Annotated in this window: 52 protein-coding genes and 1 pseudogene (1 of these 53 running past the window's edge); 44 read left to right on the forward strand and 9 right to left on the reverse strand. The window is 38.9% G+C overall.

The annotated features are described in order from the left end of the window. Positions 1–146 precede the first annotated feature (146 nt). The 5 genes from EDC37_RS06515 (at position 147) to EDC37_RS06535 (ending at position 7577) form a co-directional block, all read left to right on the forward strand. Complete coding sequence (locus tag EDC37_RS06515; protein ID WP_132549245.1) at positions 147–1508, forward strand: amino acid permease; 1362 nt, start codon at positions 147–149, stop codon at positions 1506–1508. Between the two features lie 215 nt (positions 1509–1723). After that, a complete protein-coding gene (locus EDC37_RS06520; RefSeq protein WP_132549248.1) occupies positions 1724–2617 on the forward strand; it encodes a LysR family transcriptional regulator in 894 nt (297 codons plus the stop codon). Between the two features lie 234 nt (positions 2618–2851). Further along, positions 2852–4057: an MFS transporter gene (locus EDC37_RS06525; RefSeq protein WP_132549251.1), complete on the forward strand. Its 1206-nt coding sequence runs from the start codon at positions 2852–2854 to the stop codon at positions 4055–4057. 690 nt (positions 4058–4747) lie between these two features. Continuing rightward, positions 4748–5539, forward strand: coding sequence for an acetolactate decarboxylase (gene budA / locus EDC37_RS06530; protein WP_132549254.1), 792 nt, complete (start codon positions 4748–4750; stop codon positions 5537–5539). A 37-nt stretch (positions 5540–5576) separates the two neighbouring features. Next, a complete protein-coding gene (locus EDC37_RS06535; RefSeq protein WP_132549257.1) occupies positions 5577–7577 on the forward strand; it encodes a methyl-accepting chemotaxis protein in 2001 nt (666 codons plus the stop codon). Positions 7578–7695: 118 nt separating this feature from the next. Here the strand turns inward: EDC37_RS06535 and EDC37_RS06540 are convergent, their stop codons facing one another. Then, positions 7696–8958 (reverse strand): NUDIX hydrolase, encoded by a 1263-nt coding sequence (locus tag EDC37_RS06540; RefSeq protein WP_132549260.1) that lies wholly within the window; start codon positions 8956–8958, stop codon positions 7696–7698. 173 nt (positions 8959–9131) lie between these two features. Here EDC37_RS06540 and EDC37_RS06545 point away from each other — a divergent pair, with 173 nt between their 5' ends. From EDC37_RS06545 to EDC37_RS12655, 27 genes and pseudogenes are all read left to right on the forward strand, one after another. After that, entirely contained in the window at positions 9132–10184 is a 1053-nt protein-coding gene (locus tag EDC37_RS06545; RefSeq protein WP_132549263.1) for a hypothetical protein, read from the forward strand. A gap of 142 nt (positions 10185–10326) precedes the next feature. Further along, positions 10327–10740, forward strand: coding sequence for a DUF3783 domain-containing protein (locus EDC37_RS06550; protein WP_165874474.1), 414 nt, complete (start codon positions 10327–10329; stop codon positions 10738–10740). After that, a complete protein-coding gene (locus tag EDC37_RS06555; protein ID WP_132549269.1) occupies positions 10733–11416 on the forward strand; it encodes an FtsB family cell division protein in 684 nt (227 codons plus the stop codon). The genes EDC37_RS06550 and EDC37_RS06555 overlap by 8 nt, the downstream gene beginning before the upstream one ends. A 209-nt stretch (positions 11417–11625) precedes the next feature. Beyond that, positions 11626–12493 (forward strand): annotated as a pseudogene (locus tag EDC37_RS06560) (YitT family protein). Positions 12494–12828: 335 nt separating this feature from the next. Further along, positions 12829–13554, forward strand: coding sequence for an MIP/aquaporin family protein (locus tag EDC37_RS06565; RefSeq protein ID WP_132549272.1), 726 nt, complete (start codon positions 12829–12831; stop codon positions 13552–13554). 68 nt (positions 13555–13622) lie between these two features. After that, positions 13623–15116, forward strand: a complete 1494-nt coding sequence (gene glpK / locus EDC37_RS06570) for a glycerol kinase GlpK (protein ID WP_132549275.1) — start codon at positions 13623–13625, stop codon at positions 15114–15116. 424 nt (positions 15117–15540) lie between these two features. Then, a complete protein-coding gene (gene glpA, locus EDC37_RS06575) occupies positions 15541–17148 on the forward strand; it encodes an anaerobic glycerol-3-phosphate dehydrogenase subunit GlpA (protein ID WP_132549278.1) in 1608 nt (535 codons plus the stop codon). After that, the gene (glpB, locus tag EDC37_RS06580; RefSeq protein ID WP_132549281.1) at positions 17145–18410 is read left to right on the forward strand and encodes an anaerobic glycerol-3-phosphate dehydrogenase subunit GlpB; all 1266 of its coding nucleotides are present in this window, start codon (positions 17145–17147) and stop codon (positions 18408–18410) included. The genes glpA and glpB overlap by 4 nt, the downstream gene beginning before the upstream one ends. Positions 18411–18416: 6 nt before the next feature. After that, the gene (locus tag EDC37_RS06585; RefSeq protein WP_132549284.1) at positions 18417–19631 is read left to right on the forward strand and encodes an anaerobic glycerol-3-phosphate dehydrogenase subunit C; all 1215 of its coding nucleotides are present in this window, start codon (positions 18417–18419) and stop codon (positions 19629–19631) included. A 143-nt stretch (positions 19632–19774) separates the two neighbouring features. Next, on the forward strand, positions 19775–20770 hold the full coding sequence (gene dhaK, locus EDC37_RS06590; protein WP_132549287.1) for a dihydroxyacetone kinase subunit DhaK: 996 nt from the start codon (positions 19775–19777) through the stop codon (positions 20768–20770). Between the two features lie 164 nt (positions 20771–20934). Further along, positions 20935–21561 carry a dihydroxyacetone kinase subunit DhaL gene (gene dhaL, locus EDC37_RS06595; RefSeq protein ID WP_132549290.1) on the forward strand — a complete coding sequence of 209 codons (627 nt, stop codon included), beginning with the start codon at positions 20935–20937 and terminating at the stop codon, positions 21559–21561. A 3-nt stretch (positions 21562–21564) separates the two neighbouring features. Next, positions 21565–21957, forward strand: a complete 393-nt coding sequence (dhaM, locus tag EDC37_RS06600) for a dihydroxyacetone kinase phosphoryl donor subunit DhaM (RefSeq protein WP_132549293.1) — start codon at positions 21565–21567, stop codon at positions 21955–21957. A gap of 354 nt (positions 21958–22311) precedes the next feature. Then, complete coding sequence (locus EDC37_RS06605) at positions 22312–23436, forward strand: hydrogenase small subunit (RefSeq protein WP_132549296.1); 1125 nt, start codon at positions 22312–22314, stop codon at positions 23434–23436. Between the two features lie 8 nt (positions 23437–23444). After that, the gene (locus tag EDC37_RS06610; protein WP_132549299.1) at positions 23445–25340 is read left to right on the forward strand and encodes a nickel-dependent hydrogenase large subunit; all 1896 of its coding nucleotides are present in this window, start codon (positions 23445–23447) and stop codon (positions 25338–25340) included. Continuing rightward, the gene (gene cybH / locus EDC37_RS06615) at positions 25337–26098 is read left to right on the forward strand and encodes a Ni/Fe-hydrogenase, b-type cytochrome subunit (RefSeq protein WP_231040075.1); all 762 of its coding nucleotides are present in this window, start codon (positions 25337–25339) and stop codon (positions 26096–26098) included. Before EDC37_RS06610 ends, cybH begins: the two co-directional genes overlap by 4 nt. Before the next feature lie 14 nt (positions 26099–26112). After that, the gene (locus tag EDC37_RS06620) at positions 26113–26355 is read left to right on the forward strand and encodes a hypothetical protein (protein ID WP_132549302.1); all 243 of its coding nucleotides are present in this window, start codon (positions 26113–26115) and stop codon (positions 26353–26355) included. A gap of 69 nt (positions 26356–26424) precedes the next feature. Further along, positions 26425–26766, forward strand: coding sequence for a hydrogenase maturation nickel metallochaperone HypA (hypA, locus tag EDC37_RS06625; protein WP_132549305.1), 342 nt, complete (start codon positions 26425–26427; stop codon positions 26764–26766). After that, positions 26766–27443 (forward strand): hydrogenase nickel incorporation protein HypB, encoded by a 678-nt coding sequence (gene hypB, locus EDC37_RS06630; protein WP_132549308.1) that lies wholly within the window; start codon positions 26766–26768, stop codon positions 27441–27443. The genes hypA and hypB overlap by 1 nt, the downstream gene beginning before the upstream one ends. Further along, entirely contained in the window at positions 27436–27906 is a 471-nt protein-coding gene (locus tag EDC37_RS06635; protein ID WP_132549311.1) for a HyaD/HybD family hydrogenase maturation endopeptidase, read from the forward strand. Before hypB ends, EDC37_RS06635 begins: the two co-directional genes overlap by 8 nt. A 12-nt stretch (positions 27907–27918) precedes the next feature. Beyond that, complete coding sequence (hypF, locus tag EDC37_RS06640) at positions 27919–30186, forward strand: carbamoyltransferase HypF (protein ID WP_132549314.1); 2268 nt, start codon at positions 27919–27921, stop codon at positions 30184–30186. A 26-nt stretch (positions 30187–30212) separates the two neighbouring features. Next, the gene (locus EDC37_RS06645; RefSeq protein WP_132549317.1) at positions 30213–30437 is read left to right on the forward strand and encodes a HypC/HybG/HupF family hydrogenase formation chaperone; all 225 of its coding nucleotides are present in this window, start codon (positions 30213–30215) and stop codon (positions 30435–30437) included. Continuing rightward, positions 30424–31521, forward strand: coding sequence for a hydrogenase formation protein HypD (gene hypD, locus EDC37_RS06650; protein ID WP_132549320.1), 1098 nt, complete (start codon positions 30424–30426; stop codon positions 31519–31521). Before EDC37_RS06645 ends, hypD begins: the two co-directional genes overlap by 14 nt. Then, complete coding sequence (gene hypE / locus EDC37_RS06655) at positions 31511–32518, forward strand: hydrogenase expression/formation protein HypE (RefSeq protein ID WP_132549323.1); 1008 nt, start codon at positions 31511–31513, stop codon at positions 32516–32518. Before hypD ends, hypE begins: the two co-directional genes overlap by 11 nt. Before the next feature lie 209 nt (positions 32519–32727). Continuing rightward, the gene (locus EDC37_RS06660; RefSeq protein WP_132549326.1) at positions 32728–33342 is read left to right on the forward strand and encodes a GTP pyrophosphokinase; all 615 of its coding nucleotides are present in this window, start codon (positions 32728–32730) and stop codon (positions 33340–33342) included. 20 nt (positions 33343–33362) lie between these two features. Then, on the forward strand, positions 33363–34031 hold the full coding sequence (locus tag EDC37_RS06665) for a response regulator transcription factor (protein WP_132549329.1): 669 nt from the start codon (positions 33363–33365) through the stop codon (positions 34029–34031). Positions 34032–34065: 34 nt separating this feature from the next. Continuing rightward, positions 34066–35154: a sensor histidine kinase gene (locus EDC37_RS06670; RefSeq protein WP_243642175.1), complete on the forward strand. Its 1089-nt coding sequence runs from the start codon at positions 34066–34068 to the stop codon at positions 35152–35154. Further along, positions 35151–35330: an ATP-binding protein gene (locus EDC37_RS12655; protein ID WP_424449989.1), complete on the forward strand. Its 180-nt coding sequence runs from the start codon at positions 35151–35153 to the stop codon at positions 35328–35330. Before EDC37_RS06670 ends, EDC37_RS12655 begins: the two co-directional genes overlap by 4 nt. A gap of 185 nt (positions 35331–35515) precedes the next feature. Here EDC37_RS12655 and EDC37_RS06675 read toward each other — a convergent pair whose 3' ends face one another. After that, positions 35516–36805, reverse strand: a complete 1290-nt coding sequence (locus EDC37_RS06675; protein ID WP_132549332.1) for an O-acetylhomoserine aminocarboxypropyltransferase/cysteine synthase family protein — start codon at positions 36803–36805, stop codon at positions 35516–35518. Between the two features lie 750 nt (positions 36806–37555). Between EDC37_RS06675 and EDC37_RS06680 the strand changes: the two genes are divergently transcribed. The 3 genes from EDC37_RS06680 (at position 37556) to EDC37_RS06690 (ending at position 40984) form a co-directional block, all read left to right on the forward strand. Beyond that, the gene (locus EDC37_RS06680) at positions 37556–38878 is read left to right on the forward strand and encodes a hypothetical protein (RefSeq protein ID WP_132549335.1); all 1323 of its coding nucleotides are present in this window, start codon (positions 37556–37558) and stop codon (positions 38876–38878) included. Between the two features lie 247 nt (positions 38879–39125). Next, positions 39126–40229: a M48 family metallopeptidase gene (locus tag EDC37_RS06685; RefSeq protein ID WP_132549338.1), complete on the forward strand. Its 1104-nt coding sequence runs from the start codon at positions 39126–39128 to the stop codon at positions 40227–40229. A 47-nt stretch (positions 40230–40276) separates the two neighbouring features. Then, entirely contained in the window at positions 40277–40984 is a 708-nt protein-coding gene (locus tag EDC37_RS06690; protein ID WP_132549341.1) for a hypothetical protein, read from the forward strand. A gap of 99 nt (positions 40985–41083) precedes the next feature. Here the strand turns inward: EDC37_RS06690 and larB are convergent, their stop codons facing one another. From larB to EDC37_RS06720, 6 genes are all read right to left on the reverse strand, one after another. Continuing rightward, positions 41084–41830, reverse strand: coding sequence for a nickel pincer cofactor biosynthesis protein LarB (larB, locus tag EDC37_RS06695; protein ID WP_132549344.1), 747 nt, complete (start codon positions 41828–41830; stop codon positions 41084–41086). Between the two features lie 56 nt (positions 41831–41886). Further along, positions 41887–42360 carry an SsrA-binding protein SmpB gene (smpB, locus tag EDC37_RS06700; RefSeq protein ID WP_132549347.1) on the reverse strand — a complete coding sequence of 158 codons (474 nt, stop codon included), beginning with the start codon at positions 42358–42360 and terminating at the stop codon, positions 41887–41889. Positions 42361–42449: 89 nt separating this feature from the next. Next, the gene (gene rnr, locus EDC37_RS06705; RefSeq protein ID WP_132549350.1) at positions 42450–44777 is read right to left on the reverse strand and encodes a ribonuclease R; all 2328 of its coding nucleotides are present in this window, start codon (positions 44775–44777) and stop codon (positions 42450–42452) included. Positions 44778–44796: 19 nt separating this feature from the next. Next, positions 44797–45540 carry an alpha/beta hydrolase gene (locus EDC37_RS06710; RefSeq protein WP_132549353.1) on the reverse strand — a complete coding sequence of 248 codons (744 nt, stop codon included), beginning with the start codon at positions 45538–45540 and terminating at the stop codon, positions 44797–44799. Positions 45541–45670: 130 nt separating this feature from the next. Then, positions 45671–45883, reverse strand: coding sequence for a preprotein translocase subunit SecG (gene secG, locus EDC37_RS06715; protein WP_132549523.1), 213 nt, complete (start codon positions 45881–45883; stop codon positions 45671–45673). A gap of 319 nt (positions 45884–46202) precedes the next feature. After that, entirely contained in the window at positions 46203–47684 is a 1482-nt protein-coding gene (locus EDC37_RS06720; RefSeq protein WP_132549356.1) for an aldehyde dehydrogenase family protein, read from the reverse strand. A gap of 160 nt (positions 47685–47844) precedes the next feature. Between EDC37_RS06720 and EDC37_RS06725 the strand changes: the two genes are divergently transcribed. Both EDC37_RS06725 and EDC37_RS06730 read left to right on the forward strand, forming a co-directional pair. Further along, complete coding sequence (locus EDC37_RS06725; protein WP_132549359.1) at positions 47845–48498, forward strand: TetR/AcrR family transcriptional regulator; 654 nt, start codon at positions 47845–47847, stop codon at positions 48496–48498. A 208-nt stretch (positions 48499–48706) separates the two neighbouring features. Beyond that, the gene (locus tag EDC37_RS06730) at positions 48707–50095 is read left to right on the forward strand and encodes a sodium:solute symporter family protein (protein ID WP_132549362.1); all 1389 of its coding nucleotides are present in this window, start codon (positions 48707–48709) and stop codon (positions 50093–50095) included. Between the two features lie 96 nt (positions 50096–50191). Here the strand turns inward: EDC37_RS06730 and EDC37_RS12660 are convergent, their stop codons facing one another. Then, positions 50192–50332, reverse strand: coding sequence for a DAK2 domain-containing protein (locus EDC37_RS12660; RefSeq protein ID WP_132549526.1), 141 nt, complete (start codon positions 50330–50332; stop codon positions 50192–50194). Between EDC37_RS12660 and EDC37_RS06740 the strand changes: the two genes are divergently transcribed. The 7 genes from EDC37_RS06740 to hydA all read left to right on the forward strand — a co-directional run. Then, on the forward strand, positions 50269–51225 hold the full coding sequence (locus tag EDC37_RS06740; RefSeq protein WP_132549365.1) for a PRD domain-containing protein: 957 nt from the start codon (positions 50269–50271) through the stop codon (positions 51223–51225). The two genes, EDC37_RS12660 and EDC37_RS06740, sit on opposite strands and share 64 nt — an antisense overlap. A 54-nt stretch (positions 51226–51279) precedes the next feature. Then, entirely contained in the window at positions 51280–53100 is a 1821-nt protein-coding gene (uvrC, locus tag EDC37_RS06745; protein WP_132549368.1) for an excinuclease ABC subunit UvrC, read from the forward strand. 105 nt (positions 53101–53205) lie between these two features. Beyond that, the gene (locus EDC37_RS06750) at positions 53206–54075 is read left to right on the forward strand and encodes a PHP domain-containing protein (protein WP_132549371.1); all 870 of its coding nucleotides are present in this window, start codon (positions 53206–53208) and stop codon (positions 54073–54075) included. Between the two features lie 26 nt (positions 54076–54101). Further along, positions 54102–54734: a GAF domain-containing protein gene (locus EDC37_RS06755; RefSeq protein ID WP_132549374.1), complete on the forward strand. Its 633-nt coding sequence runs from the start codon at positions 54102–54104 to the stop codon at positions 54732–54734. A 132-nt stretch (positions 54735–54866) separates the two neighbouring features. Beyond that, positions 54867–56063, forward strand: coding sequence for a diaminopropionate ammonia-lyase (dpaL, locus tag EDC37_RS06760; protein ID WP_132549377.1), 1197 nt, complete (start codon positions 54867–54869; stop codon positions 56061–56063). A gap of 30 nt (positions 56064–56093) precedes the next feature. After that, complete coding sequence (locus EDC37_RS06765) at positions 56094–57278, forward strand: YgeY family selenium metabolism-linked hydrolase (protein ID WP_132549380.1); 1185 nt, start codon at positions 56094–56096, stop codon at positions 57276–57278. Between the two features lie 30 nt (positions 57279–57308). After that, a protein-coding gene (hydA, locus tag EDC37_RS06770) for a dihydropyrimidinase (protein WP_132549529.1) crosses the window boundary here: on the forward strand, positions 57309–57671 show its start. It continues 1008 nt past the right edge of the window; only the first 363 of its 1371 coding nucleotides appear in the window; it begins with the start codon at positions 57309–57311; its stop codon lies beyond the right edge, outside the window.

The raw sequence follows: 57671 nt of genomic DNA on the forward strand, positions 1-57671 counted from the left end.
TGGCAGGCCAATAAAAAGCGCATTTATGCGCAGCCAGTGTAAAAGGGCTATGCCCGAAAAAGAAAAACCACCCGCTATGCGGGTGGATAGTTATTATTTATAAAATTTTTAAAGTATCAAAAGTATAACTAAAAGGCGGAGTTTATATGTCGGAAAATCAAAATTTATCAAGAGAATTAAAAAATCGTCATGTACAATTATTGGCAATTGGCGGGGCGATAGGTACAGGGCTTTTTCTTGGGGCGGGCAGATCAATCCATCTGGCGGGGCCTTCTATTCTTTTAGCTTACCTGTTGACAGGTATAATTTGTTTCTGGGTTATGCGGGCATTGGGTGAGCTTTTGCTTTCAAATTTAAATTATCATTCATTTGTTGATTTTGTTTATGAGTACATGGGAGATAGGGCTGCTTTTATTACAGGCTGGACTTATTGGTTTTGTTGGATTTCCCTTGCTATGGCAGATTTGACGGCGGCAGGACTTTATATCCAGTACTGGTTCCCCAGTATTGGACAGTGGGTACCAAGCTTTATACTGCTAATGGTTTTATTGATAATGAACCTTACTGCGGTGAAGATGTTTGGTGAGATGGAGTTTTGGTTTGCCCTGATAAAGGTAGTAGCAATATTGGCCTTGATCGTTGTGGGTGCCGTTATACTTTTCCAAGGTTTTTCAACTAATGCCGGTGAATCAAGTTTTGCCAATTTATGGAATAATGGAGGCTGGTTCCCAAATGGAATAACTGGTTTTATACTTTCTTTCCAAATGGTCGTTTTCGCTTTTACAGGTATTGAATTAGTAGGTATAACTGCAGGAGAAACAAAAAATCCGAGCACTGTCATTCCCCAAGCGATTAATCATATTCCTATACGTATTATAATTTTTTACATAGGCGCGCTTGCTATTATAATGAGTATTTATCCGTGGACAGTGGTAAGCCCAGACCAAAGCCCGTTTGTCCAAGTTTTTGCTGCGGTAGGTGTGGCGGCAGCGGCTGGAATAGTAAACTTCGTTGTACTGACAGCAGCAGCATCAGCTTGTAATAGTGGGATTTTCAGTACGAGCCGGATGGTGTATTCTTTATCAAAAGAGGACAATGCACCAAAATCAATGCAGACGCTTACTTCACATCAGATACCGGCAAATGCTACAGTGTTTTCTGTCGCAGTCATTTTGGTTTCAGTCATTCTCAATTACATAATGCCTAAAGGTGTTTTTGTTTTGATTACCAGTATATCGACAATTTGTTTTATTTATATCTGGGCCATTATGGTTATCTGTCACATGAAATACCGCCGCTCAAAGGTTCAGTCCGCGGCAGCAAATAAATTCAGGATGCCATTTTATCCGTTGAGCAGTTATTTGATTCTGCTGTTTTTTGCTTTTGTTATAGTGATATTAGCCTTTAATGAAGAAACACGGGTCGCCTTATTCGTGACGCCGGTGTGGTTTGTTATGCTGGCTGTTATCAAAGCAAAAATGAAAGAAAAAAAGCTGTGTACAGAGTAAATTTGTACAATAAAATATATCTTTTGTTGTAGTTTATTAAAAAAACTTTTAAAAATATGCATACTACTATTGAATTAATCATAAAAATGCAATAGAATTTTCTTTAGCTGTATATGAATTAAGTTTTGCTTTTGTGAGGTTTGAAATTGGAAAATTTTTCACAAAGACAAGGGCAAAAAATTTATATGGGGAAATAGGGCTATTGGAGGATATTAATGGAACAATTGCCAAATATTCAGCAACTGGAAAATTTTATTATTTATGGCAAGGTCAGAAATTTTACGACAGCAGCAAAAAAGGCAAATATTACTCAGTCTGCATTCAGTTTTCAAATGAAAAAGCTGGAAGAACTTTTGGGCGTGAAGCTTATAGTTCGCTCAAACAGAGGCAGTGACCTGACAGAAACGGGTGAGAAATTTTTGCATCGCATTCAGAAAATTATGGGAGATTTATCTGATTGCGTTTATGAAATGAAGCAGATTAAAGAGAAGATAGTGCCTTTAAATGTAGGCGCGCTGATGTCTTTGGGAGATGTGCTTATGAACCAGCATTTAGCATATTTTCAAAAACATAATACAGATTTGACAATAAATGTCTATAATCTAGAGGCACACGAACTCTTTCACCAATTGGAAGAAGGCTCACTGGATATAATATCGACTTTTTATATGTCACAATTTGATTCAGCGAAATATGGAAAAACTTTTTTCTGCAACGAAAAGATGGTTTTTTATGCACCTCATTTGCATCTTCAGCAAAAGAAGCTTGATATAAAGACCATTGCGGACTATTCTCTGGTGCAGTATGCACCACATTATTTAATGAATTCGATTATAAAAAATTATTTTATGGTGAATAAGGCAACACCAATTATTAAAGCGTGGCTATCTACTCCTTATGCTATTATGAATTATTGCCAGCAAAATGAAACGGGGGCTGTCCTTTCTGAGCGTTTACTCAATGCAGTCGGCATTGATACTGGTTATTATAGTATGGTACCTTCATTTAATTTGAAATGTTATTTAATGTACAAGAAGAATAATCCCAGATACAAGATTATGAAAATCTTTATTGATTATGTGCAAAATTTGTATGCGAATAAGCAATAAGGCAATATTGTAGTTGTTTTAGAGCACGAAAATGTGCCGATTCTTTCCTCTGGATATAACATAATTTTATGATAGGTATCTATTTCTTTTGTTATACAAACCCATTTCCAAAGTATATAATAGGCGTTATCAGCTCATTCGGAAGTGTCAAAAGCCTTTAAAATAAGGCCTTTAAAACATATGCATGGCAGCTGTAAAGAGACGCAAAATGAAAATGGAGATGGAGTTATAGTTATGAGCAAAAGTTCTTTATTCAACAAGGATTTTGTATTGGATACCGGTATAAATTTTGTCGTGTATCTTATTTATTATTTATTAATGGTTATAATAGCGGTTGTAGCAAAAGAACAGCTAAATGCTTCATTGAGTGAAGCTGGATTGGCATCTGGAATTTTTATTCTCGGTACATTGATAGCTAGGTTGCAGCTTGGGAAGGAAATAGAGTTATACGGAAGGAAAAAGGCTTTATATTTCGGCATTATATTTTATTTAGTAACTACCTTGATGTATTTTTATATTCCTAGTTTAGCAGTTATGTTTGCTGTCCGTTTCCTTAATGGTATGGCATACGGTGTTATTTCTACGGCAACCAATACAATTATTGCCAGCTGCATCCCAGAAGAAAGACGCGGCGAAGGTATTAACTATTACGGACTTAGCACAAGCCTCGCTGCTGCTATAGGGCCGTTCCTCGGTATGTTATTGATGCTCGTAGCAAACTTTAGTGTGATAATAATTACTTGTGTGGCATTAATTCTTTTATGTGTAGTAGGTTGTTTTGCACTGACGATAAAAGAAATGGATCTTACGCATGAACAAAGAAAACAGATGAAAAAATATACCTTGGATAATTACGTGGAATCACGTGTTATGGTTATATCGTGTATTGGCTTTTTGATGGGCTTTGCGTATTCCAGCGTATTAAGTTTTCTGGCTGCCTATACACGAGAAATAAATTTGGTAGACGCAGGAACATTTTTCTTCGTAGTATATGCGGTTATCATTACTGTTACACGGCCGGTTACAGGTGTTATTTTTGACCGTAAAGGTGAAAATTATGTTTTATATCCATGCTATTTGTTCTTGGCTGCCGGCTTATTTTTACTGAGTGTAACCGGTTCTTCAGCTACTTTGCTGTTGTCAGGAGCATTGGTAGGTCTTGGCTATGGAACATTCATGTCGAATGGGCAGGCCGTTTGTATAAAGCTGACGCTGCCACATCGCATCAGTGTTGCCTTGTCTACTTATTTCGTGGCGTTGGATTTAGGAATAGGTGTAGGCCCATATGTTTTGGGGTCTTTGAGAGACTTTATGCCTTTTGAACAGCTTTATGCTGTAGCAGGTGGTATTGCGGTGATATGCTTTATATTGTACTTCCTCTTTTATGGAAGAAAAGCAGGTCGTCGTCCTATTACTGAAGAAACAATTAATACAGATTGAAAATTGAGATAGCTAAAGAGTCCAGTGCGATAATTGCACTGGACTTTTTGTATTTCAATAGAAAAGTTTTCTCAATTAAACTGAATTTATTGACATTTTTTGTTAAAAGTAATATAGTAAAAATGAATGGAAAAAGGAACCGTCTTTGTCAAGTATAAGGCGGCTTTTTTGTTAAAAGCTGACAAAACTGTTCCTGTTTCAGTTCGTGAAAATTGTTATGCTGAGGGGTCTGTTTTTGATGTTTATTTTATTGTTTAAATAGGAACATTATTAAAAGGCTGATGCATAACAATAATTGATAATGAAGGGAGCGATGAGAAACTGTATATTGCTTTATCCGTTTTATTCCATAATATTTATGAGCATATGTTTAACTGTTAATACGTATTGGAAAATTATGGGGCAATGTACGGGAATTTTTTATTTGCTAAGCGGCTGTTGCGGTTTTGCGTGAGAACGATGAGTGCGATCCTCAGGAGACACGTGAACGGGCAGACGTGCAAATGAAATTACCAAGCTAAGCTTGGTAGAGACAACTTAATAGGAATCCTGATGTTAAAAATGTACAAAATGAATGAAAATTTTGTAAGTAACGAAACATGTAATTGCTTTAGAGGAATTACAGACTAGTCGGATAAATTGTTTACCGGCAGGTCATACCACTAACACAAGGGAAATGAGGACAGAATAATGAAAGGAATCAATTTACAGAAAAGGATATTGCTGATATTTTTTTGTATGTTCTTTTTTGTAGCTACAGCCAAGGCACAGGTGGTACCAAATGCCATGTATCAGGTTTCCACAATAAATGCACTGATACAGGGTGTTTATGAAGGTGAGATCTCTGTTGGTGAGCTTAAAAAATATGGAGATTTCGGCATAGGTACTTATGATGGTTTGGATGGGGAAATGGTTGTACTGGATGGACAGGATTATCATGTAACATCAACAGGGAATGTTGTTGCTGCTGACGATGAAGTAAAGACACCTTTTGCCAATGTCCTTTATTTCAAACCAGAATTATTTGGCGAAATTAATGATGCTAAGAGCTTTTCTGATATAGAAAAAGCGTTGGATTCTATCATTAAAGATACAAATTATATTTATGCTATTCGTATAGATGGTGTAATGAATTTGCAAACACGTGCTATCCCGAAAAAAGGAAAACCTTATCCCACATTGGCCGAAGCAGCAAAAACTCAGTCGGTATTTGATCTTGAGAACGCACATGGCACAATAGTTGGAATTTGGTGTCCCCAATATATGAATGGAATCAATGTCCCCGGATATCATTTACATTTTATTTCGGATGACCGCAAATCGGGTGGTCATATATTAAACGGCGGAATTGTCCATGGTAAGGTGCAGGTGGCAAGAATAGCGGATTTCCGAATGGTCCTGCCAAATGGTGATGCTTTTAGAAATGCAGCACTTAATAGTGATTACAGCAAAGAATTGAAGGCAGTAGAGCAGTCTAACTGAATACGGAAAATTTTTTGTACGACAATGGAGGGTTGTAATGAAAAGTTTAAAGTTTCAATTATTGGTGCCTCTCGGTATAACCATCACAGTTATTTTATTGTGTGTTATGGCTATATCATATTGGATCACATCTAAAATGGTAGAGTCTAATTTGGAGGAACGCTTTCAAATCCAGGCACAGGAAATAGCCAATGCTTTTGATATACGGTTTCAAAAGGAAAAGACAGTTATAGATTCGTTCGGTAAGCAAGTTGCTGGTGATTTTCCTGCTTATCAGGCAAATGACCAAGCACAGTTTGAGTTTACAAAACGCATGCATGACACTTATACAGAATGGAATCCTGTTAGTTTTATTGCGGACTTGTCTGCTAAAAAAGTTGCTACCAGTGCCGGTAAATATGTTGATGCTTCTGCTTTGGCATACATAAAAAAGATACCGGAAGGCAAGACTTTTATGGATAGCCCGATTGTCGCGGTAACGACAGGAAAGGCTATAGTAGTAGGTGCAGCTCCCGTAACTGTAGGCAATAATGTTGCCGGTGCAGTAGTCGGCGGTATTCCTTTGGAAAAGTTTACTGATGGTTTCAGTGAAATGAAGATAGGTGCAGACGGGTACTGCATAATAACTGCTCCTGATGGTATAATTACGAGCCATCCGAACGCGGAACTGGTAATGAAGACGAATATCAAGGACTTGCAAAATCAGGATTTGACAGATGCTATGCAAAATATTTCCCAAGGGAAAAAAGGGTTTATGATCACATCCGTTAATGGGGTAGAATCTTTGGTGGCATACGTACCAACGGAAGATAAGTGGGGGGTATTTACCGTTGCTCCTGTAGCACAGGAATTCGCAGCCGTCAAAAAACTCACATGGATGTTTATTATATTGTTCGTTGTAGGATTGGGTATTGCTGTATTGGTGATTAATTGGCTGGCTGGCAGAGTAACGCGCCCAGTTAGGGAAATGTCCCAATATGTAGAGGCAATAGCAAAGGGTGATCTTTCAAAGGAAACATTAGAAAAAGCAGATCGCTCTAAATATAGCGCACAGGATGAAATTGGTACTTTGCGCAAGGCAATGCTTGGTATGCGGGAGGAATTATGGAATTTGATGCATCACGTTGATGAGGCGTCAGGACATACAGCCAGCTCTTCTTTACAGCTTAAAGAAAGTTCCAACCAGGCAGCGCAGACAGCAGCGCAGGTAGCAGAGTCAGTGACGAAAGTATCAGAACAGACTATACGCGGCCAGAAGGCAATGAACGAAGTTAATCAGGTCTTTGATGGTTTTATGCAGGACATTGGCAAGATGAAGGACAATACTCAGGATGCTAATAGTTTTGCTGATACTGCAGTGGAAAAAACACAAAGTGGTACCCAAACTGTTCAAAGTGCCAGAGCGCAAATGGAAAATATAAATAATAGTTCTAAAAATGTTACCGATGCGGTAACAGAGCTGTCCAAGGGAACCGCAAAGATAGGTGAGATTGTAAACATTATTTCTGGGATAGCGGCCCAAACAAACTTGCTGGCATTAAATGCTGCCATTGAAGCGGCTAGGGCAGGTGAACACGGAAGAGGTTTTGCCGTTGTCGCAGATGAAGTGAGAAAGCTTGCTGAACAGTCACAGGATTCGGCAGGACAGATAATTTCACTTATAGCGGAGATCAATCAGGATGTAGAAACTGCTGTAACGGCAGTAGAACATTCGGGCAGTGATGTCGGTGAAGGAATAGAAAATGTTGTCGCTGCTGAAAAGCAGTTCTTAGAAATAGCGGAATTGATTCAAAATGTCCAGAAAAAGACAGCAGAAGTTTTATCTTACGCGGATAAACTTGTTGATGATGGACGTAAAGTAGAAAAATCATCAGCAGAAATAAATCAGGCTATGAATGAAACTGCTGCCAGTTCACAAAGCGTTTCTGCTGCTACAGAAGAACAATCTGCGGCGATGCAGGAAATTGCTGCGTCAAGTGATGATTTGGCACAATTGGCAGAAAAACTTAAAACAAGTATTCAAAAATTTAAATTGTAATGCTTGAAAAATAACATCAATTGACAAAAGTACCCCCTATAGGCAGAGCTAATGCTTTACTGCCACATAGGGGGTACTTATTATTAGATTGGGGTTTATTACTGGATTTACTGTGGTATTAGTCGAAAATGACTTCCCAGTTTTTTTTATTATGTGCTTTGAAACAGAGGGCAAGTTGTTCTCTGGTATTTCTCTTTTCGGATAATGGTGGTAACTTGGCGAAAGAGAAATAGGCACTATCTGAGGTTTCGCTGTTCTTTTGGAATGAGCCATCAATAATGTCGCATTCGATAAAAATTTTGCAAACGGAATATGCATAAACAGGACGGTTATGACGGTTGCGTTCCTGTACAGCAATAATGCGGCGGGGGAAAACGGTCAGGCCGCTTTCTTCAAATGCTTCTTTAGCAGCATTCTCAGCTATGGATTTATCAATATCTACCCATCCACCGGGCAGCGACCAATTGCCTTTTTCATCTTTTTCTTGGATCAGCAGTATTTCATTTTGTTTATTGAAAATAACAGCACGCGTATCCAATTTAGGAGTTTGAAAGCCGTATTCGTTACAAAACAAAGTCTTTATTTTATCAGTGGAAATACCTGTTTTTAGATTAAGCATTTCGACAGCTATTTCTGAAACACGTTCGAATCTTTCCAGATCAAATTGGTTTTTGGAATAATAAAGGCCGGCTTGGGCGATAAAACGCAGTTCCATTGCCCATTTAAGCCATGGTAATTCAAGCAATGGGTCAGTTTTCTGCTCTAAATAATATAAAATTTCAGCAGGCTTTTTGAAATAATAATCAGCCCTTATATGTTTTATCGAGGTACAGCCCCATAATGCTAAACCAGAAGCTGTCTGTGCGGCAGCTGCACAGTTTATGTCATAAATAGTATCGCCTATATACAATACATCTTGTTTTTTGGTTCCTGCTTTTTCTATATATTTAAGTAACGGATCAGCAAATGGTTTGTGTTTTGCGGTATCATCGGCTGTAATTATTATGTCAAAATAAGCGGCGATGCCTAAAGGAAAAAAGTCTGTCTGGCATTCGGTTTTTAATTTTGAGGTAACAATACCGAGCTGTATACCTTTTTCTTTTAAGGTCAGCAGCAATTCTTTGATTCCGTCAAAAAGTTTTATAGAACTATGATAATATTTCATGTATGTATGCCATTTTGCCATACCGTCCGCGATGTTGTCTATACCAAGACGACGCAGCCCTTCCGTTCCAGGGAGGCCGATAACACTGGAAAGCTCATCGTCAGTGAAATGACGCGCAGTCAGTTCTTTTAAAGCTTCCCGCAGTGTTGATACCAGAAAAGAGTGTGTGTCGAGCAAAGTCCCGTCCAGATCGAAAACAATATTTTTAAATTTCATAGTAAAAATATTACAGTCCCCTCATGAGTTTTATTGGCTGATGAAACAGATAGTGCAATTTATTATACTATGTTTTAAGACGTTTTTTCAAAAAAAAACTTACTGCTCTTGCGGAAAAACAAACAAGATGTCATAATATGAAATAAATTCACGTGAAGCAGGAGGTGTTTGACATGAAAAATTTTACTAATTTTAGAATAAAAGCTATCATTATTGGAATAATTTTAGCGGTAATATGTTGCAGCACATTATATTGGTATTTCGGTTATCACATAAAAACACCTGAATATGCATTAAAAATGATTAATGAATCAATTGATAAGCATGATGTAAATACATTTGACAAATATGTAGATCGTAAGAAATTACTGGACGGATTGTCTGATGTAATTATAGCCAATATTACGCAGTCGGATCAACGCTCTACTGAAGATGCAGCATTTGCCCTGCAAGAATATTCAAAAATATTTAAAACGGCATTTACCAAAAATCTTGATGTCGCTTTGACCAGTTATTTGCAAAATGGTAAATGGGCGGACGACGGACAGGCGTCAACTGATGATGAAACGACAAATTATATGAGTTTACTTGAAAATGCCGGATTGAATGAAATATCCTTTGTCGATTATAAAGTCGTATCGGTGGATAAAGCTGCCCAAACGGCGACTGTAGATGTTGATGTCATGCAAAATGAGATAGACAAACCATTCACCTTTGAAGTGCTCTTGGCGCAGCAGGATGATGGACATTGGATGGTAGAAAAAATAAATAATTTTTCGGATTTTTTAACGATGGTTAACGGGGAACGGAAAAAATACCTGTTGTCTTATGTACAAAAAACAGATGCATTGATGACTGAACACAAAAAGACTTTTAATAACATTGACGGACAATTGCAGCAGATAATAACTTCAAGCAACATTGGCAGTGATTCTGTGCGAAATGACTTGAAAAAAATCATAAATGAAAATATGCTCCCGCATTGGCATATGCTCAAGGAAGCCTTGACGGCAATAAATCCACCTAAATCAGTGGAAACGTTGCAGACTCTTCGGCTTCAAATTTGTGATGCTTATATAGCTTATTACGAAAATTATGCAAAATGGCTTGATGATAAGGACATAAAAAGTCTGCGTGAAGCCAATGAAAATTTGAAAAAAGCTAAAACTTTAACGGCTAATGAAAGTAATCTTACTAATATTATCAAAAGGGATTTAGCTAAATGATAAATTGAAGTATGCAGCTTTTAACTGGGAATAAGAATATGAGAGCCTGCCATGAAAGGCAGGTTCTTTGCGTACAAACAGAAATAACACTATTGAGCGATTAGATATTATCACGTATAATAATAATATGAGGTGTAATGCGATGAGAAAGATAAAAAATGAAGAGGTTTTGTTGTATAATTTTGTTGAAGAGCAGGAGCGACAGGAGGTACAACAATTTTTTACGGCACTGCATATAAACCCAATTGTAGTGAAACAGGAAGATTATTGCCAGAAGGTTGGTTATTTGCTAGGACTCACAGGTTTCTCCGTAGTGGAAAAAAATAATGAGGGCGATTTTGATTTTAGCCATAAGGTAATGGTTTTCCACAATATAAAAAATAAACGGCTTGATGATGTATTGGCAAAATTACATAATGCTAGTATAGCTACTCCGTATAAAGCAGTAGTTACACCGCTAAATAGATTTTGGTCGCTAAAGAGGCTCTGCCTTACCATGTACAAGGAACATGGGGCAGTTATTGAACAGAAAAAGAAGCAGGAAAAAAATGTATAATAACCGTGATAATGAATTGGATAAAACCCGTAAAATGGATCCTGTTACCCCCAATGATTTTGTCGGCAGTGATCGTTCTGATATCGAAATAAAAGATGTTAAGCCAAAAGAAAAGACAACGCATGGAGTTATGCGGTTCTTTCAAAAAAAGCAGACAAAAATATGCTTATTGGTGATTGTTTTTATTCTTGCATTAGCGGGTGGATTCTCTTTATCATCTTATTATAATGACAAAGAACAGCTCGCAGAGAATGAAAGTATCCACCAACAGCAAGAATTAAAAAGACAGCAGGCTGATTTGGAGCAGCAAAAAAAAGACTTAGAAACACAGCGTAAGCAGCTTGAACAGGAAAAAGAAGCATTAAATGCCAGCAAGAACGCTCCTGACCAGTCTGCCTCATCATGGTTGGGCAGTGTGCTTGATTCTGTGACGGGAGAAAAAGGGCAAAAGGCAGAACAAGGACAGGGTAACAATAGTAGCGATAATAATGTGCAAATTGATAAAAAAATAGCGCAGGCGCAGGAAAAGATTGATGAAATCAATAATAATCTGGGAAAGTTTGAAAGTATGAAGCAGGGGGTTTCCCATCTGCAAGGAAAACTAGAGGAAACATACCAGAATAATCAGGAACTGTTTGATACCATAAAATTTAATTTGCAAAAAATTTTGCAGTAGGTTTTGAAAGTTTGATTCTGTGCTAAGTTTTATTTTAAACGGAAAATACCACTTGGTTATTACAACTTCATTCGTAACTAAATTTTAGATTAAATGAGATATTTATTTTTCCGTTTGCATAAATCGGAAAATTAAATTATAATAGCTAATGGGAAGCATTTTATCTTGGAGATACTTAAGTTTACTTTAGTTTTTTAGAAGGGACGGTAATGTTGGAAAATCAGAAACTATCTCATAAACGTCGATATATACATTGCATACGCAAATACGTGCAGTTATTTATAGGCACGATAATCACGGCGGCAGGTTTGGAACTGTTTTTGGTTCCTAATAATATTATTGACGGAGGTGTTGTTGGTATTTCCATAATGGGAAGTTATCTCTCCGGACTGCCTTTAGGTGTTTTCCTAACAGTTTTGAATATACCTTTTCTGTGCTTAGGATATCGTCATATTGGCAAATCTTTTGTCATTGCCAGTATTTTTTCCATCGTTTGTCTTTCAGGATGGACTAGTGTGTTTTTACCAATAAAAGAAGTTACTGAAACTCCTTTTTTGGCTGCTGTCTTTGGCGGGTATAGTAACAGGGCTTGGCGTCGGCTTTATAATCAGGAATGGCGGCTCCCTTGACGGTACAGAAATGGTAGCGATTATCTTAGACAAAAAAAGTGTGTTTTCTGTCGGCGAAATAGTAATGTTTATTAACTTATTTATTTTGAGCAGCGCAGGGCTTGTTTTTGGCTGGGATAATGCTATGTATTCATTGATTGCTTATTTTATTATTGCGAAAACGATTGATGTGGTTATTCAAGGCTTGGATGAATCGTACGCGGTAATGGTTGTTACCTCCAGTTACGAAAAAGTCGCCAATAAACTGATGAATGAACTGGGCAGAGGTGTTACTTTGCTGCACGGGGAAGGCGGTTATTCGGGAGAAACACGCAAGATATTATACTGCGTGGTGACACGGCTGGAAATAGACAAGCTTAAGACCACTGTTTTAAAGATTGATGAAATGGCCTTTGTAACTATTTATAAGGTTAACGATATAATAGGAGGCCGCTTAAAGAGACGATAGGCAGGGAGCTTTTTCAGATATTCTGTACAGGCTCATACATATTTATTGTAAGTGGCTAGTTAGTTTTATATGAACACTTTCCGGCTGTGCTCGGGTTCTCATATATGGCATAAGAGCAGGGCACATTTATAAAAGCAGGGGTGAAATTCTTTCTCTTTTATAAATGCGCGACTGCTTAGAGAAATAAAGGTTAAGAAAATTTCAACAATTATGCTTACTATAAATATTGTATATGCTTATATAATTTAATACAATGTTGTTAAATCTTTGGGAAGGAGGTAAGGAGAAGACCGTCACGCAGAAAAATTTTATATTTATTTTAGGAGGATTCATAAATGGATAATTTGTTTGGCGAATTTTTAGGAACGGCAATACTGGTCATTTTCGGGTGCGGTGTTGTGGCAGATGTTTGCTTGAAAGGTTCTAAAGGAGAAAACAGCGGCTGGATAGTAATAACGGCAGGATGGGGATTTGCTGTTATGCTGGGTGTATTTACTGCTACTTCATTAGGAGCTCCGCAAGGGGATCTGAATCCTGCGGTGACTTTAGCGAAGGCCATGAACGGTGTATATACACCAACCCAGGCAGTAGCAACAATGGTGTCACAGCTTATAGGCGGTATTGTCGGTGCTATAGTTGTCTATCTTGCTTATCTGCCACATTGGGAAGCTACTGAAGACAAAGCTAGCAAATTGGGTGTATTCTCAACCATCCCAGCAATAAGAAGTTATGCAAGTAATTTTTTATGCGAAGCAATTGGTACCTTCCTTCTTGTTTTAATGATTTTTGCAATGTTCCATGCTAATAACGGTAAATTCCCTGCTGGTGTAGGACCTTATCTTGTCGGTGTATTGATCTGGGCTTTAGGTTTGAGCATTGGTGGGCCTACCGGATATGCTATTAGCCCTGCCCGTGACCTTGGCCCTCGTATTGCACATGCTATATTGCCGATAGCAGGCAAAGGTACTTCTGACTGGGCATATAGCTGGGTACCTGTAGTAGGACCTATGGTTGGCGGTGCTGTGGCTTATATATTTGCTAAGCTTGTCGGGATAATCTGATAAGATTTTTGCAAAAAGATAATATTATATAATTATTTACGAAAGAAAATTTTAGGAGGTTTTTTTGCATGGAAAAAAAGTATGTATTAGCATTGGACCAGGGAACGACAAGCTCAAGAACAATCTTATTTGACCATGATTCCAATATAGTTGCAGTGGCTCAGCGTGAATTTACGCAGATATTCCCCAAACCAGGTTGGGTAGAACATAATGCAAATGAAATTTGGTCAACACAGGTAGGAACTATTTCAGAAGTAATTGCAAAAGCTAATATAGATGCGAATGAAATTGCTGCTATAGGTATAACCAATCAGCGTGAAACTACAGTAGTATGGGATAAGAAAACCGGAAAACCTATTTATAATGCAATTGTCTGGCAGTCACGGCAGACAATGGACATTTGTGATGAACTGAAAGCAAAAGGGCTGGCTGATGTTTTCCATAAAAAAACCGGTTTGCTTATTGATGCTTATTTTTCAGGAACCAAAGTAAAATGGATTCTTGATAATGTTGAAGGGGCACGCGAAAAAGCAGAAGCTGGTGAACTGCTTTTTGGAACAATGGATACATGGCTTCTTTGGAAACTGACCGGCGGTAAAGTTCATGTAACAGATTATTCTAATGCGTCACGTACTTTGATGTATAACATTCGCGAACTAAAATGGGATGATGAACTTTTAGGTTATTTGAATGTTCCTAAATGTATGCTTCCAGAAGTAAAACCTTCTAGTGAAGTATACGGTGTCACCATACCTAGCGTTACCCAGGGTACAGAAATACCTATCGCTGGTATAGCCGGTGACCAACAGGCAGCACTGTTCGGACAGACTTGCTTTAAAGCTGGTATGGCCAAAAATACTTATGGTACAGGCTGCTTTATGTTGATGAACACAGGTTCGCAGCTTTATGATTCCAAAAATGGATTACTGACGACCATTGCATGGGGACTCGATAACGAAGTCGTATATGCATTGGAAGGAAGTATTTTTGTTGCTGGTTCAGCTATACAGTGGTTGCGTGATGGCTTGAAAATATTGGATTCAGCGCCTGACTCTGAATATTATGCAAACAAAGTAAAAGACGCGGAAGGCGTTTATGTAGTTCCTGCTTTCGTAGGTTTGGGTGCACCTTATTGGGATATGAAGGCACGCGGTGCTATTTTTGGATTGACACGTGGTACCAGCAAAAACCATATTATCCGTGCTACACTTGATTCCCTGGCATATCAAACAAAAGATGTCTTGGATGCTATGCAGTCTGATTCAGAAATTAAGCTTGCTGCTTTAAAAGTAGACGGTGGTGCTGTTGCTAATAATCTGATGATGCAGTTCCAAAGTGATCTGCTGGGTGTTCCAGTTGATCGTCCCAAAGTTGTTGAAACGACAGCATTAGGCGCATCCTATTTGGCAGGGCTTGCCGTAGGTTTCTGGAAAAACAAAGAAGAACTTGTTAAGAATTGGCAGCTTGATCGCCGCTTTGAACCGAATATGGACGAAGAAAAAAGAAATGACCTTTATGTTGGCTGGTTAAAGGCCGTTCGCCGCACTATGAATTGGCTTTGATTAGTAAGCAATATATGTAATTTTAGATAATAACAGAGGTCGCAGATGTCTTTTGAATCTGCGGCCTCTATTATTATCTATTTCATACGAAAAATAGTAAACTTCATACGAAATAAATACTTTTATTAATGCATTCAAAAAATATTGCTATAAACTGTCACATGCTTTATAATAATAATTAAGTAATCTTATTTGTCAGGCGTACATGGGCACTATTTGAAAATAGATAGAACAAATAACGAAGGTTTATATATACAAAGGGATTACATTTATATAAGTTATATTTATGAAATGAAAGTGCCTGACAATTAAGTATTAAATTTAAATCCTAATGTAAAAGAATATGTATTGTTAAAAGAAGATTATTGAGTTATAATCTGAAATCTGACAATATATAAGTCTCGAGGGGGAAAAGGAAAGAGCTATGTTAAAAACAACAGTAGTAGTTATCGGCGGTGGTGCTACCGGCGTCGGTATTCTGCGTGACTTGTCAATGCGCGGAGTAGATGCGATTCTGGTAGAACGTGATGACCTTGGTTATTGGACCAGCTCAAGATTTCACGGATTGCTTCATAGCGGCGGCCGTTATGCTGTAAAAGATAAAGAGGCTGCGAAAGAATGTATTCAAGAAAATACTATTTTGCGCAGGATTGGGCGGCATTGTGTGGAAGCTACCGAAAGTCTTTTCGTACGTGCACCTGAAGATAGTGAAGAATTTGAACAAGAATGGGTAAAATCCTGTGGCGAATGTGGTATTTCAGCAATCCCTATTTCTATGGATGAAGCTTTTAAATTAGAACCTAATTTAAGCCGTAAGTTATTATCAGCGTATCGCTGTCCAGGGGCTGCCATTGATGGGTTCCGTTTATTGTGGCAGACTGTCGCTTCAGCAAATAAATACGGCGGCAAGGCAATGACTTATAAAGAAGTTACTGCTATCGAAACAGAAAATGGTACCGTTGTTGGCGTAAAGATTCGTGATAAATGGACAGGTGTGGAAGACAAAATTGCTTGTGATTTTGTTATTAGCGCAGCAGGTTCTTTTGCTGGAGAAGTTGCCCATATGGCAGGCCTTACTGTTAATGTAAAACCAAGTAAGGGGACATTGATAGCTTTCAATCATCGTATTTGCAACCGTGTAGTACATAGACTGCATAAATCATCTGATGCAGATATTTTTGTGCCGCATGGTTCAATAACAATATTGGGCACTACTTCTATTGATAGTGCACCTGATGATACAAGCACTGAAACTGCAGAAGTTAAGGCAATGTTGGAAATCGGCAAGATAACATTTGAAGAAATTTATGATTATCGCATCTTACGTGTTTTCGCGGGAACACGTCCTTTATATAGTGCTGATCCGAATGCGAAAGGCCGCAGTGCATCACGTGGATTCGTCGCACTTGATCATGCACATGACGGAATTAAACACTTTATGAGCGTCTGCGGTGGTAAATTTACAACCTACCGTTTGATGGCTGAAAAGGTTTGTAATATAGTTTGTGAACAGCTTGGTGTCAATGAAAAATGCCATACTGCGGAAGAAAATCTGGTGGATGACCCATCCCCTGAATTGATGAACAGAGCGAAGGCTGTGTTCCCAAGCTATGGGGCTGAACTGGCATCTTCACGTTTAGGCAATGAAAAACTGGAACGAGTTATCAAACATATTGAAACCGATCCGGAAATGAAAGAACTTGTCTGTGAATGCGAAAACGTTACTTTGGCGGAAATCGATGAAATAGCGGCTGAACCAACAAGCCATACTGTAAGTGACGTAAGACGGCGCACGCGCTTGGGCATGGGAACATGCCAGGGAACTTTTTGCGCTTACCGCAGTGTTGGGGCAATAAACAAAGAAAATATGCCGTGGGCTAAGGATTCAGTAGATTTGCTAAAAGACTTTTTAGAAACGCGTTGGAAGGGAATCCGTCCCGTATTGTGGGGCAACATGCTTCGGGATATTGAACTCACACGTGCAATTTACGATGCAGCCTTAAACTTGAGCGGGGTGGAAGATATAAAATGAAGAAATGTGATATTTTAATCATCGGCAATGGTGTCGCGGGTTTGTTTGCAGCCTGTGTTGCCGCTGACAGAGGGAAAAAAGTACAGATACTATCTTATGGTGCCGGTACATTGACAATAGGCGGGGGCATCATTGATGTCTTGGGATATGATGACCAGGGAAAATTCGTTAGTGATCCCCTAAAGGGAATGGAAAGCATGTCTCCAGAACATCCGTATGCAAAGACCGGCCCTAAAATAGCAAAAGAAGCAATTGACAGCTTTTTGAAAATAACAGAAGCAGAAGGTTATCCTTATTTAGGATCTGCTGATAAAAATATGTGGCTACCGACAGCTATGGGAAACTTTAAGCCGACTTGTTTGGTGCCACGTACTATGGATGCAAGTGCTTTGTTTAAAGCAAAAAATATCTTAGTAGTTGGTTTTGACACAATGAAGGATTTTTATGCTGAAATGGCAACCAGAAATTTACGTGAACGTTTTGGTGCTGATAAAAGTGTTGAAGAATTTGTTGTCAAGCTTAATTTTGAATATGGGCGTGATTTACGTGATATTTCTGCTATGGATGTGGCTAGATGGTTGGAAACAGATGAAGGCCACCAGGCTTTTGTCGCACAGGTTAAAAGCCATGTAAAAGCTGATACAGCAATTGTTTTACCGCCTGTTTTGGGATTGGAACCAAATTATGAAGTGCTTGATTCCCTGCAAAAAGAATTAGGGTGTCCGTTGGTGGAAATGTCATCTTTGCCACCGGCAGTGACAGGGACACGTTTGAACAAAATGCTCCATTCGTATGCAAAAAAACATGGTGTGCAGATAATTGAAAAGGCACGTGTTGTGGGTTCTGAAATCGTAGACGGGAAATGCCTTGCTGTCATAACAGAAGGTTTTGACCGCCAGAGAAAATTCTATGCAGATCAATTTATCCTTGCTACTGGCGGGGTTTATGGTGGTGGTATCACCACCCAGATCGGTACCATGACAGAACCTATTTTCAATATTTCTATAAAAGTTCCAGAAGTACAGACAGATTGGTCGTACAAGCAGTTATTTGCGGATAAAAAGCAAATTTTTGCCCAATATGGGGTCAAGGTTGACGAAAACCTGACACCGGTTGCGGCAGACGGCAGTAAGCCTGCTTCCAATGTAAAAGTTGCGGGCAGAAGTCTGGCAGGATATGATTTTTGTTATGAAAAGTCAGGCAATGGCGTGGCTTTAATTACAGCTTATAAGGCAGCTGCCGCATTTTGTGGGGAGGCATAAAAAAGAATGGCAATAAATAAGCAACATGCGATAGATCCTGATAAATGTACCGCTTGTACTATATGTGTCACTGCATGTCCAGTTACTGCAGCGACAAGAAAATTTCGTGGACCGAAAATGACTGGCCCAGCACTTACTCGTTTAAGAAAATTGGTTTCTGATGATGACCCGATGCTGGATTATTGTTCTAATTGTAAGACGTGTGATTTGGTTTGCCCATCAGGGGTGCCTATTTCTACACTGAATATGATAGCCAAAAATGAATATTATAAAACGCATCCGCGAAAATCAAAAGCTGATGATATGCTTGCACATAGTGAAAAGATGGGAAAACTCATAACGTCATTACCGCTTGGTTCGACTTTTGCCAATATGGGAATGTCAATTGGTAAAGCTTTTAATGTTATGGGTGCTATGGGGATTGCGCAAAGCGCAAAGATGCCGGCTTATGCCAGCGAATCATTCATTAGCAAGTTTAAGAAAATAAAGCAGAATCCATATCTGCGTAAAGTAGTCTTTTTCTCAGGCTGCTATATTAATTACAATCAACCTGAAGTTGGTGTAGACCTCGTTAAGGTATATCAGAAAAACAAAATAGAAGTTGCTATTGATGAAAATTTTGTTTGCTGTGGTTCACCAATGGTGGCCGGTGGATATATTGATGACGCACGGGTTAATGCAGCGAAGAATGCAGCATTGCTGAAGAGCTGGGTAGACAGGGGTTATGATATAGTTACCGCATGTACAAGCTGTGGGCTTATGCTCAAACAGGAATATCAGGAACTGTTTGATTTTGCAGGAATGGCAGAATATGCGGCACATATGTATGATTCCATAGAATATCTGGCAAAATTAAATGATGCTGGTGAATTTGATACAAATTTTGTAAATGATAATACGAAATATATTTATCATGCACCGTGCCATTTGAAGGTACAGGCTATTGGCCGGCCTTCCATGGAACTATTGCCTTTGATTCCGGGAATTGATATTGAAGAAGCAGATGCAGGTTGCTGCGGTATTTCGGGCAGTTATGGTTTTAAGGCAGACAAGCACGAAATAGCGATGAAAGTCGGCTCTAAGTTATTCAATAGAATAAAGAATTCCCATGCGGAATTAGGGGTTTGTGAATGTGGTACCTGCCGCCTGCAGATGGAAAACGGCAGCGGTGTAAAGGCAATCCATCCACTTACCGTTTTGCGTAAAGCATACGGATTATAAGTAAATGGGATTTTGTGATAAAACGGCATTTTGATCTTAAATGCCGTTTTTCTTTTATAGTTATATAGTATGATTTTGATAGAAGTTTGACAGGCTTTATAGTATAATTATCATAAGTTATAAATAATAAAGGAGAAAATTATATGAAAAAAATTATTAATAATCCGGATAATGTCGTAGAAGAAATGTTAAATGGGATGACAGCATCCCAGCCGCAGTATTTAAAGAGATTGAAGGGCTTTGATGTCATTGTCAGAGCAAATAAAAAGACGGATAAGGTTGCACTGGTCAGCGGCGGTGGCAGCGGACATGAACCAGCCCATGCTGGTTATGTAGGCCGTGGAATGCTTGATGCCGCAGTAGCTGGACCTGTTTTCACTTCGCCTACGCCTGATCAAATTTATGAAGCCGTAAAGGAAGTTAATACCGGTAAAGGTGTGCTGCTGATAATAAAGAATTACAGTGGTGATGTTATGAATTTTGAAATGGCAGCTGAAATGGCAGCGGCAGATGGCATTGAAGTGGAAAAAGTAGTAACAAATGATGATGTTGCTGTAGAAAACAGCACTTGGACAATAGGCCGCCGTGGTATAGCCGGCACTGTCCTTGTCCATAAGATTGCCGGAGCTAAAGCAGAAACAGGAGCAGCACTCGCTGATGTAAAGAAGGCAGCAGAAAAAGTAATTGCCAATGTACGTTCGATGGGAATGGCTTTGTCACCGTGTACTGTACCAGCAGCGGGAAAACCAAGCTTTACATTGCCCGATAATCAGATGGAAATCGGTATAGGGATACATGGTGAACCAGGTACCCATCGCGAAGCTATTCGGAGTGCTGATGAAATCGCACAACAGCTTGTCGATAAAATTTTAGCTGAAAATATTTACAACAGCGGTGATGAAGTTGCTGTTATAATCAACGGCTTGGGAGCAACACCGTTGATGGAACTTTATATACTCAGTCACAAAGTACAGGCTATTTTGAAAGAAAAAGGCTTAAAGATGGTTAAAACATATGTAGGTAATTATATGACCTCTTTAGAAATGGCAGGCTGTTCAGTAACACTTCTAAAGCTTGATGATGAACTGAAAGAACTTTTACTGGCACCGGCTGATACGCCAGCGCTTGTCCAGTTTTAAGCAGTAAAATTGTGTGGTAGGAAGGTTACTTATCTAGGGACATATATTTATATAAGATAAGTAGCCTTCTGCCAAATCCATCGACTAGAAGATGGCAGTAATAATATGCCGTTATTTAGATTTTGCTTGATAAAAATTAGTGCAACGAAGGGAACGGATTATTAATGACTGTAAAAGATGCTATAAAAGAAGTTGGCCAGGCTGTTATTAAAGATAAAGTATTTTTGACAGATCTTGACCAGGCAATCGGCGATGGTGACCATGGTATCAATATGGCACGCGGTTTTGAAAGTGTATTGCCTAAAATAGCAGCGCTTGCCGATGATAATGATGTGGCGGCTGCTTTGAAGGCCGTAGGTATGGGACTTATCTCAAGCGTAGGTGGAGCGGCTGGTCCATTGTACGGCACAGCTTTTCTACGGGCGGCAGGGGCATGTAAAGGAAAAACGGCTATTGATGCTGCTACAGCTAAAGCGATGCTTGATGCGGCAATAAAAGGTATCCAAGATCGGGGCAAAGCACAGCAGGGTGAAAAGACGATGCTTGATGCGTTGATACCGGCGTCAGATGCATTTGCCGATGGAATAAAGGCAGGAAAAAACGCTGTTGAATGTTTAGGTGATGCTGTACAGGCAGCTGAAAAAGGCGTTGAATATACAAAAAAAATTAGTGCGACAAAAGGAAGAGCAAGCTATTTGGGGGAACGCAGTATCGGTCATCAAGACCCAGGCGCTACATCTTCTACAATTATGCTGACAGCACTTTATAAATATTTGAAGCAAGAGAGGTAAAAAATGGTAGGTATTGTTATAGTTTCGCATAGTAGTAAAATTGCCGAAGGGGTAAAAGAGGTAGCTTTACAGATGGCGAAAAACCATCCTGTATATACTGCTGGTGGAACCGCGGACGGCGGGATAGGAACAGATCCAGTGCGCATTCAAGAAGCTATAGAAGCAGCCAATACTGGAGATGGTGTGGTCGTTTTGGCGGATTTGGGCAGTGCCGTCATGAGTGTGGGACTGGCAAAAGAAATGATTGATCCTGCTTTGGCAAAATCGGTGAAGCTGGCTAACGCACCGCTGGTTGAAGGAGCTATTGCGGCTACTGTTGAAGCTTCTATGGGCAGCCCATTGGCAAAAGTACTGCAAACTGCGCATGATGCCCGCAATATGGATAAAGTTGAATAATATTTTATTAATGCTGAAATAAGTATCCAAGCTGCCAGAAGCAGTGAGGGTACTTATTTTTTTATATTTTAATAAATGGGTAGTTAAGGCTTTTTTTTCAAAGCATATGCGGATATAATATAGGTAATATTAAAATGAGGTATTTTTTAGTAAATATAGACATTTATTGATATATATGTTGCTTTAAATTTTCAAGAATATTTTCAATAATATGCTAAGCAAAAAAATATTTTGTATATAGATAATAAATACTATTTCTCCTTCTTGACGAACAAAATAAATAGGGCTTATAATAGGCCTAGAATATACAGTTATCAATATTATAATATATGATAAAATTGTGGGAGGGTCATTATGGAAGGATACGATTCTATTTGGGACATGTATAAGAAGAAAGGCATAAGTCGGCGTAGTTTTATTAAAACTTGTACAGCAATGACCGCACTGTTGGGATTGGCTCCGGCAATGCTGCCAGAAGTTGTCAAAGCCGCAGAAAAAAGATTACCTGTAGTTATTTGGCTGCATGGCCATGAATGCACAGGTTGCAGTGAAGCCTTTTTGCGTTCAGGTGCACCGCTGACATCTGATGTTGTCCTCAATATGATTGCGTTGGAATATGATGATACGCTGGGAGCTGCTTCTGGGGAACCCTTTGAAAATCATTTACAGGAAATTATGAAAACTTATAAGGGGCAGTACATTTTAGCCGTTGAAGGAGCCGCACCACCTGATCCCAAAGGTGGTTTTTGTATGGTCGGTGGCCGGTCATTTGTTGAAGAAGTCAAAGAAGCGGCTGCTGGAGCGGCTGCTATTATCGCCTATGGGAGTTGTGCTGCATGGGGCGGTATACAGGCGGCGCGCCCTAATCCGACGCAGGCGGTATCACTGAATGAAATTATTGATAATAAACATATTGTAAATGTACCGGGTTGTCCTCCTATTCCTGAAGTAATGACGGGTGTTATTGCCCATTATGCAATGTTTGGTAATTTACCACCGCTTGACAATAGAAATTGTCCTAAGCAGTTCTTTGGTAATCGTATACATGATACATGTTATCGTCGGCCGTTTTTTGATGCGGGTATGTTTGCTAATGATTTCAATGATGCTGGTGCTAGGGCTGGTTGGTGTCTTTATAAACTTGGCTGCCGGGGACCAGAAACATATGCGTCTTGCGGTAATATGCGTTGGTGGAATGGATTGTCTTATCCTATTCAATCTGGTCATGGCTGCATTGGCTGCACAAGTAAGAATTTCTGGGATAATGATCCTTTTTATACAAGACTGCCTGAAGTCGCAGGACTTGGGCTTGGCAATATAGATAAAATAGGTGCTGTCGCAACAGGGGCTTTGGCTGTTGGCATAACAGCGCATTTGGCCACATCAGCTGTCCAGAAAAGAAGACGCGATCAAAAGGAATTAGAAGATGAAAAGAAAGCTGCAGAAGAAGCTGAAAGAATGAGTAGAGGAAAGGATTGAGTTTTTTTATGAAAAGAGTTGTGGTAGATCCAGTTACTCGAATAGAGGGGCATTTGCGTTTAGAGGTTGAAGTCGATGAAGCTTCAGGGAAAGTCAATGACGCACTTTCCAGTGGAACAGCATGGAGAGGTATTGAAACAATAGTAAAAAATCGTGATCCGCGCGATGTATGGGCTTTTGTACAGCGTATCTGCGGGGTGTGTACCAGTGTCCATGCATTAGCTGCAGTCCGTGCTGTCGAAGATGCACTTGGTATAAGAATACCTAAGAATGCACATTATATTCGTAACATCATGGCGGGAACAATAACAGCACATGACCATATAGTACATTTTTATCATCTGCATGCTTTAGACTGGGTAAGCCCTGTTGAAGCATTGAAAGCAGACCCTAAAGCAACAGCGGCTTTACAGGAAACTGTTTTGGACACATATACTATACCGGTTGAAGATACTGGTAAGTTTGATTTCAGTGCATATCCAAAGTATTTTCCTAAGGCTACAACGGCTTATTATAAAGAAATTCAAGGTAAAATAAAACAACTTGTTGACAGTAACCAGCTAGGAATATTTGCGGCTAACTGGTGGGATCATCCTGCATACCAAGTATTGCCACCGGAAGTACATTTGATGGCTGTAGCGCATTATTTGGAAATGCTTGATAAGCAGCGTGAAATAGTAATTCCCCATGTTATATTTGGCGGCAAGAATCCGCATCCCCATTATGTGGTTGGTGGCATGTCCTGCGCTATCTCCATGAATGACATGAATGCACCAGTTAACAGCCAGCGGCTGGCCGCAGTGGAAACGGCAATTTCTCTGACTGAAGCTGTAGTTAATTATTTTTATGTGCCTGATGCGTTGGCTATTGCGCATATCCATGCACAAAAAGGCAGTGCTATAGATGGTGGCGGTCTGGCAGGTGTACGTGTAATGGGATTTGGCTCGTATCCTGATGAACCTTTTGCTGGACATGCTGACTTTGCTTCTGCAGCGCTTGTACGCTGTGATGGTGTAGTAGAAAATTTTGCGCAAGGACTCAATAATGCCCGCTATACGGCATTGACAGGTAAAGATCTTGAAGACAGCGCAGTTATAACAGAAAATGCCAAGCATTCTTGGTATGAAAATGATGATGCGCTTCATCCGTGGGATGGGGAAACTAATCCTAATTATACGGGTGACAAAAATGGCAATAAAGATAGATGGGAAACCCTTGATAAGGATAATAAATATTCTTGGGTAAAAACACCGAGATGGCGTGGTAAGGTTTGCGAAGTAGGACCTTTAGCACGGTATATTGTCGTTTATACTAAAATAAAAAAAGGCATTGTCGCACCGACCTGGGCAGAACAAATGATGGTTAACCAGATTGACCATGTATCTAAGCTGCTCAATCTGCCACCGGAAAAATGGCTGCCATCAACAGCCGGCCGTACTTTAGCCCGTGCCCTTGATGCCCAAGTGGCAGCGAAAATGGAAAAATATTTCTTTGAAAAATTAGTGGAAAATATAGGTACTGGCGATACTAATATTGCTAATACGCTTAAATGGGAACCGTCTTCATGGACTGACGGCGAAATAAAAGGCGTTGGCCTTTATGAAGCACCTCGTGGCTCTTTATCACATTGGATAGTGATTCAGAACAAAAAGGTAAAAAATTATCAGGCTGTAGTACCGACAACATGGAATGCTTGCCCACATGATGATGAAGCGGGAAATGGGGCATATGAAATGTCTATGATGGATACGCATGTGGCGGTACCTGATAAACCGTTAGAGATTGTGAGAGCCATTCGTTCCTTCGATCCATGCCTTGCTTGTGCGGCGCATGTATATGATAGTAAGAAGAAAACCCTTAGTATAGTTAGTACCGATCCATATATAGGGAGTGGTAAAGTATGACGGTCAAGGAAAGCCAGTTTATCGAAATATCTATGGACAGTGGCAAGGAAATGCATTTAACAAGGTACTATATTTTTAGTCCTTTCCTGCGCATTTTCCACTGGTTGATGGTTGTTTCCATAATAGTTTTGTTTGCCAGCGGTATAGTTATAATGACACCTATGTCTATGGGAGAAGGACAGTATGTAGTACTGAATAATTGGCATTTGTCAGTTGATTGGATAAGGAATCTTCATTTCGTGGCAGGTTTTGTGTTGACTGCATCATTCTTATTTAGAATATATGGTTATATAATAAATAAAGGGGACAGACTTTTACCTAATATCTTTCGGATGAAGTTCTGGGATGATCTGGTAGAAGTAATGATGCATTATTGCCTGCTCAAATATTCGCATAAGCAATTTTTGCGCAACCCGATGGCGCGCATGTCTTATGTGGCAATTTATGGTCTGATCGTAGTTGAAATGTTGACAGGTTTTGCAATGTATTTTCAGGTGAACCCAAACGGTGTGGGCAGTTTTCTCTTTGGTTGGCTTGTCATTCCGTATGGAGAAATGTTCCTTCATGTCGTTCACCATATTGTGGCATGGTGTATTTTCCTTTTTGCTGCTATTCATGTATATATGGTAGTACGTGCCGACTTTATGGAACGTGAAGGTGAAATATCCAGTATGATTTCAGGAACGAAGGTATTGGCTCATTTACCGGATGACATAAATGATATAAGGGATAAACGCGGTAGAATTATTAAAGGATAAGGGGATGTTTTTATATGTGTTCAACATGCGGTTGCACGGGACATGGACAGGGAACGCAGATTCAATTTTTTGTTACTGGTTATGATGAAAAAAATTCTAAAGAAGTAGAAGAAAAACTCTTGGGTTTACCTGGCGTATTGTATGTACATATCCATACGCATGACGGAGAAACAACGATAAATTATAATCCCGCCAAAACACGTTTAAGTGAATTGACAGCTGTTTTTGAACAGAGGGGTCTGCAAGCAGCTATTTAAGTGAATAATAAGAATAAAAGCTGCTGCAGTATGGGATTGCAGCAGCTTTTTTGATTGCAGGAGTGGCTTATGCACGAAATGGCAATGGCACAAGGCGTAATGGAGATCGTAGAGGATTACGCACAAAAAAGTAAGGCAAAAAAAGTTTGCACTGTGGCTCTTTTAATTGGTGAAATGACAGGGGTAGTTCCTGAATCGTTGGAATTTTGTTTTAAAGCCGTGGCCAAAGGTACTGTTGCTGAGGATGCCAAAATAAAACTTACAAATGTGCCGTTGATGGGACATTGTAATAATTGTGGCAATGAATGGCATATTGAAAATTATAACTTTTTTTGTCCGCAGTGCAGCAGTGCTAAAGTGGATATAATTTCAGGCAGGGAACTACGTGTTGAGTATTTGGAGGTAGATTGATGGAAGTTCAAGTAATGGAAGATATTTTGGGGAGCAATGACAAACAGGCTGCCGAAAATAAAAAAATTTTTGATAAATACGGGATTTTGGCACTTAATCTGATCGGCTCACCAGGAGCAGGTAAAACTTCGTTGCTGGAAAAAACCATAGGTTCATTAAAAGGTTGCATGCGTTTAGCAGTGATAGAAGGGGATTTATTCACGAGTAAGGATGCTGACCGTATAGCAGATAAGGATATCCCTGTCATTCAAATAAATACAAGCGGTGGCTGCCATCTGGATGCAATGATGGTGCAAAAAGTCCTTAACAAATTGGATTTAGCAAATTTGGATCTTATTATTATAGAAAATGTAGGAAATCTTGTGTGTCCCGCGGAATTTAATATTGGAGAAGATGCCAAGGCTGTAGTTTTGAGTATTACCGAAGGCGATGATAAACCGCTTAAATATCCGTTGATATTTAAAGAGGCTGCTGTGGCAGTACTCAATAAGATAGATATACTGCCTTTTACTAATTTTGATATGGCAAATGCCAAACATGATATGAATTGCCTGAACCCCGGAATCAGTATAATCGAAGCCTCCTGCCGTACCGGTGACGGGCTTGAAACATGGTGCAACTGGCTTAAAAATACCGTCCAGATAAAAAAAGAACGGATGAAAAAAACTAATGGGTAATATAACTGTTTTAGGTGTAGGCAATATTCTCATGCAGGATGACGGTTTCGGCGTTAGGCTTGTCGAAAGATTGCAGAAAATGAATTGGCCGGCCAATGTGAAGCTCCTTGATGGAGGGACACTGGGCATGATTCTTTTGCCGTATTTAGAAGGAACGGAGAAACTGCTTGTACTTGATGCTATAAACGCTGAAGGAGAAGCAGGAGACTTTTTCTGTTTTACGGGAAATGAAGTAAATGCTTATTTTTCCGCTAAAATATCTGTACATGATTTGGGAATAAACGATCTGCTAGCGGCTTTGACGATAACCAATGAACCAATCAAAGAAACCGTAGTCATGGGCGTTAAGCCTGCTGTTGTTGAATTGGGAACAGAAATGACGGAAACGGTGGAGAATAAAATGGACGAGACTTTGGACAAGGTTCTTGCCCAATTGAAAAAATGGGACACAGCGCCCCTTTGACGGTGAAATATTATGAAAAGATTAGCAGTACGGATCAAAGGTATCGTGCAGGGAGTGGGTTTTCGGCCCTTTGTCTATCGCTTGGCACGGCAAAATTCCCTTACCGGTTTTGTTTTCAATGATGATGAAGGCGTTTTGCTGGAAATACAGGGAGAGCAGGATTCCCTTGCTAAAATGACGGCAGCACTTCGCACTGAGGCACCGCCGGCAGCTTCTGTTACGGAAGTAATTGTGCAGGCAAAAAAAGTTTTAACAGCAGATAAAATTTTTACAATAAAAAAAAGTCCACCTGCTATAGCCAGAAAGACATTTATATCTCCTGACCTGGCTATATGTCCTGACTGCCATCGGGAGATGATGGATAAGCATGACCGCAGATATCATTATCCGTTTATTAATTGCACTAATTGCGGTCCGCGTTTTTCTATAGTGGAGGATGTTCCCTACGACAGACAAAATACCACAATGAAAAAATTTTCAATGTGCAGTAAGTGTCAAAAGGAATACACTGATCCGCAGGACAGGCGTTTCCATGCCCAGCCAAATGCTTGTGCCGAATGTGGCCCGCATTATACTTTATTGGACAATAAGGGATGTTTGCTGGAGGATGACAGTGAAAAGATACTGGTTTTAGCACACAAGGCTATAAAACAAGGGAAAATAATTGCGCTGAAAGGGATCGGCGGCTATCATCTTGTCTGTGATGCATATTCTGACGGCGCCGTAATGGCACTGCGCAATAGAAAAAAACGTTTTGCCAAAGCTTTAGCAGTAATGGCAGGTTCTATAGAGGCGATAAAGAAGATATGTAAAGTCAGCGCTGAAGAAGAAATGCTGCTCAAAAGTCCGTCGGCACCTATTGTATTACTAAATAAGAATGAGGATTGCCAGCTGTCTGTAAATGTGGCTCCAGACAGTGACTGCATAGGTGTCATGCTGCCATATGCACCAATACATTGCTTGCTTTTTCATAGTGATGATGTTTTTGTGATGACCAGCGCCAATATGAGTGAGGAACCTATTGCTTATGACGATGCAGATGCACAAAAACGACTTACGAATATTGCTGATTATTTTTTGGTGCATGACCGCCGTATCAATATGCGTGTGGATGATTCTGTTATGCGGGTATTCAGGAAAGTACCTTGTTATATCAGGCGCAGCAGAGGTTTTGCCCCGGCACCGCTCCCCTTTGTTGCCAATAAGAAGAATTTGGCCATTTTTGCCGCCGGCAGTCAGCTCAAAAATACTTTTTGCCTGACTAAAGATGATAAAGCTTTTATGAGTCAGCATATCGGGGATTTAGCAAATAAAGCTGCCTATGATTCCTATAAAAAAGCGATTGAACATTATCAAAGGATTTTTGACATACAACCACAATTAGCTGTCTGTGATTTGCATCCTGAATATTTTTCCACCAAATATGCTTTGGCAACGGGATTGCCGGTTATTAAAGTGCAGCATCATCATGCGCACATTGCTTCTGTTTTGGCGGAAAATAATATTAGCGAAAAAGTGATTGGTATTGCGCTTGACGGTACAGGCTATGGTGCTGATGGGCATTTATGGGGCGGCGAATTTTTATTATGTGACTGTACTTCTTATGAACGGATGGCACATTTTGCTTATTTGCCTTTACCGGGAGCTTCCGCAGGAATAAAGGAACCATGGCGCATGGCGGCTTATATAATGCATTTGCTTTATGGTGGGCAAATGCGTAAAATGGAATGTGATTTATGGAAAATAATACCGGGTAACTGGCCTTTGGCAGTGCAGATAGCGGAAGCAGGCCTAAATTCACCGCTTACTTCGAGTGCTGGCAGGCTTTTTGATGCGGCAGCAGCGGTTTTGGGAATAAGGGGAAAGATAAATTATGAAGGACAAGCTGCTGTTGAACTTGAGCAAGTAGCCGCTTCGGGACAAGGAAAAATTCTGCCTTACGAAATACAGCAACGGCAGGGAATGCGATCGATAAATTTTTTACCGATGTTTAAAAGCCTGATCGAAAATAATGATACATTAGCCGACAAGGCAGCGTCTTTTCATCTGACAATAGCTGCTGCTGTTGTGCAGACAGCACAGCTGCTAAGCAGGCAGACAGGTGTCAAAAAGATTGTATTGTCCGGTGGTGTTTTCCAAAATTTAATTTTATTAAAAAATGTTTTGACTATGCTGGAAGGTGGATTTTCCGTTTATATAAATAGAAAAGTACCAGTGAATGATGGCGGTTTGGCATTTGGCCAGGCTGCAGTAGCATGTGCGCTCATAAATGAAAAATAGAACGCAGTTAAAAAGGAGCGATATAGATGTGTCTTGCTGTTCCCGCAAAGATTATAGAAAAAGATAATATGATGGCTACTGTGGATGTTGAAGGTATACAGCGGCAAATAAGCTTAATGCTTTTACCTGATGCGCAGCTGGGGGATTTCATTCTCATGCATGCCGGTTTTGCCATTCAGAAAATTGATGAAGAAGAAGCAAATTATACAGCACAGCTGCTGAAAGAGGTCGCGCAAGATGGTGAAGGCTGAGATAAGTAGAAAAGCAGCAGATTTTTTTTTGAAAAATATTGATATGCTCATAGAAAAACCTGTGCGTTTTATGGAGGTCTGTGGTACCCATACGGTATCTATTTTCCGGTCAGGAATAAGGCAGATGCTGCCAGAGAAAGTGGAACTGGTCAGCGGCCCGGGCTGTCCTGTATGCGTTACCCCTAATGACTATATGGATACGGCTATTGCTTATGCTAAAAATGAAAACGTAATTATCGCTACCTTTGGCGATATGTTAAAAGTGCCGGGAACAAGTACGAGTTTATATGCTGTAAAAGCAGCGGGCGCGGATGTACGTATTGTTTATTCACCGCTTGACGCTTTACAGTTAGCGGTGGGCGAACCTGCTAAAAAAGTAATTTTTCTTGCTGTCGGTTTTGAAACGACGGCGCCTTTAACAGCAGCTACTATTCAGGCGGCACAAAATCAGGCAATAGAGAATTTTTTTGTTTTGTCTGCACATAAATGGACAAATGAAGCCTTAAACGCATTATTAAGTGATCCAGAGATAAAGGTGGACGGTTTTTTGCTGCCGGGCCATGTTTGTGTGATAACAGGCGAAGAACCTTTTCATTTTGTTGCTGAAAAATACAAAAAACCAGCGGTGGTAGCCGGCTTTGAGGCGTTGGACATCCTTCAGGCTGTCTATATGCTTGCTAAACAGGTACATGCTGGACAGGCGAAAGTAGAAAATGCGTATAAGCGTGTGGTAAAAACGCAGGGAAATCCTGCCGCCCAGGAAATGATGGCCGCAGTTTTCCAAAAAACGGCGGCTAATTGGCGTGGTCTGGGAAAAATAGAAAATTCTGGCATGGCAGTAAATGAGAACTATGCAAGATATGATGCATTGCGCAGTATTCCTGTGCAAAAAGAGTTGTCGAAAGAAAATCCGGCTTGCCGCTGTGGTGAAGTATTAAAGGGCAATATCCGACCTGTGCAATGTCCTTTATTTAAAAAAATATGTACGCCGGAGCACCCGGCTGGAGCCTGTATGGTTTCTGTCGAAGGCACATGCCATGCATGGTATAAATATGGACAGGGGAGGTATCACTATGGAAGATAAGTTTATCACTATGGCTCACGGGGCAGGTGGCGCTAAAAGCCAAGAGTTGGTTGCGGAGATAATGATGCCTGCCTTTGATAACAAATATCTGCGGCAAATGCACGATGGTGCTAAGCTTTCTGTCAAAAATAATATCGCTTTTACTACTGATTCTTATGTAGTGGAACCTTTGTTTTTCAATGGTGGCAATATCGGTAAGCTGGCTGTTTGTGGTACAGTAAACGATTTGGCGATGACAGGGGCTGTGCCGAAATACATATCTGTGGGAATGATTTTGGAGGAAGGCTTTCCTGTAAGTGAGCTGCGTTCTATTGTTGATACGATGCGGCAGGCAGCAGATGAGGCCGGTGTTTATATTGTCACAGGTGATACAAAGGTAGTAAATAAAAATAACGGCGATGGTATTTTTATTAATACGGCAGGTATTGGTGAATTGATTGAGGGGTGTGATATTGCACCGCAGAATGTGAAGCCGGGGATGGATATTATAGTCAGCGGGTATCTGGGTGACCATGCGGCGGCAATTATGGCATTAAGGCATAAATTGCAATTACCGGATACGTTGAAAAGTGATTGTGCCCCTTTAAATAAACTTGTAGCTAAAATACTAAAAGCCGCACCTGGTATTGCGGCCTTGCGCGATGCTACCCGCGGTGGAGCCGCAGCAGTGCTTAATGAGATCGCCGGGCAGGCAGGAGTAGGTATGCTTATCGACGAGGAATGCCTGCCTGTTCGTAGGGAAGTAAGGGGGTTTTGCGATATTTTGGGATTTGATCCAATGTATCTTGCCAATGAAGGCAAGATGCTTATCTTTGCCAATAAAGCTGACACTGCTAAAATACTTGCTGTTATGCATGCGGACGAATACGGTAAAAATGCATGCGTAATAGGCAGCACCAATGATACTGCTCCGGGTGAGGTAGGCTTGCGTACAAACATTGGCGGCATCAGGATTATTGATATGCCTGCCGGTGAGCAGATACCGCGTATTTGCTAAGATTGAATAACAGAGAATCTTTGCCCATAAAATTTAAGAGAAGCCACTTCGTTTATCTATAATTGTTTGGTAAACGAAGTGGTTTTTGTTTTAGTTTTACTTATTAGCAAGTCATTTTTAAATTATTACCATTTTTTTACCGGTAATAACTAAAGTCCGAATATGATATAATAAACTAAATAAAGGAAAATGAGGTGAAAAGTAAAAAAATGCCCGATAATATATATGGAAAATACTATCCGATTTTGAAAAACGTTTTAGACGATCTTGTTGGGCGTATTCAGCAGTATAATAAAGAAGAAAAAGAAAAAAGTGGAGAAATGGCCTATGAACATTTACTCTACCGTATTAAAACGCATGACAGTATGGTAGAGAAATGCAATCGCAAGGGACTGCCTGAAATACCTTGCTCGGCTCTTCGTGATATAAGGGATGCTATCGGCATCCGTATTGTCTGTCGTTTTATTGATGATATTTATGTGAATGTAGCACGTATAAAAGAAATGCAGGACTGCCGCGTTATACAGGAAAAAGATTATATTAAGCATGTGAAACCAAACGGCTATCGCAGTTACCATATGATTGTTGAACTTACAGAACCTTATGAAGATGTGAACGGAATTAAACCAGGACATTTTTTTGCAGAGATCCAGATACGGACTATTGCCATGGATTCATGGGCTAGTCTGGAACATCAGATGAAATATAAGCATGATATAAAAAACCAGGAAATGATAGTGCGGGAATTGAAACGTTGCGCCGATGAACTGGCGGCTTGTGATGTATCAATGCAGACTATCCGAAATTTTATTCACGCTAAATAATATTTTGAGGAGAGTGAACAATGAAGATATTGCTGGCAGAAGATGAACATGACATGTCGTCTGCGCTAGTTGCTGTTTTGAACCATTCTGGTTATGAGGTGGATGCAGTATATGATGGAAAAGCAGCAGTGGCAAAGGCACAGCAAAATATTTACGACTGCATGATTTTTGATATTATGATGCCTAAGATGGATGGCGTTGATGCATTGAAATATTTGCGCGGCAGTGGAGATGTGACGCCTGTTATCATGTTGACGGCAAAAGCAGAAATAGACGACCGCATAACAGGCCTTGACGCAGGCTCAGACGATTATTTGACAAAGCCTTTTGCCATAGGGGAGTTGTTGGCTCGCATACGCTCGATAGTGCGGCGTACTAATACTTTTACACCGCAGAAACTTTCTGTCGGTGATGTTGTGTTGGATTTAGAGGAACAGGAGCTGTCCTGTAAAAATTCTATTCGGGTAGGTAACAAAGAAACAAAACTGATGAAGTTTTTTATGCTTAACTTTGGTAAAGAGCTAGATATAGATACGATTTTCACACATATTTGGAAGAATGAAATAAATGTGGATAAGACTATTGTACGTATCTATGTGTCTTATTTACAGGAAAAGTTAGAATCCATAAACGCTAATATTCAGATTAAAGAAAATACGGGAGAAAAATTTTTATTGTTAAAATTATAGTGTTAAATATTAATGAAGGCGGATGGTATGGTTCATGAATATGATAAAGAATCTGCGCCGGAAATTTATTCTGGCGGCCACGGCGGCTGTTGTTATTATTGTTGTGGGCGCATTAGGCTTGATTAATACAATTGTATATATGCGTATGCATGTTCAGATCGAATCAATCCTTTCCTATATTTCCCAAAATGGTGGGCGGGTTCCGCTGGAAAAGACACCGCATGGCAGCAGTTGGTTTGGCGATACGGACTGGTCGGACGACACACCAGAATTTTCATACCAAACTCGTTTTTTTAGTGTTTTGGTAAATCCAGAAGGCTATGTAGAGAACATTAATATCAAAAACATTGCCGCTTTCACAGAGGACGAGGCTATTCAATATGCACGTTCTACCGTCCAGGAGGGAAAGTCCAGAGGTTTTTTTAAAAAAGGGCGAGCCAGTTATGCTTATATGATTACAAAGGACCAGACGGGCAATTTCCTTATCGTCATCATGGATTATACCCGTGATATAGGTGCCGTTGCGTCTTTTGTACGCTATTCGGTTTCCTTTGGCTTTATTTGCATCTTGTTGTATATTTTTGTTTTCGTTGCTTTATGTAATATGGCAGTTAAGCCTTTTGTCCGTAATATGGAAAACCAGAAACGTTTTATTACTAATGCGGGACATGAATTAAAGACACCTATTGCCATTATTTCGGCCAATACTGAGGCCATGGAATTTATCAATGGGAAAAATCAGTGGACTGGTAATATTTTAAAACAAGTCCAACGTTTGTCAAAATTGATAAATGACCTCATCATGTTGTCCAAAATGGAGGAACGCTCTCAACTTGACCTTACTATTACCAAAATCAATATGGCTGAAACAGTAACCGCTGTGGCAGAGTCATTCCGACAAATGGCAGCTGACCAGGGGAAGAAGTTGGTTTGTCATATCACGCCGATGGTTTATGTCAATGCTGATGCAAAATGTGTCTACGAACTTGTGAACATCCTTGTGGATAATGCCGTAAAATACTGCGATGACAAAGGAGTTATAGATATAAACCTCAAGAAGGGGAAAAAAATACTGGCGCTATTATTGCCATTACCAATACTTATGCAGAGGGAGCAGCTATAGATTATTCCCGCTTTTTTGAACGGTTTTATCGCGGTGATACATCACACAGCAATGAAAAAAAGGGATATGGTATAGGTTTATCCATGGCAGAAGAATTGGTACACCTCATCAAAGGAAAAATAGGTGTATCTTATGCAGCTGGCATGATTACCTTTACTGTAAAAATCGAATGCTAGCGTATTTTTATAAAATAAATGGTTCCAATTATTCTCACCACATTTGTAAAAAAATAATGTCAGAGTAAGCTTGAATTTTTGCTTACCCCAACATTTAGTATAGAACCAATAAAAAAGCAGCAGGATTAATTTCCTGCTGCGGGAGATTTGGGAATTTACATTAACTATCGATAATGAAGAATATTTTAGACAGCGTCGAAGGCTTGACTCAAATCCCAGATAATATCGTCAATATGTTCAGTACCTATTGATAAACGAACGGTAGAAGGTGTAATACCGCTTTGTGCCAGTTCTTCAGCACTCATTTGTGAATGTGTGGTGCTTGCAGGATGGATGACGAGTGATTTTACGTCAGCTACGTTAGCAAGCAATGAGAAAATTTTTAAATGATCGATGAATTTGCGGGCTTCCTTTTCTCCACCTTTTATTTCGAAAGTAAAGATTGATATACCACCGTTAGGAAAATATTTTTTATAAAGCGCGTGATCTGGATGGTCAGGAAGGGAAGGATGGTTAACTTTTGCAACTTTAGGATGCTTGCTTAAAAAGTCTACTACCTTGAGTGAATTTTCTACATGACGTTCTACACGTAATGATAAAGTTTCTGTACCCTGTAATAATAAAAATGCATTAAATGGTGAAAGTGTTGCACCTGTATCGCGCAGAAGTAAAGCACGTAAATAAACGGCAAAAGCTGGAGCACCAATATCTTTAGCAAAACTTATACCATGATAGCTGACATTTGGTTCAACTAAATGCGGGAATTTACCAGAAGCTGCCCAGTCAAATTTACCGCTGTCCACTACAACACCACCTAATGTAGTACCATGACCGCCAATGAATTTTGTGGCAGAATGTACAACTATATCAGCACCATAATCGAAAGGTTTTACTTGATAAGGTGTAGCAAATGTACTATCAACAACGAGAGGAATTTTATGTTTATGAGCTACAGCAGCTAATTTTTCGATATCAATAAGATTAGCATTAGGATTACCTACTGTTTCGATAAATATTAAACGGGTATTTTCTTTAACAGCAGCATCAAAAGCATCTATTCCCTTTGTTGGGTCAACGAAAGTTGTTGTTATACCGCGATCTGGTAAAGTATGTTCCAAAAAGTTATATGTACCGCCATAAATAGTGGTGGCAGCTACGATATGATGTCCTGCATGTGCTAATCCTTGAAAAGCATATGCTACGGCAGCAGCACCTGATGCTACTGCAAGAGCAGCTACACCGCCTTCTAAAGCAGCTATACGTCTTTCAAATATATCTTCAGTAGTGTTTGTCAAACGGCCATAAATGTTTCCTGCATCCCTGAGACCAAAACGGTCACTTGCATGTTGGCTGTTTTTAAAAACATAAGATGTCGTTTGATAAATAGGTACGGCTCTCGAGTCTGTTGCCGGATCTGCTTCTTCTTGTCCTACATGAAGCTGTAATGTTTCAAATTTATACTGATGCTCACTCATATTAATTACCTCTTTTTTAGTATTTTTAATAATTATTATTAAACAATGGGAAATGGAAATAACCAGAAATCAATAGAATAAATAGATTTGTTTATTTTAACCTCCCTCATTGGACATACGTGATTGGATAATATGCATAATAGGAATATATTTTCTGGCCGAGAGAAAATATTTTAGAAGGACAATGCCATTATCCCATCAATTAATTTTAGTAAAACATTTAAGATCATAATAACTGACTAAAACACATTATATAAATATTATAATAAAGAATACCCTGTGTTACAAGAAAAAGGTCAAAGTATGCCGTCTGCACACTTTGACCTTTAGTTTTCTAATTAGTCAGATGTAATCATGTAAGAATATGCTAACATACATTTGGGAAGCTGTCAATAGAAATATGAATTCAAAGTATATCAGTTGCATAAGGATTAAAAAAAATGTAGTTTCGGTATTATGCAAATGTTTTATTGAAGATTAATTTTTTAGAAAGTATATTACTAATCTTGACAAAAACAAGAGTAATTATCTTAAAACTACTATAGGACGTTATGATTACAGTCCAGCTTTTAACATAGATAAAGCCACTTATACTTATTTTTGTTTGAATGTCGTTCTCAGTTTTATAAGGCATCACATACATTTCTGTGAAATAATTGTTGCATAAAGGATAAATAATTAGTAAGATTTTATACATAGATTTAGAAATTATGGCAATCAATAATTGTAATGCAAAAGGAAAGACAATATATGCTCACAATAGGTGTTATCAGCGCATCTGCCGCGTCTGCGCTGCATATGATAGCAGTTGCTGAAAATATGCTGGGGAAAAAGACGTATATATATAAACCATATATTTATAAAAATTTAGAAGAGCTTAAAAATATTTTTAAGCAGCACTGTGTACATATTAGCGGTTGGCTTTTTACAGGGCCTAATCCCTATTATGTGGTAAAAAAATACCTCAAACCAGATTATAATGCAGTTTGCAGTACAATTTCCGGCAATGAAATATATAAATATTTACTTGAGTATTTATATCAAAATATGGGTAATTCTTTAAGAATATCTATAGATTGTCCTATACAGGATTTTCAGATTTTTAGGGAAGCTTTGGAACAACTCAGTATTCCCCATAAGGATTTATTTTTGCAACAATATGCATTGGATGACAATATTAGTAAAATTGTAAAAAATCATCAACAGTTATGGGATTCTCATAAAATAGATATAGTTTTTACTACGCTGCACGCTGTCCATGTTGAAATGAACAAACTGGCTATTCCCTGTACGCGCATAGAAGTCGGCATAAATTCATGGCGTCAGGCGATAATGCTTTTGGAAGAAAAATTGACTGGATTTCATTTTCGTGAAAGCCAGCTTGGTATTATCTGCATAAAAATAAGAAATTATGATAATTTTGTAAGTGATTTAGGCAATTATTATAAAGTGCAAAAAATAGAGTTATTACTCAAGAGTAACATAATTGATCTCTGCCAAAAAATAGATGGTTATCTTGTAGAAAAGGGTAATGGTTTTTATGAGATATTTACTTCCCGCGGTTCTATTGAAAGATACAATGAGGAAATAAAAAGTTTTGTAGATGAAGTTTGTATTACTCATCGTATTCATATTCTCTGTGGTATTGGTTTAGCTGCTACAGTTTTTGATGCACAGTTAAATGCCCATAAAGCACTTGCCAATGAATGTATTAGTGATAAAAATTCTATTTGTATTATTGACGAGGGAAATATAATAGAACACTTTGCTACAAAAAATGAATTGCATTATGCGGTAGAAACGGATAGACCTTTTCTCACAGAAAAATTAAAGGAAGCAGGAGTGAGTATCCAAACTTATAACCGCATTATTTTCATCATGGAAAAGATGGCTATAACGACTTTTTCCGCAATGCAGCTTGCCCAGCATTTAAACGTGACAATTCGCAATATCCAAAGAATCCTTACTGGCCTGAAAAAAGCTGGTCTCATAATTGAAGTTGGGCAGGAAACACTGAATAAACGAGGCAGGCCAACAAAAATATATCGTTTTGTTGAATGTAAAAATCTGTAATTTAAAAAAATTTAGCGTTACCAAGAAGATTATTTATTTTCATTTGTAAATTTATTTAATGTCATTAATTATTATAGAAAGATATATATTTTACTAGGCCGTATATGTTGAATTGGGTTATAAGAGACTGTATAATTTATGTAAAGATTGATTTAAAATAGCGTAAATATTTAGCTATATTTAGATTATACATATGCATTATGAACTGGATTATTTTTTGATGCAGAATGCCAAGGAGGTTTATATTATGCATTGGAAAAAAGAAATGAAAGTGAAGAGGGCATTAGTTTTTACAGCATTTTTTGCATTGTCTGTTAATTTTGCGGCGATGCCTTCTGTCCATGCACTTGATCTCAATAATTTGGGCGGGGCGCTCATCGGAGTGGCAGCCCAATATGCTAAACTCAACAGCACTGTGAATTATTGTGATGATCAGGGGCGGGGTGAATATTTTGATCAAATGAAAAATCAATACGGTGTTGATCCTGATCCTACTAAGAATGCTATTTTAGATGATATAATGACTAGATTATCAGCATCAATTGCGCAAAGTGATCCTAGTATAAATGAAAAGCCATATAATTATTTTGTTAATCCTGATAAGACGTTTAATGCTTTTTGTTCACTGGGACATAATCTCAGTGTAAATTCGGGACTTTTTGATCTGCTGAATAATAATGAAAATGAAATAGCTTTTGTTGTAGGACATGAAATGACACATGGGCAGAAAAATCATGTAAAAAAAGGAATACAAAAATCATTGCCGATAAGTCTAATTGCCAGTATTTGGGGCTCACAAGCTGGTAGTACATTGGAAATAGTGGGTATAGACATATTGGCTAAACAGGCTGATGCTAGTATTGTTACTAAACCACAGGAATGGCAGGCTGATAATACGGGCTTTGAGTATGCTGTTGGTGCCGGATATAATCCGGGAGCTGGGGCTGCTGTTTGGCAAAGGTTTATAGAAAAGATGGGGCAGGATAGATCAAATTTTGTCGGCGAAATTTTTTCACCGTCTGATCATCCTTCTGAACCAGATCGGCGAGATAATTATGCAAAAAAGATTACGTCTTTTAGTAATAACCATATAGTTGTCACTGATGGGGTCGTCAAGGTGAATGGCAAGGAATTTATGCATGCAGCTGATTCTGATACAATGAGTGCGCAAGAACGCGCGTATTTAATAGGCGGTGCATTAGCGGCAGTATATCACAATAGTGCTACTGCACCAAATGCGTATGCTGGTTCAAATGGGTATCTTTATATGGGAAACCAGGATATATGTCTGCCTATAGCAGGTGAGGATAATGTGTGGGCATTAGCTGATAGGTTGAATACGTTAAAATAATTTTTTAGTTTTAAGCATGGTTAACCTAAGAGAAATGGGGCAAAATTTTGAAAAAATTTAATCGTAATGTATTATTGGTAATGGTTATTCTTATCTGTGGAATATTTTTTTATTCGGCAAAGGGCTTCACTTTTTTTAATACTGATGTGCAGGAATCGTTGGTGCTTTTCACACAAATAAATTTAAAGAATGATTTTACGGATGCTGCTAAAATCGGCATGGGTGACAGTACAGTACAGGCTGATTGGCAGAGTAATTACCAAAGATTAAATCAGCAATATTTTAAAAATGAGTTTCGTGGTCAATTACCTGATGAAAAAATAAAGCAATTGATGGACGCGGAGCTTACCATGAATAAGCGAAGAAAAATACAAGTGGATGATATAAAAGTAGATGGAGATACTGCTTCTGCGACTGTTTCGATAAGTAAAGTAAACTATAGTGATATTGTTGATAATGCCGTAAAAAATGTGAAGGATACAGAAGCCAGTAATGGTACGCTTTCGGCAGAAGACTTTTCCGCAGCTTTGGCAGATGAGTTAATTAAAGGGTTTAATGATGCAGCACCTACGGACGATATGACAAGTTTTTCTGTGGATGTGAAAAAAGTTTTAATAAATAATTCAGCTGATAAGTCGGCTAATTCGGCAAATTGGCTGGCAATGTATGTTATTCCTAAAATAGCGGGGCATTGCTGGTATCCGCAAGATGTGGATGATTTTTTTGGAAAGCTAAGTAAGGCAATAGAAAGTTAAATGCAGGGAAAATAAAAAGACGAGGACAGCTTTAAGGCTGACACTCGTCTTTTGGTATATAATACTATAATTGTCTTGTTAAACGGGTATACATTTTAATTATTTATCGTAGGCCATTTTATTGATTTGTGCCGATAGATAACCAGCTCCATAACCATTGTCGATGTTTACCACAGCAACTCCGTTCGCACATGAATTGATCATTGTTAGCAATGCCGAAAGACCGTGCATATTTGCACCGTAACCTACAGATGTGGGAACTGCAATAACAGGTTTAGCAACTAGGCCACCGAGAACGCTGGCCAGCGCCCCTTCCATGCCAGCAACAGCTATAATGCAATTAGCTGCTTGAATGATATCAAGGCGCGCTAAAAGGCGGTGCAGTCCGGAGACACCAACATCGTAAATCCTTTCTACCTGAGAGCCAAAGAATTCCGCTGTTTGCGCAGCTTCCTCAGCAACAGCAATATCAGCAGTTCCTGCTGTGCACACAGCAATATTTCCCAAGTGGGGTTTGTCGGTGCTTTCTATCTTAATTATTTTTGCTAAAGGATCATATTGAGCTTTTGGATAGCTTTTTTTGATTAAAGCGTACTGTTGCGCGGATGCTCTTGTACCAAGTACTTCCCCCTCGTTTTCGTACAGCTGGGCGAAAATACTTTGTAAGTGTTCATCTGTTTTACCATTGCAAAAAATGACTTCAGCGAAACCAGTGCGCAATTTCCTGTGTGTGTCCAGCTTCGCATATCCCATATCTTCAAATGGTTTACGACGAAATATCTGCTCTGCTGCATCAACAGATATTTCCCCATTTTTTACTTTTGTTAACAATTCGTGTGTATTCATGATGTTGCTCCTCATTAAAAAGACAATTTCTGAATATATTTGAAGTAGTTTAGAGCTTAATATTTTTGTCTTTCTTTTAAGGCTCTGTCTATTTCACGTTTAGCTGTTTTTTCAGCTATGGCTTGACGCTTATCATAGTTTTTCTTACCGGAGGCGAGGGCAAGTTCTACCTTCGCTTTACCCCGGGCAAAATATATTTTTAAAGGAATAAGCGTAAGTCCTTTTTCTTTTGTCTTGCTAAATAGCCGCGTAATTTCAGCTTTGTGAAGCAGTAGTTTTCTGGTTCGTAAGGGATCATGGTTAAAAATGTTACCATGTTCATAGGGACTTATATGCACATTTTCTAGCACAGCTTCCCCATTCCTTATAAAGGCAAAACTGTCTTTTAAATTTGCCCTTCCTGCGCGCAGCGATTTTACTTCTGTGCCCACAAGAGCCAAGCCTGCTTCGAATGTTTCATGAATGAAGTAGTCGTGGCGTGCTTTTCTATTTTCGCAGACTATTTTTATTTTAGAGTTCTTTTGACCCATTGTTATATTCCTTTCCTGCATTTATTAAGTTCCAGAACTACCGAAAAGAGAACATAAGTAGGTTATTTCGGCAGCGGAAAGATTTTGTGTCATTTGTGCGTGGATTTTCTCTTGCCTTTTTTGAAGTTATTTGTACCGGAGCTGTGTCTTCTGGTATTTTTTTTATGCGAATTTGTGCTTTTAGTGGTTCCTGTTTTAGCAGTTCCCGCTTTGGCTTTTTCTGTTTTACTGGTTTTATGGTTATTGTTGACAGACTTGTAATTTACTTGGTTGTAAACGCCATTATCTTTTAAAATAAAATCTATCATACGTTCTTTTATATCGGCACGCATAAGGATAACATTAACGACATCCCCAATTTTGTAAGATGTATTAGTCCGGCGTCCAATTAGAGCGTATTTTTTTTCGATATATTCGTAATAGTCGTTGACCATACTGGATACATGAACCAATCCTTCTACGCCATTGTCTAGTTCTACAAATATACCAAAGGCCGTAACACCGCTTATAACACCGCTAAATTCATCACCAACAAAACGCGCCATATATTCGATCTTTTTCATGTCAACGGTATCGCGTTCCGCATCTGTAGCCACACGTTCACGAATAGAAGAACTCAGGGCAATTTCGGGAAGCAGCTTTTTTAGCTGTTCTGTACGGGCGGTTGAAATCTTTCCGGTAGGCAGAATCTCAGTGAGCAGCCTATGCACTATAAGATCCGGATAACGGCGGATTGGTGAAGTGAAATGGGTATAATATTTTGCCGCGAGACCAAAATGGCCAAAATTTTCTTCACAATAACGTGCTTGCTGCATTGTTCTTAGGGCTACTGAAGAAATTATCTTTTCTTCTGGCTTGCCGCTGACTTTTTCTAAAACATGCTGTATAGCTTTGGGATTTATTGAATCAGTTTCCGTATCCTTATTTATATGCAGATTAAAGGCTGACAGAAGATCGTTGAGTGAATCAATTTTTTCTTTGTCAGGTTGTTCATGTATTCGATAAATAAACGGAGTTTTTTTCATAAACATATGTTTAGCCACTGTTTCATTGGCTGCGAGCATACATTCTTCTATAATGGATTCACCCAATGAGCCTGTACGTTTCAAAAGAGCAATAGGAAGTCCTTTGCTATCTAATTTTACTTTAATTTCGGGAATATTAAAATCTATCGAACCACGGATATTACGCTGTTTTTTTAATATATTGCGTATTTCCAGTAATGGATTCAAAAGGGGCAGCAGATCAGCATTAGCATCGATTGTTTCTTTATCTTTGTCAACGAGGATTTTGTTGACAATATCGTAGGTGAGCCGTCTGTAAACGTGAATGACCGTTGGTAAAATTTTGTAAGAAACGATTTTACCATTGCTGTCTATTTCCATTTCTGCGGCCATTGACAATCTGTCTTCCCCGGCATTTAAGCTGCAGATGCCATTGCATAAACGGGTAGGCAGCATAGGGATAACCCTGTCTGCCAGGTAAACACTAGTACCTCTTTTGCGGGCCTCTAGATCTAGTGGCGAGTTTTCGCGTACATAATGACTGACATCAGCGATATAAACGCCTAAGAAAAAATTCCCGTTATCAAGTTTTTTTGCATAAACACCATCGTCAAGATCTTTGGCATCTTCACCATCTACTGTGATAATCTTTAAATCGCGGCGATCTGTTCTTTGTTTATAATCCTTTTCTTGAACGGTAAGGGGAATTTTCTTTGCAGCTTTTTTAACTTCTTCTGGAAAGTCCAAGGGTAATTCATATTGGTGGATTACTGAAAGAATATCAATGCCGGGATCATCAATTTTCCCCAATACTTCTATAATTTTTCCTTCGGGATTTTGTCTTTTTTTCGGCCATCTTGTTATTTGGACAACTACCTTTGTGCCAATAGCAGCACCATTGAAGTTGCGTTTGTGGATAAAAACATCCTGCGTTAGTTTTTTATCATCTGGCGTGACAAAACCGAAAGAGGTACTTTTTTCAAAGGTACCTACTATTTGTTTATTGGCATGTTCCAGGATGCGAATGACTTCTCCTTCGCGGGAACGTCCGTTGAGGCTGCTGTCATTCAAGCGGGCAATAACTTTGTCGTTATTCATTGAGCAGTTGAGCAGGGTGGGCGGAATAAAAACGTCTCCCTTTTCCGCTTCGCGCGGATCATCCGGTATAATGAAGCCAAATCCCTTGCTGTTCATAGACAGGTGGCCGACGACCAGATTCATTTGGGATGGAAGACCGCAAAGATCGTTGCGGTTGCGGACTATAAGCCCGCGGCTTTCCATGTCATCAAGTACAGAAAACAATTGTATTAATTCTTCATTGTTTAATGTCAATCCGTTGGCTATATCTTCTTCACTTACAGGGCGTGAGGCTTGATTTTCCATAAAGTCTAAAACACGTTCTTGTAGTTGCATAATCTCTCCTATTAATATCTTAAGTACGCTTAAGCATGAATTTTTCTATTTCTTTGAAAACAGTTTCTTTTTCCATATCCAGAATCACCAGATGTCCAGATTTTTCTAACTGTAAAATTTTCTTATGAATGCTTTTTATTTTACTGTAAATATATTGTCCGCTCCTGTTATCAACTGTACGGTCATTTTTGCTTTGCACAATAAGTGTCGGGACAGTTACTTTGTCCAAGTTATTCTTTAAATGACGTATACAATCAAGCAATTCATGAACACATATAAGTGGCATTTTTTTGTAACTGATATTGTAATACTCAGGTATTGTTGGAAATTTACGCCGCATCTTAGGCACATATACATTCTTGGACAGCTGGCGTGAGGGTAGAAGGTTAAGACCTCTTTCTGCACTGATAAATACAGGGGTGCTTAGGGAGACAACTTTTTCAACAGGTAAATTTGTGCTTAAAATAAGAGCGAGCGCTCCGCCCATTGATAAGCCGATAACTGATATGGACGAGCAGCGTCCTTTTAAAAGATAATAGCCGTCGCAGACTGAGTGATACCAATCTTTCCAACTGGTACGTGCCATGTCTGAAGGAGTGGTACCATGTCCAGCTAAGCGGATTCCCATAACGGTGTAACCGAGACGGTTCAGATATTTTCCCAATAGCAACATTTCGGCAGGTGTACCGGTAAAGCCATGTATGAGGAGTACGCCGTGTTTTCCACCGGGAAGAAAGAAGGGCTCAGCACCATGTAAAATCATAATATATCCTCCAAAGGTTTTATTCTACGGAAGAACTTTTGTGATGTGTTTTTAGTAGTTAAATTGGTAAATAAGGAAATTTGGTTCTGTTAATAAAAAATGTTCTCTATCACACGATAGAGAACATTTTTTATGCAGTCATCTTAGCTATTATTATCGTTAAGATGCCGAACAGAATAGCAAACAGCACGGTCACCTTCGCCATAAGAGCATCAAGACCTCTTGCCTTAGTGCTGAAGACTGTGTCTGTCTCACCGGAAAGACCGCCCATACCGGCACTCTTTCCTTCCTGCATAAGAACTGAAACGATCAGCCCAATCGCGATAATCGCATCTATTATCATTAAAATAGTTAATTTCAAACAATAACCCTCCTAATGAGCAATGTTTAATATCTATCACATAGTTATACTTTATTTTAGCATGTTGACATATATTTGTCTATAATAGGAAATTTTCTGCGGGCAACATGGAGAAAATAAAAAAGAACTGTCACACACATCACAAGCTTGATTGAAAATACAAACCATCTATTAAGTAGTATTAAAACGTTCTATAAGGGTTTACAGAATAAACGTTTTATAAGGGTTATATTACATAGTAGATACTTTTGCAAATTCATTAAGCGAAATGTTGTGTACGACAGTTCCCTTTAGAAAAGATTTAGTACAGACCGGAAGGTTTTTCCGTCATGCTTATAAAGATGTTCTTGGTCTGGCTATAATTTTTGAGAATCATCTTATGTGTTTCTCTGCCAATACCTGATTTCTTATAGCCGCCAAATGGTGCATGGGCAGGAAGGTTGTTGTAATCATTTACCCACATTCTTCCTGTTTCGACTGCACGTGCCACGCGGAAGGCTTTGTTGATATCTTTAGTCCAGACGGCACCGCCTAGTCCATATTGGCTTTCATTGGCAAGTGCTACAACTTCATCTTCAGTATGGAATTTTATGAAGCATACTACTGGGCCAAAAATTTCTTCGCGTGCTACGCGCATATCATTAGTTACATTACCAAGTATGGTAGGCTGCATATAGGCACCCTTTTCAAGCCCTGGTTGGTTGACTCTTTTACCACCGGTAACGACGGTAGCTCCTTCTTCCTTAGCTATATCAATGTAAGAAAGAATTTTCTTCAATTGGCGCTGACTAACCTGGCTGCCAAGCATAGTATCCTTTTCCCACGGAAGGCCAATTTTCACAGCTTCAAATTTTTCCTTAACTGCTGCTAAGAATTTATCATAAACTGTGTCTTGGACGAATACACGTGAACCTGCGCAGCAAACCTGGCCCTGATTGAAGAGAATGCCTAGGCATACGCCTTCCACTGCTTTATCCCATGGCATATCAGCAAAGAATATATTAGCTGACTTTCCGCCTAGTTCAAGTGTAGCAGGAATTAATTTTTCGGCTGCTGCTTTGGCAATATCATAGCCAACTTCAGTGGAGCCGGTAAAAGCTAATTTTTTAATATCTGGATGCTGGATAATGTAATTACCAGTAGTTGAACCTTTCCCAGTTAAAACATTTAAGACACCAGCCGGTAAGAGGTCAGCATCATTAATTAGTTTTGCCAGTTCTAATACACTAAGTGATGTTTCGCTGGAAGGTTTGAAAACAATGCAGTTTCCGGCAGCCAAAGCAGGTGCCAATTTCCATGCAGCCATCAAAAACGGAAAATTCCAAGGAACAATCTGCGCAACTACACCAAGCGGTTCATCCGTGACGATACTTAATGTGTTTTCATCTAAAAAAGTTGCTGTTCCTTCATCGGCTCTAAGTACTCCGGCAAAATAACGGAAATGGTCACTTGCTGCTGGAACGTCTATATTTAAGGTTTCACGGATAGGCTTGCCGTTATCCATACTTTCAACCATGGCCAGGTTTTCTTTATTAGCATCTATTAAATCAGCAATTTTCAGCAAGATATTAGAACGCTGGGCAGGGCTGGTTTTTTTCCATGCAGGAAAAGCCTTCCATGCAGCCTTTACAGCGGCATCAACGTCTTGCTTTGAAGCTTCTGCACAATTTGCGAGAAGTTCACCAGTAGCCGGTGATACAGTTTCATAAGTTTTGTTATCTTGGGCGGCAACCCATTTACCACCAATCCATAATTTATAATTCTTATCAATGAGTTTATTCATCTTATATCCTCCTTAATTATATTGCTAAATTACTGACAACGTGTCATTAATTAAAATATAGCAAATAATTGACATAGTGTCAACTATAAATTAAAATTTACAATTAGAAATCTAACATGCGCTGCGGTATAATAAGAAACTATAGAAAGTAGGGGAAAATATGGATTTTCAAAGGGCACGCACTGAAGAGCAGATAACCCATCGGCAAAAAGAGATTATCAATGCTTGTGACGCACTTTATGGTAAATCAAATTTTGATAGTGTAACAATTAAGGATATTTCTGAACTTACATCATTTACTAGATCTGCCATATATAATTATTACAAAACCAAGGAAGAAATATTTTTAGATCTTATGCAGCAGGAATACATGGATTGGTATATTGAAGTAAAAGTAAAATTTGAGGATACTGAATCGATGACTAAAGAAGAGTTTTGCCGATTTCTTACAGAATCTTTGGTAAAGCGTGAAAAAATGCTGCGGCTTTTATCAATTCATCTTACAGCCATAGAAAATAATTGCCGTATCGAAAAATTAGTAGATTTCAAAAAAAATGCGGCGGTTGTATTTAAGATATTTTATATGGGCATTGATAAATTCTTTCCTGATACGCCCATACGTGTAAAAAAAGCCTTTCGGTCGGAATTTTTTATCTATATTTTTGGGATATATCCATTTACCCATTTGAGTAAGAAACAGAAAACGGCCATGAAAGAAGCACATGTCATATTTAACACAATGAGTTTTAGAAGATTATGTTTTCATGGTATGTGTCTGTTAGCTGCCAATTTGGTGGAAAAAGAGCCTGAATAATATGTGGGCGTTTTGTTACTATTGATCATATTGAGAAAAAAATATTGATTTCTGTCTCAATATGATATAAAATAAAGATGCTTTAAATAAAGCTGCTACAAAAAAATAATCGGCAACGATGCCATAACTAAAATAGATATTTTAGTTATGGCATTTTTATTTTTTATTTAAAGCTAATTTAACCATATTTAGATTGAGGGGGAGCAAAATGGTTGTAATATGGGGAATCTTTATTTTTTATATGATAGCAAACTTAGCTATTGGATTTTATAGTCGATCAAAGATCAGTAATAGTACTGATTATTTATTGGCTGGAAGGAGGATAGGCTTAGTGATGACTGCCGGAACTTTAGCCGCTACAGAAATAGGCGGGGGCAGTACTGTGGGAGTAGCAGCAAAAGCTTATGGAAGTTGGGGCCTTTCTGCTGGATGGTATGTGACAGCAGCAGGATTGGGGATAATTCTAGTCTCTTTTATTGCTCCCAAGTTAAGAAGGGCAATGGCTACGACAATGCCCGAAATTATAGGACGTAGATTTGGCGTGTCCAGTTATGTGATTACATCGTTGCTTTCTCTTTTAGCTAATATAGCATTGGCGGGAGTGCAGATTACGGCATCTGCTACAATAATTAGTGTTTTGACAGGGCTTTCACAAAACGTTGGTATTTTAATTTCAGGTATTATATTAGTCCTGTACACTACAGTAGGCGGTATGTGGAGTGTTACACTAACAGATATTATTCATTTTTTAGTATTGATTATAGGTTTTGCTTTAGCTGTTCCTTTTGCTATACATAGCGCTGGAGGATGGACTTATGTTGTTAGTCAGTTACCACCAGAACAGCTTGGTTTTACTAAAGTTGGTTGGAAAACTATTGTTGGATTAGTTGTAATGTATTTTATGACTTTTTCCACAGGACAGGAAGCGGTACAGCGATATTATGCTGCTAAAGATGAAAAAACAGCTGTTTGGGGTTCAGTGCTATGTGGCGGGCTTATGGCATTATACTCCTTTGTTCCAGCAATTCTCGGTCTAGTGGCATTAGCAGTATACCCACAAATAAATCCTAATGATGCAATAGCAACAGTATCTATTAATCTGACTCCAGCGCTAATAGCCGGATTAGTTATGGCTGCGGTGATCTCTGCAACGCTTTCAGCAGGTTCGGGCGATTTATTGGGAGCCGCTACTGTGTTTACTAAAGACATATGGCAACGATATATACATAAAAATATGACAGATGGAGAAATTGTTAAGTTTAGTAAGAGTACTGTATTTATTTTTGGTATTATAGCCATTGGTATTTCTCTATATAGTAAACAAATAATACCAATGCTGGTATTTGCTTTTACTATGCGTTCTACAGGTCCATTTGCTGCATTTGTATTTGGTTTAAATTGGAGAGGAGCAACTCCTTATGCAGGAATATTTTCAATAATATTTGGAACTATAGCAGGTTTATATTGGCAATATATAAATGAGCCTTATGGAATAATGGCTATTATTTTAGGTTCATTAGTGAGTTGCGTGACATTCATTATTGTCGTAGCTATAGAAAAATTACTTCATCATGAACCGGCTCCACCGGCACTTTGATATTTTGGAAAATAATGTAAAAAATTGCTGCTTGGTTGATGTTATTTGCCAAGCAGCAATTTAAATTAAAAGACATATTGAATTTTATAATGAGGTTTAACTTAAAGGAAATGTTTTAGCTATACCGCGAAAAATATACATTACAGCTGTTGCACCTGGATCTTGTTGATCAATTGATTTTTCATTATAATAGGCAGCACGACCATGGACTGATTGAAGGTTTTTGGTATGCGAAATTCCGTAGTATGGCCATTTCCATTAATCGTAATAAAGGGATACTTTTGCTTGTGGATATGGGTTCGTTATATGAATTTGGGAAACGGTTGCAACAAGAAATAGGGATATTAACTAGAGTTATTGATAATATTTCTACACCATTAGCCATTGAATTGTTGCGGAAAGTACTTTATAAAACCAATGATCTTGATTCTATATATCAATTTACTATGATGGCAAACGAAACATATCCTAAAAAGAAAATAGCTGTTCTTTCTTTATGTATGACTGGTAAAGGAACGGGGAAGGTAGCCTATGCTGTAATAAAGAATATTTTACCTAAGGAGTATAATGAAAAAATAGATATTGTTGTTACAAATTATTTTGATATAAAGGGCAATTATCATGAATTACAAAAATATAATAAATTTGTTGCTGTAGTCGGCAATGTTGATCCCCAACTTGATATTCCCTATTTTCCTATTGGACAATTAATGGATGGTAATTGTCAAAAAAAATTTTTTAAGCTTATTGATGCAGAATATAACAATAATAATAAAGATAAACTATCATTAGATATTTATGAAAAAGCACGTCTTTTATTGGAGCAATATGTCAGATATCTTAATCCTAAAATGGCTATAAAGGACATAAAAAAATTTATGATACGTATTAATTATCCGATAGAGTCGGAGGAGAAAAAACTAAATCTTATTGTGCATATGGGATGTATGCTGGATCGTTGTATACATCAAGATTCAATTTATTTTGATAACATACGGACATATATTCATGAACATATAACACTTTTTAAAATGATACGTGAGGCAGTTGATGTTTTAGCACAAAATTATGATACAAAAATAAATGATGATGAGGTATGCTATATAATTAAGATATTGGAGACAAATTAGATATAGTAGTTCAGTTATGTTATGAGTGTTATAGATAGGATGCGGTTAAGGATAATGAATGAACTTATAGAGCAAAAACTGCAACAACTGCCTAAAAATCCCGGCGTATATATCATGAAAGATGCAAATAAGAGGATAATATACGTGGGCAAGGCAATCATCCTGAAAAATAGGGTACGGCAGTATTTTCAGAGCAATAAAAATCACTCGGCTAAGGTCATTTCGATGGTGAAGAGAATAGCTGATTTTGAAACGATAATAACGGGTTCTGAAATTGAAGCATTGATTTTAGAATGCAATCTTATAAAAAAGCATCACCCGCGATACAATATAAGTTTACGTGATGATAAGACATATCCTTATTTGAAAGTTACACTCGCTGAAGATTTCCCGAGGGTTTTGATTACAAGACGCGTAAAAAAGGATGGTTCACGTTATTTTGGGCCGTATACAAATGTTGGGGCTGTTAAGGAAAGCTTAAAATTATTGCGCAGATCTTTTCCTCTGCGCACATGCAAAAATATGAATGTAGACAGGCCGTGTCTGGAATACCATATAAAAAGGTGTTTTGCGCCTTGTGTTGGTAAAATCGGTAAAAAAGCATATGGCGAAATGGTCAATTCTGTAGTTTTATTTTTGGATGGCAAAAATGATATTTTAGAAAAGGCCTTGCAGCAACAAATGGAAAAAGCAGCGGCAAATCTCCAGTTTGAAATGGCGGCTTCATTGCGTGACCAGCTGGCCGCTGTCAGGAAAACAATTGAAAAGCAAAAAATCATGACTGGCGAAGGTGACCAAGATGCCATTGGCATGGCGCGTTCGATCTGCGGAGCATGTATGCAGGTTTTTTATATTCGGAATGGCAAAATGATAGGACGCAGTCATTTTATTCTTAAAAATAGTGAAGAGGAAACAGATGAGGCAGTCCTTACAGCTTTTTTACAGCAATATTACAATCAAGCCTCTTCGCTACCAAAAGAAGTTTTATTGCCCTGCCAAGTGGAAAATCAACTGCTGTTGGAAGATTGGCTGACAAAAGAGCGCGGTTCAAAGGTAGAAGTTATTGTTCCTCAGCGGGGACTGAAAAAAGATATAATAAAGATGGCTGAGGAAAATGCAGAAAAATATCTTAAAGATGAAGAAGAAAGAATTTTACATGAAAATGCCCAGACAATTGGTGCTGTTGAAGATTTGGGAAAATATCTCCGTTTGCCACATTTGCCGAGGCGGATGGAATGCTTTGATATATCACATATACAAGGTTCGGAAACAGTGGCATCAATGGTGGTTTTTGAAAATGGTGAAGCTAAAAAATCTGACTACAGGCGTTTTAAGATAAAGTCGACAGAAGGAAAGCCAGATGATTTTATGTCTATGCGTGAGGTCACGAAACGCCGCTATGAAAAACTTGCTGAAAATGAAATGCCGGATTTAATAATAATTGACGGTGGTAAAGGACAGCTCAGTTCAGCCCTGGAGATAATAAGGGGGGCGGGGCATTTGACGGTACCGGTAGTGGGACTTGCCAAACAATTTGAATATATTTTTACAGAAGGAGAAAGTGAGCCGGTGATTTTGCCACGACATAGTGAGGCACTTTATTTGGTACAGAGAATACGTGATGAAGCGCATCGCTTTGCGATTACGTACCATCGTAAATTACGCGGCAAACGCAATCTGGTTTCCATTTTGGATCATATTAATGGTATCGGGCCGAAGCGGCGAAAGATTCTATGGGATCATTTTGGTAAGCTTGATAAGATAAAGGCCGCTTCCGTTGAAGAGATGGCATCTGTAAAGGGAATGACTAAAGCAGCAGCGCAGGCAGTGTATAATTTCTTCGCAGCGCAAGAATCATTTGTGCATAAGGAGTAATTGATAACTGGTAAAAAAGGGCACTACTGTTGTGTTTATTTGTAAATTGCTTTACAATAAATATATTATATAGGTTGATTCATTATTTACGAAAGGTGTCAAAAAATGAAATTTGTTGATTTGCATGTTCATTCTACTATGTCAGATGGAACGTATACACCGCGAGGTATAATCCAGTTAGCAAAAGAACGTGGGATAACAGCACTTACGCTGTCTGACCATGATACTATAGATGGTATTGACGAAGCTGAAGAAGAAGCCCAGCGACTGGGCGTGGAATTTATTCCGGGAATGGAAGTTTCTGTAGACTATAAGCAAAGAAAGCTGCACGTTGTTGCATTGGGTTTTGATAGAACACATCCTGCCTTTAAGAAGATTTACAAAAGTATACGTGATAATAAAGAAGATAAAATGGAGCGGGTAATTGAACGTATACGGGAAAAAGGGGTAGACATAAGCCTGGCAAAAGTAAAACCTTTTGTATATGGTAAAAAATTGGAACGTTATGCTATAATGCGGTATCTGACAACATTGCATTTGACAGATACGATACAAATGCTATGGGACACATATTTGAATCCAACGATACAGGAATTGGGTTTAGATAAAAATGTGGAAGTAACCGAATTAGCTGAAGGCATTCATGGGGCGGGGGGAGTAATCTCACTTGCTCATTTTCATAAATTAATAGGGCTCAAAGGAATGTCTCGTGCAGAACAAGAAAAAACTATTGCTGAACTTCATAAATTAGGTCTTGATGGTATGGAAAAGTATTATACGAATTATAGTGAGGACGATAAAGCCTTTGCCGCGTCTATGATAGAAAAGTATGGTTTATTGCCAACAGGCGGCAGTGATTTTCATGGACAGAACCGCATAGGCGTAGAATTGGGAACGGGGACAAATAATAATCTTTGTATTCCTTATAGTATATATGAAAATGTATTGAAGCATTGTGGCAAAAGAGTTGTTTAATATTATGTATTTTGAGGTTGATACCCATGGAGAGTTTATTGCAGCAGATACGGCCAGTTGTACAAAAGACAGCACAGGCTATAGCAGGAGTAATCGGACTTGAAGTTGAAGTCGCGGATAAAAACTTTATACGTATTGCCGGTACGGGAAAATACAGCGAAAACTGTGGTGAATTAATGAATGCAGGTTTCGTGTATAATCATGTATTGAAAACGGGAAAAATGATAATGATAGAACATCCTGGCTTTCATATATTGTGCCAGCCTTGTCCCAATTACCAGAATTGTCCCGAATTCACTGAGCTTGCCGCCCCAATAATTTTTAACGGAGAAACTGTTGGTGTAATTGGCTTGGTTAGTTTTGATGAAAAACAAACAAAGCACTTTATGGAGAATAAACCATGGATGGTACAATTTATCGGCAAAATGGCTGAACTTATTGTTAGCAATATTGCTGAAGTTGCAGCAGAAGAAGAAAGCGCTGATAAAGATAAAGAATACAGTGAGCTTAATTTGGATGATTTAGAAAGGCGCACTATAAAAAAAGCTTTGGAAGAAGTGGCCGGTGAAGTTCGCAAAGCAGAAAAAGCCGCAAAAATGCTTGGCATAAGCAGGGCTACTTCATATAGAAAAATACAAGAATATAATTTGATGGACTGAAAGCAAACTGCGTATTGACATTTGTTTCAAAATAAGATACTATTAGTCTCATAAAGAGATTAAATTAATGGCAAAGGTGCCTGGAAAATAGAATTTTCCAGGCTCTTTTTTTTAGAGGAGGAAGTTTTATAAATGCAGTTGACAGCATTTGCTAAAGAGAAAAAAAACATTAATGGTATTGAGTTTTTGGACAGTGAACATGCCGAAAAAGTTTTGTCCTTTCATAAGTCTTTTCCTATGTATAAGGAAACTCCATTAGTGGAATTAAAACGAATGGCAAATTTTTTAGGTGTTAAGGATTTTTTTGTAAAAGACGAATCGTATAGATTTGGCCTGAATGCCTTTAAAGTACTTGGCGGTAGTTTTGCCATTGGCAGTTATATTGCTAAAAAATTGGGAATGGATATAAGTGAACTGCCTTTCAAGAAAATGATATCACCGGAAATACGGGAGAAACTGGGGAAAATAACCTTTGTTACAGCTACGGACGGTAACCACGGTAGAGGTGTTGCCTGGACTGCCCGGCAATTAGGGCAAAAAGCTGTGGTATATATGCCTAAAGGAAGCAGCAAGGAACGTTTTGCTAACATCAAAGCTGAAGGTGCGGATGTAACAATTACAGATTTGAATTACGATGATGCTGTGCGGCTGGCAAATTCGAATGCTGATAAATATGGCTGGGTCATGGTGCAGGATACATCATGGGAAGGTTATCAGGACATACCTAAATGGATAATACAAGGATATGGGACGATGGCACTAGAAGCTTATAAGCAATTACCAAAAAAACCTACACATATTTTCATCCAAGCTGGTGTGGGGGCTTTAGCTGGTGCTGTTACAGGTTTTTTTGCTAATGTTTATAAGGGTGCGGATAAACCAGTTGTCACAATTGTAGAACCTAATACGGCTGCCTGCATTTTTGATACGGCAAAAGCGGCTGACGGAAAGCTGCATTTTGTAGGAGGCAGCATGAAGACAATGATGGCTGGGCTGGCCTGTGGGGAACCTTGTGATGTGGGCTGGAAAGTATTGGAAAGTTATGCTGATTTTGCTATATCGTGTGCTGACAGTGTATCGGCAAAGGGCATGAGGGCATTAGGGGCTCCTTTACTTGGTGATCAACGCATTATCTCTGGTGAAAGCGGAGCCGTACCGAGCGGTGCCGTTATGGAACTTTTATCGAAGCCGCAATATGCAGATTTGTGCAAACAGATCGGCCTTGATAAAAATTCAGTGGTTTTATGTTTTAGCACAGAAGGGGCAACTGATCTATGTAATTATCGGGCAATTGTTTGGGATGGTAAGGAAGCAAGCTGCGCCGAATGAAGATAGATAGAGAATGAAGGAGAAATAATTATGTTGAAGCAAGAACGTAAAGATGAAGTTATTGATCTGTGCCGTGAACTAATTCAAAATAAAAGTTATTCGGGCGAAGAAGGTAATGTTGCCCAAGTGCTGAAAACTTATATGGACAAAGCTGGTTTTGATGATATCCAGACGGATAAATACGGTAATGTGATCGGACATATAAAAGGTAAAGCTAAAGGTCCCAAAATATTATTTGACGGGCATATGGACACCGTTCCGGTAGAAGATGCAGGTAAATGGCAATATCCACCGTTCGCTGCGGAGATTCATGACAATAGAATTTATGGGCGGGGCGCTTCTGACATGAAGGGCGCTGTAGCTGCCATGGTTGCTGCCGCAAAATTTTTTACAAAAGATATGGATAGAAATTTTGCCGGTGATATTTATTTTGCAGGAGTTGTCCATGAAGAGTGTTTTGAAGGGGTCGCTGCCCGAGAAGTAAGTAAGATTGTGCATCCCGATTATGTGGTGATAGGCGAATCCTCAAATTTAAATTTAAAAATAGGGCAACGCGGCCGTGCTGAAATTGTTTTGGAATCTTTTGGTAAATCCTGCCATTCGGCCAATCCGGAAAAAGGAATAAATGCTGTATATAAAATAGACCGGGCGATAGAAGCCTTGCGGCAAATAAAACCATTGCACCATGATGTTTTGGGCGATGGAATATTAGAACTGACGGATATAAAATCTGCACCTTATCCTGGTGCATCTGTTGTGCCGGATTACTGCCGGGCAACTTATGATAGGCGGTTGCTGACGGGAGAAACCAAAGAATCCGTATTGGAGCCGCTTAAGCGTGAATTGGCAAAAATTATGCATGAAGATAAGGAAGCAAAGTATAAAATATCTTATGCAGTTGGCGAAGAAAAATGTTATACGGACAATTCCATAAGGGGAGAACGGTTTTTCCCCGGCTGGCTTTATAAAAAAGAAGATGACTTCGTTAAAAATATTGTTGCAGAATTAAATACAGCTGGTTTTTCACCTGAAATAACGCAGTATAATTTCTGTACAAATGGCAGTCATTATGCGGGTGAAGCAGGTATAAAAACGATAGGCATGGGACCATCAAAGGAAAATATAGCGCATACAGTAAATGAGTATATTGAAATAGAGCAGCTAGTTAAAGTAGTGGGTTGCTATACTGCAATTATGAAGGCACTGTTAAAGTAAGCAGAAAATTTTTCGGGGCGGGGTTGTGTGATGAAAATCGTTATTCAAAATGGAACTATTGTGACCGACCATGATATTTATAAAGCGGATATTTTGGTAGAAAAAGGAAAGATAGCTGCTATTGGCAATAATTTTACTGGAGAGCAAATAAAAAAAATAGATGCTGCCGGTAAATATGTGATGCCGGGCGCAGTGGATGTGCACACCCATATAGATTTACAGGCGGGCAGTTACCATACGAGCGATAACTTTTTCACGGGAACCCGTGCTGCTCTTTGTGGAGGAACAACTACAATTGTCGAGCATCTTGCATTTGGTCCGAAAAACTGTCCTTTGCAATATCAAATAGATAAGTATAAGGTCGCAGCAAAAGATAATGCTGTTAGTGATTAT

It is taken from the genome of Pectinatus cerevisiiphilus, from assembly GCF_004341685.1.
Classification (GTDB): Bacteria; Bacillota; Negativicutes; order Selenomonadales; family Selenomonadaceae; genus Pectinatus; species Pectinatus cerevisiiphilus.

Bases quoted from the DNA above. Each gene is read 5' to 3' on its own strand.
- EDC37_RS06515 (WP_132549245.1), top strand. From the start codon at position 147: ATGTCGGAAAATCAAAATTTATCAAGAGAATTAAAAAATCGTCATGTA.
- EDC37_RS06520 (WP_132549248.1), top strand. From the start codon at position 1,724: ATGGAACAATTGCCAAATATTCAGCAACTGGAAAATTTTATTATTTAT.
- EDC37_RS06525 (WP_132549251.1), top strand. From the start codon at position 2,852: ATGAGCAAAAGTTCTTTATTCAACAAGGATTTTGTATTGGATACCGGT.
- budA (WP_132549254.1), top strand. From the start codon at position 4,748: ATGAAAGGAATCAATTTACAGAAAAGGATATTGCTGATATTTTTTTGT.
- EDC37_RS06535 (WP_132549257.1), top strand. From the start codon at position 5,577: ATGAAAAGTTTAAAGTTTCAATTATTGGTGCCTCTCGGTATAACCATC.
- EDC37_RS06540 (WP_132549260.1), bottom strand. From the start codon at position 8,958: ATGAAATTTAAAAATATTGTTTTCGATCTGGACGGGACTTTGCTCGAC.
- EDC37_RS06545 (WP_132549263.1), top strand. From the start codon at position 9,132: ATGAAAAATTTTACTAATTTTAGAATAAAAGCTATCATTATTGGAATA.
- EDC37_RS06550 (WP_165874474.1), top strand. From the start codon at position 10,327: ATGAGAAAGATAAAAAATGAAGAGGTTTTGTTGTATAATTTTGTTGAA.
- EDC37_RS06555 (WP_132549269.1), top strand. From the start codon at position 10,733: ATGTATAATAACCGTGATAATGAATTGGATAAAACCCGTAAAATGGAT.
- EDC37_RS06565 (WP_132549272.1), top strand. From the start codon at position 12,829: ATGGATAATTTGTTTGGCGAATTTTTAGGAACGGCAATACTGGTCATT.
- glpK (WP_132549275.1), top strand. From the start codon at position 13,623: ATGGAAAAAAAGTATGTATTAGCATTGGACCAGGGAACGACAAGCTCA.
- glpA (WP_132549278.1), top strand. From the start codon at position 15,541: ATGTTAAAAACAACAGTAGTAGTTATCGGCGGTGGTGCTACCGGCGTC.
- glpB (WP_132549281.1), top strand. From the start codon at position 17,145: ATGAAGAAATGTGATATTTTAATCATCGGCAATGGTGTCGCGGGTTTG.
- EDC37_RS06585 (WP_132549284.1), top strand. From the start codon at position 18,417: ATGGCAATAAATAAGCAACATGCGATAGATCCTGATAAATGTACCGCT.
- dhaK (WP_132549287.1), top strand. From the start codon at position 19,775: ATGAAAAAAATTATTAATAATCCGGATAATGTCGTAGAAGAAATGTTA.
- dhaL (WP_132549290.1), top strand. From the start codon at position 20,935: ATGACTGTAAAAGATGCTATAAAAGAAGTTGGCCAGGCTGTTATTAAA.
- dhaM (WP_132549293.1), top strand. From the start codon at position 21,565: ATGGTAGGTATTGTTATAGTTTCGCATAGTAGTAAAATTGCCGAAGGG.
- EDC37_RS06605 (WP_132549296.1), top strand. From the start codon at position 22,312: ATGGAAGGATACGATTCTATTTGGGACATGTATAAGAAGAAAGGCATA.
- EDC37_RS06610 (WP_132549299.1), top strand. From the start codon at position 23,445: ATGAAAAGAGTTGTGGTAGATCCAGTTACTCGAATAGAGGGGCATTTG.
- cybH (WP_231040075.1), top strand. From the start codon at position 25,337: ATGACGGTCAAGGAAAGCCAGTTTATCGAAATATCTATGGACAGTGGC.
- EDC37_RS06620 (WP_132549302.1), top strand. From the start codon at position 26,113: ATGTGTTCAACATGCGGTTGCACGGGACATGGACAGGGAACGCAGATT.
- hypA (WP_132549305.1), top strand. From the start codon at position 26,425: ATGCACGAAATGGCAATGGCACAAGGCGTAATGGAGATCGTAGAGGAT.
- hypB (WP_132549308.1), top strand. From the start codon at position 26,766: ATGGAAGTTCAAGTAATGGAAGATATTTTGGGGAGCAATGACAAACAG.
- EDC37_RS06635 (WP_132549311.1), top strand. From the start codon at position 27,436: ATGGGTAATATAACTGTTTTAGGTGTAGGCAATATTCTCATGCAGGAT.
- hypF (WP_132549314.1), top strand. From the start codon at position 27,919: ATGAAAAGATTAGCAGTACGGATCAAAGGTATCGTGCAGGGAGTGGGT.
- EDC37_RS06645 (WP_132549317.1), top strand. From the start codon at position 30,213: ATGTGTCTTGCTGTTCCCGCAAAGATTATAGAAAAAGATAATATGATG.
- hypD (WP_132549320.1), top strand. From the start codon at position 30,424: ATGGTGAAGGCTGAGATAAGTAGAAAAGCAGCAGATTTTTTTTTGAAA.
- hypE (WP_132549323.1), top strand. From the start codon at position 31,511: ATGGAAGATAAGTTTATCACTATGGCTCACGGGGCAGGTGGCGCTAAA.
- EDC37_RS06660 (WP_132549326.1), top strand. From the start codon at position 32,728: ATGCCCGATAATATATATGGAAAATACTATCCGATTTTGAAAAACGTT.
- EDC37_RS06665 (WP_132549329.1), top strand. From the start codon at position 33,363: ATGAAGATATTGCTGGCAGAAGATGAACATGACATGTCGTCTGCGCTA.
- EDC37_RS06670 (WP_243642175.1), top strand. From the start codon at position 34,066: ATGAATATGATAAAGAATCTGCGCCGGAAATTTATTCTGGCGGCCACG.
- EDC37_RS06675 (WP_132549332.1), bottom strand. From the start codon at position 36,805: ATGAGTGAGCATCAGTATAAATTTGAAACATTACAGCTTCATGTAGGA.
- EDC37_RS06680 (WP_132549335.1), top strand. From the start codon at position 37,556: ATGCTCACAATAGGTGTTATCAGCGCATCTGCCGCGTCTGCGCTGCAT.
- EDC37_RS06685 (WP_132549338.1), top strand. From the start codon at position 39,126: ATGCATTGGAAAAAAGAAATGAAAGTGAAGAGGGCATTAGTTTTTACA.
- larB (WP_132549344.1), bottom strand. From the start codon at position 41,830: ATGAATACACACGAATTGTTAACAAAAGTAAAAAATGGGGAAATATCT.
- smpB (WP_132549347.1), bottom strand. From the start codon at position 42,360: ATGGGTCAAAAGAACTCTAAAATAAAAATAGTCTGCGAAAATAGAAAA.
- rnr (WP_132549350.1), bottom strand. From the start codon at position 44,777: ATGCAACTACAAGAACGTGTTTTAGACTTTATGGAAAATCAAGCCTCA.
- EDC37_RS06710 (WP_132549353.1), bottom strand. From the start codon at position 45,540: ATGATTTTACATGGTGCTGAGCCCTTCTTTCTTCCCGGTGGAAAACAC.
- secG (WP_132549523.1), bottom strand. From the start codon at position 45,883: ATGATAATAGATGCGATTATCGCGATTGGGCTGATCGTTTCAGTTCTT.
- EDC37_RS06720 (WP_132549356.1), bottom strand. From the start codon at position 47,684: ATGAATAAACTCATTGATAAGAATTATAAATTATGGATTGGTGGTAAA.
- EDC37_RS06725 (WP_132549359.1), top strand. From the start codon at position 47,845: ATGGATTTTCAAAGGGCACGCACTGAAGAGCAGATAACCCATCGGCAA.
- EDC37_RS06730 (WP_132549362.1), top strand. From the start codon at position 48,707: ATGGTTGTAATATGGGGAATCTTTATTTTTTATATGATAGCAAACTTA.
- uvrC (WP_132549368.1), top strand. From the start codon at position 51,280: ATGAATGAACTTATAGAGCAAAAACTGCAACAACTGCCTAAAAATCCC.
- EDC37_RS06750 (WP_132549371.1), top strand. From the start codon at position 53,206: ATGAAATTTGTTGATTTGCATGTTCATTCTACTATGTCAGATGGAACG.
- EDC37_RS06755 (WP_132549374.1), top strand. From the start codon at position 54,102: ATGGAGAGTTTATTGCAGCAGATACGGCCAGTTGTACAAAAGACAGCA.
- dpaL (WP_132549377.1), top strand. From the start codon at position 54,867: ATGCAGTTGACAGCATTTGCTAAAGAGAAAAAAAACATTAATGGTATT.
- EDC37_RS06765 (WP_132549380.1), top strand. From the start codon at position 56,094: ATGTTGAAGCAAGAACGTAAAGATGAAGTTATTGATCTGTGCCGTGAA.